Here is a 57,671-nt window from a genome sequence, read left to right as displayed (position 1 = left end):
AGTCCGGTAAGGCGAAAATGTCTGCTCCGCCGGTCACGGTCAACAAGATGCCGAAGAATACATTCAAGGTGGCGATGGTAATGATCATCGCCGACGTCCTCAGCGAGTTCACCAGCAGACCATTGATCAAACCCAGCGCAACGCCCAGACCGATGGCGATGGCAAATACCCCGGTCCAGCCTATCCCGTAATGATTAGCTGCGGTAAGCGCCGCGAACTGCGCAATGGACGCCGATGCGGTAAATGACAAATCAATTCCGCCGGTGATAATGACGACCAGCAGGCCCGCCGCGAGTATACCGATAAATGCCGTGGCTCCCAGGACATCCACCAGATTTTGCAACGTGGCGAATTCAGGGGAATGCACTGACAGGAAGAGCGCCATGAGTACCACGACGATCAGCAGACGGCATTCATGCGTATGCACGAAACGCTGGATAAATTCACGCATTTAGGGCCTCTTTCAATTCTTTTTCCGAGCAGCGTCCGGGAATATATTCACCATACATTCTACCCAAGCGCATCACGAGCACCCGATCGCTGTGGTAGTACACTTCCGGAATTTCGTCTGAAATCATGATGATCGCAATGCCGCGTGCGGCAAGGTTTCGGACCACCTGATAGATACCGTCTTTGGCGGAGATATCCACGCCCACGGTGGGGCTGTCAAGAATCAATAGATTGGGATGGGTAGCCAGCCACTTGGCGAGCACCACGCGTTGTTGATTGCCCCCGGAAAGGGTTTTCACCTTATTCTCCGGATTTCCCGCCTTGATGGACAGTTCATCTATCCCATGCAGCACGGTAGCGCTGTACAAATCATCCCGGATCAGACCCGCCTTATTTACCAGCGATTCCACCACAGACAGAGTGATGTTTGCGCTGATGGACTGCTCCAGAACCAATCCCAGCGACAGTCGGTCTTCCGGTAAATAAGCGATCCCCCGCTCAATGGCGTCACGATTGGAACGCATATTCGCCGACTCGCCGTTTATCACTATCTCTCCGCGATCGGGGCACGTCATGCCGAACAGCGACAGTGCCAACTCTGTGCGCCCGGATCCCAGCAGTCCGGTCAGGCCGAGGATTTCCCCGCGCCGGACATCCAGATTGATGTCCTCATATTCGCCGGCGCGCGAGAGACCCCGCACTTCAATGACCGTCTCCGTATCCGGCCGGTCTTTTGCTTCGCACTGGTAGCTGAATTCCTTGCCCGTCATCAGGGTCGCAAGCTTACGGTCTGACATTTCCCCGGCATCGTAGGTACCGAGTTTCACGCCATCACGCATCACGGTCACACGATCGGCGATTTCCAGGACTTCATCGAGCCGATGGCTGACGAACACAATAGTGATGCCGCGTTTCTTCAACTGTAGCGTCAGCAGCAGTAGCGCATCCACCTCATGTCGCGTAAGCGACGAGGTAGGTTCATCCATTATGACCAGACGAGCGTCCGCGGCCATGGCCCGGCAAATAGCCACCAGCTGGCGCTGGGCAATGGAGATATCGGCCACTTTGTCATTGAGACGCAGCGAGACGCCTATGCTTTGCATGGCGTCGGCTGCAAGCCCCGTGATTTTTTTCCAGTTAACCTGTTTGAACCCGCCCCCGTGCAGGCCAATAGCGATATTTTCGGCCACGGTCAGGTTGGGAAACAGGGAAAGATCCTGATAAATCACCTGAACGCCAAGACGGGTGCTCTCTACCGGCGTCAAATGGTCGATTTGATTTCCATCTATCGTGATTACCCCACCCGGCTCCGGTTGGTAAACGCCAGACATAATCTTGATAAGCGTCGACTTGCCGCATCCGTTTTGCCCGCAAAGGCAATGGACCTCGCCTTTTTCCAGTCGGAGGCTCATATTCGAGAGCGCATGAACGCCGCCAAAGATTTTTGATATTCCATCGAGTTGTAAAAAGACTGACATCGAGATACCCCGGTTGTGATTATTTAGGGCACAGGGAGGGTGGCTTGATCCCATGAAACCAAGCCGCCCTCAATGCTTGCAAGACTTACCGGCTAGAGTCCGAGCTTGATGAGATCGTTGATATTGTCTTTGGTGATAAGCAGGATGCGATCAACCATCACCACATGATTGGCGCTATCGACGGTGGCCTTGCCCAGGCCGGGTACCGTCATACCGGTTTCAAACTTGGTATTGTCCAGCGCCAGGCGCGCGACGGCGGTCATTGCCAGCCCGGCCTCCTTCGGGCTCCAGAGGAAGCCTTCCCGAATCACGCCAGACATGATGTAAGCCTTCGCCTGGGATGGGATCGTCGTGCCCACCAGCGCAATCTTCTTTTCGAGGTGGCGTCTCTTCAGTACGTTGCCCACGCCAATCGGTCCATTGGAACCCATGGACATAATACCGGTTACGTTCGGATAAGCCTTGAGTATATCCTGTGTAACGCGTTCGGATTCATCGATAAAGTCGGCGCCCGGGAACCTGTCGGCGGCCAGCTTCATGTTGGGATAATGGGCTTTCTGGTAAGCGATGGCGGCATCAGCCCATTGATTGTGGCCGGTGGTGGTCAGGGTGCCGACGAGAATGACATAATCACCCTTCTCGCCCATTTCCCGGGCCAGCGCCTTCATTTGGGCTTCGCCGTAGGCTTGTGCGCTCATGAGCTCGACGTCCCAGGTCTTGCCGGGCTGGTTCGGCCCCTCTTGGGTAATCACCATGATCCCGGCATCGCGGGCGCGCTGCACCACCTGAGCGGTGACATTGGTGTCAAGGGGAACCAGACCGATCACGTCGACTTTTTTAGCAATCAAATCTTCGATAAGCTTGACCTGCTGAGCCGGGTCGGCTCTGGCAGGCCCTACCATGGATGTTTTAAGATTGAACTGCTTGCCGCCTTCTTCCAACCCTTGATTGAGAATATTGAACCATGGAACGCCAGCTTCCTTGACCACGGTAACCATTGTCTTAGTCTCAGCGGCAGATGCGAAACCCGGCCAGCCGATACCCCCTGCCGTAGAGATCAGTACAGAAATGCTCATTAACGTAATAAACATGCGGCGATTCATTTTGATACCCCTTATTTATCATTGATATACTGGCGCATCGTACTGTTTAGCATATAAGACCTGCGAGACGGCGCTGCCAACAAACCAAGGCAACCAGCCACGCTTACTATCAGTGCCGTAGAAATAGCTAAACATTAAGTAATTCACGTAATTTTAGAAATTAGTAAACATAAAAGGTGCTATGGCTAATCTAAAGCACCTCTTATCGGCATCTGGAACAAACCGCATGAATTGTCCCTGCTGCAAAATCGACTTTACTAGAAAAAATAGTAAAGTAAATTTTATTGCTCACAAAAGTGCCCATATTTGATTCAGCTCACAACTCGGTTTTGTCATCACGGCAAAACCTCTTATAGAGAAGCCCGGATAATAGACTCTTCCATTGCGGACTCTGCCGCACTTAAATAACCGAGCTTAATGCTGAATCCTGCGCTTTCGCCGCCGGCCAGCGAACGTACATTGCCGAACTGTTTTTCTGCGTAGTATCCCTCCACCCCGCAGGTGGCGGGCATCGCGAAGGCACAGACTTTCTGCTTGTTGTTGGCCAGAATCCACCGGACGAGGTGCGAAAAATCTTCAGCGTCGTATTTCACCGCAAAGGCATCGCCCCCGGGCCGGCGCAGCATGACATGAACGAGCCCGTCCGCGGCTTTCTTCAGGTTTTTCAGATAGAAGACCAGCTCTGGATCGAAGCCCAGGCCAGGATCAATCACTTCGGTCGCACAGGGATCTTCCTTCATCCTGGCAAGCCGCGCCAGGTACTCGTCGTTGGCTTGCACTATGGCCGGCACTGAGGTTCTTACCACCGTGTCGGCACGGTCAAAGCTGGTCGGCTGGATGATCCGGCCGCCTTCCACGAAGGCGAAGTTGGCGTGGCACATGTACATCAAATCCATCGCATCCAAAGCGAGATTCTCCACCTCCATTTTAATCTCGAAGATCGCTTTATCAGGCCGAATCACCACGCGAGGACGGGCCATATAGTGATCACCGAAACCCATAAGGTATTCGCGCTCCCCCACCACCGCCATCCACGGCCCTTCAATGTCCTCTCCCATCTCGATACCCGCCCGATCCATCGGCGCCAGCGGCATTTCACCATGTAAAGGATGGCGGTCGTGCTCCCCCGGATTGCCGTTATGCAACAGCCCCGAATGGTACATGAAGCAGCCGTAGGTGCCGACGATATCGTCGGCCTGACGCGGGGTTTTGAAGCGGCTTGACATGGTGAGATCGACGCCATCGAACATGGCTTGCCAAATCATTTGGCCATAGTATGGCAAGACCACCAGATGCCCCCGGCGGTTTTTCAACCGAACCGCTTCAATGCCGGATTCATAGCGGAACAATTCGGCGCTTAACCCTTCCGTGTTGACGATTTCATGCGGGCAATGGTTGAAAAACGTTTTCTTGAGCCTGATTGCAGCGTGCTTCATCGGAGCCTCCTGTGTAGGTCAGATTTGATGTTTCTTTACTGATTAAACATGAACAGTAAATCTTCCACCTAAATCTCACAACAAACACGGCGCCGTTGATCCTGCGTAAAATTCGAAAATGAGAGTTGCGACACGCTTGAATTCTTTGCAAGCATGGCGTTACTTTTCTGGAAAGGCTGCAAGAGGAAAATTATGGCTGTTGAAATCTATCACTGCCGGTGGGGTTGACAGAGCCGATTCCAGTTCGAAAGGATGACATGCGGGCTTTGATGATTGGAAAGCCTTATTTTCTTTTGTGGGCTACCGCCATCATGGTACGACTGAGCTGAAGCTCCGCCAGCGCGTAGTCACGCTGGGCGACGACAACGAACAAGGCATCCAGAATATTGAGTTGCGCCACACGAGCGGCGGCGTTTTCTCCTGTCAAGGGAGAGCCCCGCGCCGTGGAACACAAAACCGTGTCCGCCAGGCCGGCCAGGGGTGACTCTGAATAGTTGGTGATAGCGATGACGGGTACATCGTTGGCTTGGGCGGCCTTGACCGCTTCAATGAGGTTTTGGGTCTGGCCGGAATGGGAAATGGCTAATACGACATCTTTCTCGCCCAGCAACGATGCCGACATCAGCATCATGTGAGGATCGTCATAAACGGTTGCGCGTACGCCAATGCGAAGAAATTTGTGTACAGCGTCCCGGGCTATTTGCGCCGATCCGCCGAAACCATAAAAATCACGCTGCTGCGCTTTGGCCAACAGGTCGGCAGCACGCACAAAAGCGTCCATGTCAAGAATCGCTAAGGTTTCTTCCAGCGCCTGCGCGGAGGTTCGAAATACCTTGGTGACGATTTCCCTTGCCGTATCCGTGGGAGAGAGTTCCTGGTGCATCTCGGTAATAGGCAATCGGTTGTATTCGGCGGCCTTGCTGCGCAGTTCACGAAACCCGGCAAATCCGAGTTTTTTTGCCGTCTTAACCACCATTGCTTCTGACATCTCGCAGAGACCGGCGATATCTTTCAACGCGACGTGTTCATCGAAACCGCTCGACAGTACCGCGTTGACCAATTTCGCTTCCAAGGGGGTCAGCACCGAAACCATATCACGCAAGCGGGGACCAATGGCGCTTGCATCATCGATGGGATTGACCATGAAGCCCTGTTTCCTTAGCAAACTTTATTGATTCGTAAACATATCATGCCCAAAAGCACGGTGCTATGGGATTTAACGGCAGAACGGCTGCCGGAATTTTGTGAATCACCTCTTATTTATAAACAATAGTTCTGCCCTGTCTTGCCCGGCCGGAAACCCGGTGCTAGTTTGATTATCTAATTCACTAGATAATGTAAAATAGAAAAGTACAACACGTACGTAACCCAAGGGGAACCGTCATGACAGGACTGAAGTTTGCTACACGTTTAAACTCATTTGCCGCCAAAGCTTCCGCCTACTGGCCAGACCTGAAGGGTAAACCCACGGTGATGCAGATGGTGGAAAGAGCCTCTAAAGTCAAAGGATTGACCCATCTTGACCTTAACTATCCACAACATATCGGTTCTGATTTAAAGGCCCAAAGGCAGCAAATCGAAGACTCGGGACTGGTGGTCAACGGCATGGCGATGCGCTATGACAAGCCTGAATATAAAATTGGCGCCTTTACCAATCCCGATGAAAAAGTGAGGCGCGACGCCATTGAGCTTACCAAACGCGGCATCGATGCGGGCCGCGAATTCGGCACCAAACTGATGACTATCTGGCTGGGCCAGGACGGGTTTGATTACAGCTTTCAGGCCGACTACAAAAAAATGTGGGAACAGGCGGTAAGCGCCGTGCGGGAAGTGGCCGACTATGCGCCGGATTGCGACATCAGTATTGAATATAAACCGAATGAACCCCGTTCCTTTAGCATTTTCCCCAACGTGGCCACCTGCCTGCTGGCGATTGCCGAGGCCGGAAACGCCAATCTGGGCATTACCCTCGACTTCGCCCATGTCCTGTACGCTGATGAAATCCCCGCCTTCGCCGCCGGCATGGTGGCGCGCCGTTCCCGCATTCTGGGCTTGCACCTGAATGACGGTTACGGCAAACGCGATGACGGTCTGATGGTGGCTTCGGTCAATCCCCGCGCCACGCTGGAACTATTGTGGCAGCTCCAACGCGACGGATTTAACGGCGCCTATTATTTCGATACCTTCCCGGATGCCAGCGGCCTTGACCCGGTACGGGAATGTGAACTCAATATTTCGACGGTGAAACAGCTGTTGGAAATGTCAGACAAGCTGCTCGGGCACGACGGGTTGCAGGCCGGCATCGAACGCCAGGATGCGGTGACGACGCAACGCATCGTGAACGACATCATGCTCGCAAAATAATTAAAAAGAAGGAGTTCTATAATGAATAAAATCCTCTCTACCCTTATTGCCGCTTCAGTGTTCAGTTCGTCTCTACTCCATGCGGCGGATTTACCTCCGCTTCAGTCCGATACCGAACCCAATCGCATCGACTGGACTCAGTTGGATGCCAAATTCGGCCCGGTGCCCAAAGCCGGCCCGGATTTGAAAATCGGCGGCGTGTCGAAAACCTTGACCAACGAATACTGGCGTACCCTGGGCAAAGGGTACGCCAATGCCGCTAAACAGTACGGCGTTACCGTGGTGTATCAAGCCGCGGCCAATGAAGACGATCAGATGGGTCAATTGGCCATCGCGGAAACTTTGATTACACAGGGTTTTAAAGGGCTGCTGGTTTCACCGCAAACCGACGCCAACCTGGAGCCTGCCGTAGAAGAAGCGAAGTCAAAAGGCATCACGGTGATAAACGTTAACGATGCCGTCATGCCCGGTGCGGTTCACTATGTCGGTAATGTCCAAAAAGACAACGGCGTCCGCGTCGCCCAGTGGTTTATCAAAAATCGCCCGCAGGGCGGCAAAGTGGCGGTGATCGAAGGCCAACCTGGGGTATATGCGGCGCGCCAGCGTACGCAGGGTTTTCGTGAAACCATCGAAGCCGATAAAAAATTCCAGGTGGTGGCCAGCGTGCCGGCGAACTGGAGCCGTGAAACCGCCTACAACAATGCCGCGACCATTCTGCAACAGCATCCCGATCTGATTGGTTTCTATTCCAATAATGACGATATGGCCCTGGGCGTGGTGGAAGCGGTGCATGCCGCCGGCCTGACGAATAAGGTCGCGGTCTTCGGCACCGACGGTATTTCCGATGCCTATGCGTCCATTCTGCGCGGAGAACTCACCGGTACGGTAGACAGTTTTCCTGAACTGACGGGCGAAGTGGCGATGAACGTTGCCCTGCGCGTTATCGGCGGACAGCCGCTTCCCCGCGTGGTTTCAACGCCGCAGGCGATTATTACCAAAGACAACGCCCAGCAATTCAAAACGGCGAACCGGGATCAACTGATAAAACTGCTGCAACAAAACTAAGCAACCGCACGGGCACGGAGAGGGTTATGGGGAGGGGTTATGGAAATTAATCGTCTGGAAATGCGTAACGTGACCAAAGTCTACGGTAGCGTTACGGTACTGGAAGGCGTCAATCTTGCGGTGAAGGCCGGCGAGGTTCATGCCCTGATAGGAGAGAACGGCGCGGGGAAATCCACCCTCCTTAATGTTTTGTTCGGCATAACGGAAGCCAATGCCGGCGAAGTGGCGCTGGATGGCGAGGCGGTGACCATAAAAAACCCGCTGTCCGCCCGTAAGGCCGGTATCGCTATGATTCATCAGGAATTGCAGCACGTTCCGGAACTCTCCGTGGCGCAAAACATGTTTCTCGGCCGCCCCTTGACCAAACAAAAGGGGCTCTTTGTGGATAAAAAGGCGCAGTACGAAAAGGCCATACTCATCCTCAAGCGTTTGGATACCACCATTGATCCCAATGTGCCGATCAAGACCTTGAAAGTGGCGCAACAGCAAATCGTCGAAATCGGCCGGGCGCTGTTGGATGATGCCAAAATCATCGCAATGGACGAACCCACATCAAGTCTGACGCCCACCGAATTCGAACGCTTGGCGGAGCTGATCCTGGATCTCAAGAAGATGGGTGTATCCATCATTTATGTATCGCATAAAATGGATGAAATCTTCCGGGTCTGCGATCGGGCCACTATCCTGCGCGACGGCAAGCAGGTGGGCGTGGTGAATATCGCGCACGAGACCGAAGAGACGATAGTCACCAGGATGGTGGGCCGGAAGATCGACAAAATAAAGCACAATACGTTTTCCACCGGCAACGAAATATTGCGGGTGGAAAACCTGGGCAGAATTCCCGTGGTCAAGCCCACCAGTTTTTCCGTTTCCGCCGGTGAGGTCCTGGGTATTACCGGTTTGGTGGGCGCGGGCAGGACCGAACTGTTACGCCTCATCGCGGGTTTGGACAATAAAACCAGCGGCAAGGTGTATATCAAGGGCCATGAGATTAAGCCTCATAATATCAAGTCCACTATCCGGGCGGGTATCGGTCTGGTTCCGGAGGACAGAAAGAAAGAAGGGATCATCAAAGAAAGATCGGTGGCGGTAAACATGGCGCTGCCCTCCATGAGGCAATTCACTCAGCAAGGTTTGATTAACGGCAAAAAATTAAAGGATGTGGCATTCGGCGTCATGTCCAACTTAAACCTCAGGCCGCTGGATATTGAAAGATTTATCGGCACATTAAGCGGCGGTAACCAGCAAAAGGTGATTATCGGCAGATGGGTGGCGGCGAATACCGAGGTATTTTTATTCGATGAACCCACCCGGGGGATCGATATCGGCGCTAAATCGGAAATATATAATCTGATTGAAAAACTGGCGCGTGAAGGTAAAGCCATTATTGTGGTGTCCTCTGAAATGCCTGAAGTCATGCGAATTTCAGATCGCGTCCTGGTCATCAAAGGCGGAAAGATCACCGCCCAACTCACCGGCAATGAAATCACTGAAGATAACATTGCCCAATATGCTATCAGCAGCACGGTGAATTAAATATTTATCAAAACATAATAAATTGATATCTTGAGGCTAAGCCATGAACGTTCAAGAGAATACCTTGCATAAAAGTTTTTATTCCAGATTTCGTAAATTTAATTTACGCGATGCGGGAACCCTGATTGGATTGATTATTATTGTCTGTGTATTTTCAGTGCTGTCGCCGGTATTTTTGACGATACCGAACCTGCTCAATATTCTTCAGCAATCTTCCATTAATGCCGCCATTGCCCTCGGTATGACCCTGGTCATCATTTCGGGCTGCATCGATTTATCGGTGGGTTCAACGGCCGCCTTCTCGGCGGTGGTGGGCGCTTCATTAATGGTGGCGGGCGTGCCCGTTTCAATTTCCATTATCGGCGCGCTGGCGGTTGGCATGCTGTGCGGCGCCTTCAGCGGCGTACTGGTGGCCTATGCCGGTCTTCAGCCGTTCATTGTGACCCTCGGCGGATTGTCCCTGTTCCGGGCCATAGCCCTTATCTGCACCGGCGGCAACCCTATCTTCGGTATCCCGCCGGATTTCAGGAATTTCATCAACGGTCAATTTCTTGGTGTTCCCTGTCCGATTATCATCGTCGCCATCATTGCCATCATCCTGTGGGTCATCATGAACAAGACGCCATTGGGTGAATATATCCTCGCGGTGGGTGGTAATCAGGAAGCGGCCAGGGTCGCCGGCGTACCGGTGGAAAAGACAAAAGTCATCGTATTTGTTATTTCCGGTCTTCTGGCATCCCTATCTTCCCTGATCCTCATTGCCCGGCTGGGAGCGGCGGAACCCACCCTGGGCAACCTCTGGGAACTGGATGCCATCGCGGCGGCGGCCATCGGCGGCGCATCGCTGATGGGCGGAAAGGGTAGTATACTGGGTACGATTGTCGGCGCGATAATTTTAGGTGCGCTGCGTAACGGATTGACTTTAATGAATATTCAGGCATTCTATCAACTGCTTGCAACCGGCCTGATTATTATTGTTGCCATGCTGATAGACAGAACCACCAGAGGTAAATAGCAATGAAATACGATCCACGTGCGATAGGCGCTCAAATCCGTATGCGGTTGCCCCAATTAACGCCGTTGGAAATAAAGGTTGTAGAGTCAATAACGTCAAAAGAAAATCTGTCGGAAAGCACACCGCTGAAGGATATTGCCACCGAAAACAATGTCTCAGAAGCCATGATTGTTAAATTAGCCAAGAAACTCAATTTCACCGGTTTCAGAGATTTTAGAACCAGCCTGGTGCATTATAATCACTCAGAGGTGGCGAATCTTCATAAAGAAATCTCTCCGGACGATTCTTCTGAAGAATTGCTGGGAAAAGTATTCAAGACGTCAATTCAAGCAATAGAAGAAACCAAAGCCATTATTGATATCAAGGCATTTGAGCGGGCGGCGGAGATTATTTTTCGCGCCCGGAATATCGATTTATACGGTGTCGGCGGATCGGCGCAGATTGCCAGAGATATGTCGCACAAGCTGTTGAAAATAGGCATTCGCGGGATGGTGCATGATGACTCCCACATGATGATGATGTCCGCATCCGTATTAAAAGATGATGATGTGGTGATCGCAATCAGCCACTCCGGCCGGACCAGGGCAGTCATTGAAGCGGTAAGGCTCGCATCGGGAAATGGCGCAAAAGTCATTACGATTTCCAATTATGTTGATTCGCCTATTGTGAAATATGCCGATGTGGAGCTCCATTCAACCTCCCAAGGTTCGCCTTTACTGGGTGAGAATGCAGCATCTCGTATAGCACAGCTCAATATATTGGATGCCTTGTTTGTCGCCATTGCCAAGAAAAACCTCAAGCTGGCGCAAGAAAACCTGAACAAGACGCAAATGGCGGTACGCAGCATGAGGGAAGAGTAATGGGCTTAAAAAAGATCCTGGTGGTAGGCAGTCTGCATTATGACATCATGGTGGATGCCCATCATCGGCCTGAAAAAGGCGAGACCGTTATCGGTCGCGGCTGTTCATATAAGTTTGGCGGCAAGGGCGGTAATCAGGCGATTGCAGCAGCCAAGACGGGAGCCGACGTCACGTTTTTGGGCGCCGTGGGGGCGGATGACAATGGGAAATTCCTGCTCACCACGTTGCAAACGGCCGGCGTAGATACAAAGCACGTCGAGATTATCCACGCCATTGCTTCCGGGATGAGCGTGGCCATTACCGATGCTGATGGCGATTATGGCGCGGTGGTGGTATCAGGGGCCAATACAAAAATCAATACTGATAGATTATCCGACGATACTGTCTGGTCAGATGTCGGCATGCTGATCTTGCAAAACGAGGTTCCCGAAGCGGTGAATTTGTCTGCCGCGCAAGAAGCCCGGCGTCGTCATGTTACCGTCTGTTTAAACGCTGCGCCGGCCAAAACCCTGTCGGCTGATTTCCAGCGCTGCATTGATGTACTGGTGGTCAACTCGGTTGAGGCGCGGGATATGTCCGGCGTGGCGGTAAACAGCCTCCATTCCGCCGGTGAAGCGGTCTTAGCGTTGAAAGCGCGTTTCCCCGTTGTGATAGTCACCGCCGGTGAATATGGTGTGGCTTTCTCCGATCGCTCAAATTCGTACGATTCACTGTCGGCGGAAAGAGTGAAATTAGTCAGCACCCATGGCGCCGGCGATTGCTTTATGGGCACATTCTGTAAGGCTTTCAATGAGGGCCGCCTGCTTAACGAGGCGATTGAGGCTGCAAACCATGCGGCGGCCATACACGTTTCCCAGCCCAAAACCGATAGGGATTAATAACTACGGGCGACGGCGGGAGAACCAATCATAGCTGCCGTCGGGGTATGCTCCCAAGCTGAACGCCCAGCCAGGTGGAAATGGAGTCTTGCAGGAGTATTGATTGCTCCGCCAGGGATAGTGTAATTATCCCGTATGCATGGGCTTTCTACGGTTTGTGGAAATCAGCTAAGAGCGGAATATAGTCATTCACACCCCGAGCATTTTCACCGTGGCATCCACGTCTATCTCATCCTCTGAGAAGATTAATGTCGTTCCCTGAAAGGTGGTAATCGCCAGTTTTTTCAGCGAGCGCATTTCACCAGGCTTCGCGGCTGATTTCGGCCTGATACTGCTCATCAGCACACCCACAGACAGTACCGCGTTCTCTTTATCAATGCGGGTATCGGCAGACACCTCTTCGCTGTAAACCAGGTAAGACTTGATCGACGTAAGCTTAAGGCGCTCGCCTGCGATATAGATGTATTTGCTTTTCGATACAACTTTCACGGCATAAGCTGACAAGCCCTTGTTATTAGTGGTGGCTTCGAAAGTCACCACCGCATCTTTCTTAATCAACTCCGGGTTGGCGACTTTAATCACATGAAAATAACGGTTATCACCGTTTTCATCTTTGATAAAGCCAAAACCTTTATCTTTAAACCACGTTGTGACCGTTCCGTTCATCGCCATTAACCCCCTGCTTACTCGTTTATCTACTCAGTTTTTGCAGCGCGCAGTGTAAAGCACAATGCCTGCGCAAACTACGTCTTTGGGTTAAGTCTGGATGATAAATTTCTGGTATGCGAGGGGAACGGCCATGTAAAGGCGTAAGCGACGCAGAGTGAAACGCTGCGGCCAGACGTGGCGAAAGAGTTAACCGTGGCTGTTGCAGTATAGGGGCTGACTGCTGGCGGGGGTTGTGGAAACGCTTAGCGGGTTCTGAAGTAATGCGCTCATGGCTACTCCTTGCATCCCGCTCCCTGTTGTTCTATTGACTGCCCCATCTTTAAGGTCAAATCAGCGTCATCCCGATTGGATTGAGCATTGACCCTGATACCTGCATGCGGCAAAGCTCTCCACTATGACAAACCCCGCTAAGCCGCTTACCCGAGCCGGTCCCTAATTCACAATCTCTATATTGACCCACCGGCTATCGGCGCGTCCGCGATCGTCGACCGCCCGGATGCGATAACGTCCCTTATTGATGGGCCGCCAATCGATTGCCGATTTATTGGCGGAGCTGCCAAGGTAGATCTCATCGACAAACCAGTACACCGTTTGGCTGTCGGCATCCGTTACCGCATTAAATGAAATCTGGTCTTGCCCCTGCTGTGATTGCCTCAGCGTATAAGTGGTATTCAGCAAAGGTGACGTAATGCGCGGCGGATTTCCGCTGACGTCCACAACGTCATCTTTACAGCGATTCACCGGTGGCTTGCGCTTGGGCAAACCGGCCTGCGCAAATACGTTTGCCAGATCCGACGGCCAGAACTCGAATACTTCGATACGGGTTTCCTCTTCATTGTAAGGCCGACAGGCTACCTCGCCGGTCAGTTTATCCAACCGCACCGGGCGGTAAACCGTGTCGACCTTGATCGGCGACTTACCGGGAATAAACCAGGCTTTTCCCTTCTGCTGACACCAGGGTGTCGATAAATCCCCGCTGGCGAGGCAGATTTCGACCCGCTTGAGCTGCTTGGGAAACGGATGTTTCGGTTCTTGCAAAGCGGGATAACTGGCGTTGATGCTATCGATGATATTGAAGAACAGCGGTGCGGCGGCATCCGTACCAACAAACACATTATTGCCTTTACTATCGAAATTCCCTTCCCACACCACCAAGACATAGGGACCAAAAATCCCGGCGCTCCAAGCATCGCGAAACCCCCACGAGGTACCGGTTTTCCAGTACACCGGCAACGCAGAGGGCTGCTGTACCAGCGTATCGCCGGGACGACGGTGCTGGCGCAGCATATCGAGTGTCATGAAACTGGCTTCTTCGCTCAATAACCTTGTCGGCGTTGGTGTCGGATCGTTTTTTTGCATCCGCAGCGGTAGGAGTTCGCCACGATTCGCCAGTAAAGCATACAGTTTTGCCACTTCCTGCATAGTCACCTCGCCGCCGCCCAATACCAGCGACAGACCATAGTGGTTCTCGCTGGACATATTGGAGATGCCGGAAACCCGCAGGAACTGATAGAACGTCGGCCGCCGAAGCTGCGAAGCGACATATACGGCGGGAATATTACGGCTGAAGTTCAGGGCATCGGTCCCGGTGACCGGTCCGAGAAAACGCCGGTCAAAATTCTCAGGCGCATAGGCGCCAAATGCCGACGGCACATCTTTCAGGATGGTCATCGGATGCAGCACCCCCTGCTCCATCCCCAGCGCATAAATAAAGGGTTTGAGCGCCGAACCCGGCGAACGTTTGGCAGTAGTGCCGTTTACTTGCCCCTGAATGCCGCGATTGTAATAATCGGCCGACCCCACCAGCGCACGTATGCCCATATCACGGGTATCCACCAGCAGCACGGCGGCATTATGGATGCCACGGCTCTCGTTACGGAGTATAAAGGCATTCATCTGCCGCTCGACAAGCCGTTGTAAACCAGCATCCAGTGTAGTGTCGATGCGGGTATCCGTGCCTATATAGTGCCGATTTTGCCGGCGGAGCTGCTCGATGAAATGCGGCGCGATATAAGGCATCTGCTCGGGCTGACGCAGCGCCAGGGGCAACCTGAACAATGCGTTCTGGCTGCTGTCGGCCGAGTAATACTTCTGCCAGCGTTGAAAGAGCCGGTTGCGCGCCTGCGCCAGCACGGCGCTTAGCACGCCGGTTTTGACATCAATACGATAACTCGGCGATTGCGGCAACACGGCCAGCGTCAGCGCCTCCGGCAAAGTCAGATCTTTCGGCGCCTTATTAAAATAAATCAAGCTGGCCGCGCCTATGCTTTCGATATTGCGGCCATACGGCGCGTAGTTAAGATAGGCTTCAAGAATGTCGTGTTTGGAATAAGCCAGTTCCAGCTGCACCGCACGCAGCACCTGCATTATTTTGCCCGACGGTGTTCGGGTGTTCAGATGCCAGCGCATGCGCGCCAGCTGCATGGTGATGGTCGAGCCACCCTGCCTTAGTCCACCCGCAACATAACTGCGCCAGAAACCCCGTATCAGGCTGAACGGGTTGAAGCCGGGGTTGTAGTAAAACCAGCGATCTTCATGCAGCAACAAGCCTTGAATCATCAATGAAGATACCTGTTCCAGCGGTGTCCACAAACGGTAGCGGTCGTCATTAGCGAGAGTGATACGCATCAGCGTACCCTGCCGGTCATAATAGACAGACGAAAAAGGCTGCTCCCGGGAAAGGGGCGGATGAGGATACAGACGGCACGCCAACGCGATCAGCGCCAGTAGAAAAACCCCCATGGCGATATTTTGCAGCAGGTATTTAATTGCTTTGGGAACAGAGTGAAAAATGTTCATTTTGTTACTCGGCACAGGTCACGCCCCGCAGCCACTGAAAGGGCGCGACCTGAGTTATTATTTTTTAGCCACAGCCGCGCTGTCAGCAGGCACGACCACCAGCTTACGGTCGCTGACCGACAGTGCCTGAATCTCGCGGTCATACATGGCTTCGCCATAAGCCGGCGGGATCACGAAGCTGCCGGTATTGGTGGCTTTAATCTGGTATATAAACTCCTGCACATCGGTGCTGGCGCTGCCATAGATAACAACACGATCCTCGCGAATATCGCTGTAATCCGGCGCCCAGGTGGAGCCGGATGCAGCCAGCGGCGATTGCCATGAGGCCGGGGCGTCACCGTCGCTGTCGTCAGAGTCCGGTTCCGGCGGCGTTTGCTGCACCACTTCAAAACCGCCCGGCAATAAATCGACAATCGCCAGATTGCTTTGGCCTTCTTTCGCGTTGGCGCGGATTTTCAGATGAACGTTTATCTTCTGTCCCAGTGTGACCTGATTAACAGGTTTGCCCTGTTCGTCGGTATAATCACGAGTAATTTCCAGACCGCGCGAAATGGCTTTTTTCGGCGCGCTCAGATCGTAACCGGCCTGCGTCACCACATACCAGGCCGGCGCGTCATTATCATTTTCAAAGCGGATTGCTTGCGCATCGGCAGTAAAGCGACCTTTGGCGAACAGTCCCTGCAGGCTGGAAATCACCTGAGAACCGATATCGCTGTTTTTGCCGATCTGCGTGATTTTCAGCGCGTCCGGCGTATTGGCTTGCGCCGCCACCTGAGCGGAATAACTCTCCAGCGCCAGAATACTCATCGCCGATGAATAGGTGGTATAACGCTCCTCTTTGAGAGCGCTGATCATATTTTCCAGCACCTGCGGCGGAATCGAGGATACTTTTTCCGGGAAGTGGCGGGCGATCAGATACAGCCGCGTGGCATCCTGTACCAGCGGGTCGAAGTAATTCTGCGTCCACCAGGATTTTCCATACGCATTGCTCAGTTGTTTCCAGATCGGCTGCAACAACGTGTTGGCCACATCATCCATTTTCAACAGACGATAGGACGATGCCAGATACAATGCGCTGAGATCGGTCGCCCAGCGGTCAGGATAGCGTTGCCGTAAGGTATCCTGCACCGAAGCCAGCTGGCTGGTGGTGATTTCCCCCTGACGGGTCAGCAGATAAACCGCCCACGCGCGCAGACGCAAAGAGTATAAATTTTCATTCTGATTGGCGGCCAGCCCGCGCAATGAGGCGTTGGCCTCTTCCAGCATACCGGCTGGCAGGGCATATCCCGAGGCTTTAGCTTCCAGCAGGAACTGCACCACATACGTCGTCACGAACGGATCGGTTTTCGGCGATGAGCGCCACAGGCCAATCGCACCGCTGTCATTCTGCCGCGAGCGCAGAACAGCAAGCATGTTTTTCAGCTGCTTATTGTTTTCTGCCTGGCTTGTATTGCCTTGCAGTTCCGGATGCAGACCTTCCAGGATCAATGGAATCGATCGGCTGACAATCTGCTCGGAACAGTAATAAGGATAATCCGCCAGATATTGCGACAACCCGCCGGCCAGCACTAATGGCGAGTTGGAGACCGCCGCCTTGCGCACCGCGTAGGCATCGAACATCTGGCGCAGATTATCGACGCTCTGGCTGCTGCCGCTCATGCGTCCCATGATGGATTGGGTACGGAATGGCATCGCCGGACGCACCGAGGTGCTGAGGGTTCGGCGGCTGGTCACGTCCCTGAATTCGTTATTCAGGATCCGGGCATCAAATACCAGCGGCGCATCGCCCGGAACGGCTTTGGCGCGCAAGCGGAAGCTGATCACGCCTTCACGTTTTTCAGCCAAAGACAGGGTTTGATCCGCGCTCCCGACCACTTCCAACTGAGGTGGAACGGTCAGATGCACCGCAATAGGCACTGTGCCGGCGTTCAGACCTTCGAGGTTGTTACTGACACCGACGCTGACATCGAATTCATCGCCGGGCGCGATCATCGACGGCACATTCGGCGTCATAATGACGCTGTCGCGCACGGTCGCCGAGGTCTGCGCTTTACCGATTTTGTCCGGCGTTACGGAAATCGCCATTACGCGAATTTTGCCATTAAAGTAATCCGGGACCGGATAGTCGAACTGCTTCTCGCCGTTTACTTCGGTAATACCGGACCAATATGCCACCGGCTTGTCGCGCTTGCGTTTGAACGGATTCACATTGACATCCAGCCCTTCGCCGCCGTCACCGCCCGGCGCAGCCGCCAGCTGCATAAACTTGCTGAACTCCGGCAGAATCAGGTCAAGGATTTGTGAGCTTTCAACCCCCAATATGCGTTTGCGGAAGAAGTACTCGAGCGGATCTTTCAGACGATAACGCCCCACCTGCAAAATACCTTCGTCGACAGCAAACAGCGCAACCTGCTGCGGGCCATCGGTATTCACGGTTATCGGAAGATTTTCCCCCGGTTTAATCACAGCAGGCGCAGCAATTTTTAAAGAGTTTTGACGAGACTGTGTGCTGACGCTGAACGGCATGACGCCATAGCTCAGCGGGCTCATGAAAATTTCATTGGAATTCACGTCACGCACGAACTGTACGTTGATATAGCCGTTGCCTTCCATGCCGGCCGGAATGCGGATCTTCTGCACCGAACTGGTGGTATCGGTGTGGAACCACTGCCAGCTGTAGACTTTTTCCCTTTCGATGGTAATCAATCCACTGCCGGTATACGGCGCGTTGATAGACACGTCGATTTCATCGCCCGGCAGGTATTTCGCCAAATTCAGCTTCAGCTTAAGTTCAGCATTACGATCCAGGGAGCGGCTGAGATTGGCGTCGCCGGCGACCGTATAGGCTATGCGGTTCAGCACTTTGCCCTGGGCGTTTTGAATCACCAGCACAAAATCGCCCGGCCTATCGGTTGCAAGGGTTATGTCATTGCTTTGCGCATTCAGTGCCAACGGCTGTTCCGACAACTGCACTTCTTTCAGTTTCGACTGATATTTGTAGACGCCGGAATCCTGCTTGGTCAGCACCGAAATGTATTTCTGCTCGACAAGCGCCATTTTCAAATCCGGCAACGCAATGCGCTTAAGCGCGGGATCGACGGCAATCATATCCAGATGCCGAACGGCAGCGCGGTTGATGTAGCCTAAATCGCCATCCGCTTTCACGCCCACCAGATAGTCATAAGGCGACACCAATACGCGGGCTGTGGCCGCCACGGAACGTCCGCCGCCCGCCGCAAAGGCTTCTGACAGCAATTGCAGCTGATACGTCGCGTCAGCATAAGATTTGAGATCCAGCGGTATATTCGCCGCGCCGCTGACATCGGTTGAGCGGTCCTCAAGCTCGGTCTCAAATCCGTCGCTGTTGCGGCGGTTTTCGTAAAACGCATATCCGGGGAACTGCTCAAAGCTGGGATACATCGGGCGCAACGTCAGTTTCGACGTCACCCGCCGGCCCTGCGCCGGCGTTCCGAACAGATTCTGGACATCGATATTGGCCTGCAGTTCCGACGGTTTGACCCAACCCTGCTTACGGTCCGGCGCCAATTGCAATTTCACTTTCAGTTGATCCGGCTCGAATTCTTTCACGTTCACCGCGGTATGACCCAGCAGCGTGGACGATTCATTGTTTTTGCCAACCAGATACAGATAGACGTTCCATTCACCCGTCGGAGAATTGTCGTCGGTGGTGTAGCTCAGCTCATTGAAGCCACTGTCGCCCAGCGTCAGCGGAATAGTGTTCATCAGTTTGTCGCGCGGGTCGTGAATTTCAGCGCGCACCGGCACGCCGGCTAATCCCGTACGCCAGTCGGCAGCGCGGGTAATCAGGCCGATATTAAAAGTGTCCCCCGGGCGGTACACGCCACGATCGGAGAACAGATAGCTGCTCAGCGCGCGCGGATCGTCCGGCGTTTCATCACCGTCGACGTCGAAACGTGAGAAGTCCAGGCCGCGGTCATTGTTACGACCGGCTGGCAGAAATGAAACATCGCCCTCTTTTTCCACCAGGAATATGACCGGCTGGCGCTCGTTGGTGTAGACATCCAGCGGCGGGAAACGCACATGGCCGTCGGCGCCGGTGGTTTGATTCAGCAGCGTGGCGCCGTTTTTGGCGATAACCGACACTTTGGCGCCGTTGACCGGCGTACCGTTGTGAATCGATTGCACAAATACGTCGCGGGTCTTATCCTGCGAACGCTTGGCGATAATCCCCAAATCAGTCACGACCACAAAGCGCGAATCGCCGACCGGCGCTTCATCTCCGCCCCGGTATTCCTCCTGATATTGATAGCCATGATCGGTGGCCGGGGTATCTTTCTTTTCCTTTGGATCCCAAGGTGAGAGCGTCAGCAGGAAGACGCCGCGATGCGAGCTTGGATCGGTGGATAAATAACGCGAGAGATCGACGCCCTGATAATTCACCTCGCCCGGTTTGTCGTTATTTACCGCTGCCCGGTATTTGAAGTGTTCGGTAAAATACTCGTCATTCAGGCGGTTGAATTCCGCCGATGAATATTCACGGCTCTTGAATGAAACGATATGTTGCAGCTGGCTCGGGATCACCCGTTTGATATCGAGACGCAGCCCCGGCACATTACGCGCCGCGATACTGATTTGCTTGTCGCCGTTAACCGACAACAGCGATCCTTGCGACATGAATTGCAGGGATTTTGGATAATCCGGGACCTGCACGATACGGTAGACCTTTTCCGGCATTTTATAGCCGCCGGAAGAGGTCAATATATTATCGATTTCAACCAGCATAGCGCGGTGCGCAGGCGCATCGAAGCGAAAGCTGAACTGAGGCTGGGCGTCATTTTCCGCCTCATCAAGCTTGATATCCAGCGGCGTGGATAACGCGAATACATTGTTTTCAACGCTCGACACGTCCCAGTGGGCATAATCATCCGGGCCTTGACCGGTTTCATGATCATTGGGGTTGTGCTGCGGCAACAACCAGACTTTCACCGCGCGGCGAATGTCTTTATCTTTAACCGCATCGCTGAAAGCAATAATCAATGCGCGCTCGCCTTTCGCACCCTCGGCGTCGACGACCTGCGCGCTGGCTTCATTTACCTTCAGGCTGTAGAGCGTCGGTACGGAAACCCGGCTCTCACGGGCCAGCGTGGTGGCATTCGACGGCACTGAAGCTTTAACGCCCTTACCGATGGCGATATGCACCGAACCGCCGTGGTCAAAGGATTTAAGCGGTTCGGAATGCACCCAGGCGTTGAGCTTTTTCTGGTCATAGACCACGGAATAATTGAGCTTTGATTCGGTTTTGGCTCCGCCTTGGGTCAGGCCGAGGGCGATTTGCTTTTCGAAACTGGCGACATCCACCGGCGCATTGAATTTGACGTTGAAAATTGCGCTTCGTTTCTGCGGCTCCTGCGGGTCTTGGTAATATTCGGCTTCGCCAAATTTATAATCGAACTCCGGTACGCTGAAGCCATAACCGGTTACCTTCAGCCTGTTTTGCGGCGCGAGCAGGAGGCCGGGAGTGAAATCCACTTCATAGCCGGCGCCCATCGGCAACGGATTTTTCGGCGTGAAGACTAGCGTATCGCCGCTTACCCATTGCCACTCGCCCTCGATAGCCGGTTTCAGCGAAATGCCCCTACCCACCACTTTGCCTACGTCTGTCAGTGGTGCGGCGGAGTAGTTGAAAGTAAAAACGACCCGCTGCGGCGCAGCCTTTTGCGCCGTGTAATTCACCGTTTCAGGGTTGCTGACGCGTATGCTGGTATTTTGGTACACCATCGGCGCCGGCACTATCGGCTGCGGCCGGTTTTGCCACCAATGCCAGCCGTAAACGGCCGAGCCAGCGGCGCAAACCAAGACCAATACCGTTATGCCGATGGCTTTCGGATGCCGGTCCATCCCTTGGTCGGCATGCTGACAGCCGCGCCTGAGCCAGCCGGACATCGCCACCCACCAGGCCGGCGCGCGCCAGTCGATATTACCGACAATCGGCTTGAGAACGCGGCACAGCAGCGCCAGGATAACGGAAAGCGCCCAAATGCCGCATTTTATCAGGGTAAAGGGCAAGCGTAGCAAGAATCTGAGTAAATCCATTAGTAGAGGTATCCCTAATCCCTTTAAGGGATATTTGTTCAACTTAATAAAAAAGCAAAATGAAGTAATACGCTAAGAAGTAATGTTATTTAGAAAAATTATTATAGCAGTGAGCAATTGTGACATCGTCATTTTACCTATACTGAAACTGAATCGCCATAGGCTCCGACGATTTTTAATCGCGCCACCGTTATACATAAACACCCAGTTGTTATATTTAACATTTGATAATCGCGACAGGCATATAAAAACAATTATAACATCCCGCGAGAACGTTCCTTGGCTAAGACCCTGATTTCCTGGCTAAAGCCCTGTATCGACGACGCAACATCATCAATGGCAGAGGTTGAAGAATATCATTATTAAGACGCGGGCACACCGCGGCTGACAATTATTTAAATATGATGCCAGTCACACAATAGCTAAAACATCATGATTCCACTATCCGTTTTTATTACCGGAAATAACACGCGCCCACCCTGTGGCGGGCCGAGGTCATAGCGCTCGCTTACCACCTGAAAATATTTGGCATGGGAATATGATAGGCATCGTTATCAGCGAGTATAAAGCGGGGATCTTGCCGGCTGAGCCGGACTGGCTATGCGTGTGTTCTTGCAAGAATGTGCTGCTTTTCATGCATCAACGCCGCCAGGGGTTATCACTAACGGCGCTGTTCAGTACTTGTGTAACTATCGAAGGGAATCAGGCTGCTTTCACCGCTCTGATTTTTTTTGTGCCGGCATCAGCATCAGCATCAGCATCGGCATCGGCATCCATGCTTTCCGGTTCATCTGAAGGAGCCTGAGCGCCGGCGGCTTCCGGCAATTTGCTGGTACGCAGGATATGCTGAACATTATCTTTATGCTCGGCCAGATAGAGACCCAGATTTTCAGCCTGCGTTTCATCCAGCTGCATCCCGCTGTTCAACAGCCAATCGCTGAACGCTTCAGCCATATCAAGCATCTTGTCGTAGGCCTCAGCTTCTTTCTTACTGGCAAATGTCATTTTCTCTTCACCCTTTCTGACGACCACATATTTTATTTCAATAGCCATAACCGCCTCCAATACTGTAATTATAAACAGTATATCAGCAAATGCCGCTCATCGTCCACTACACATTTAACGGCCGGCTCAGACTACTGACAATTATACCCGCCGCCAAGAAGGCGGGACATATTGCCAACAAGCTCAGCCCGCCTCAGTTCCCTGACGCGGGCTGTTTGCGTGGTGATTTCAGTCTTTGCAACCGGTCAATACCGCTTAGATGTCGAATCGATCCAGATTCATCACTTTCGTCCAGGCCGCGACAAAGTCCTTAACTAACTTTTCTTTGGCGTCGCTGCTGGCGTAAACCTCCGCGCAAGCGCGCAATACGGCATTCGAACCAAATACCAGGTCGGCACGGGTTGCGGTAAATTTGACCTCTCCGCTGAGGCGATCGCGTCCTTCGAAGCGTTCTCCGGAGGAGTCCGTTGCTTTCCATTCAGTGCGCATATCGAGCAGGTTTACGAAGAAGTCAGTGTTAAGCTCGCCCACGTTGTGCGTGAAAACACCTTGCCGGCTGCCATCGTAGTTTGCTCCAAGCACCCGCAGTCCACCGATAAGCACCGTTAATTCCGGCACGGTCAGAGTAAGCTGCTGAGCCTTGTCGATGAGGAGATCTTCAGTGGATGTACCGTCGGCAACACCGCGATAGTTACGGAAACCATCCGCTTTTGGTTTGAGGAATTCAAACGATTCAATATCGGTCTGATCCTGGCTAGCATCCACGCGACCGGCGGTGAAAGGCACTTCAATCTCAACGTTGACCGCTTTCGCTGCCTGTTCAACACCCACCACGCCGGCCAGAACGATCACATCCGCCAGAGACGCTTTCTGGAATGATTGTTGTATCGATTCCAAAGTGGGGAGTACGCGGGCGGCGATGGCGTTTACACTCCATTCTCTTTGCGGCAGCAGCGCCAGCCGTGCGCCGTTTGCGCCGCCCCGCTTGTCTCCGCCGCGAAAGGTAGAAGCCGAAGCCCACGCCACCGAGGTCAGTTCACCGACGGTAAGGCCGGAAGCAGCGATTTTTTCTTTCAGCAGTTCGATATCGGCGGCCGTCGGCTGATACACCGGGGCCGGCAGAGGGTCTTGCCAGATTAAGTCTTCTTTTGGCACTTCCGGACCGATATATCGCGCTTTTGGCCCCATGTCCCTGTGGGTCAATTTGTACCACGCCCGCGCGAAAGCTTCATTGAAGGACTGCGGATCGCCATGGAAACGACGGGATATCTTTTCAAACTCCGGATCGAAACGAAGCGTCAGATCGGTGACCAGCATGGTAGGTTTACGCTTCTTCGCCGCATCGAACGGGTCGGGAATACTCTCCGGCGCATCTTTGGCCTCAAACTGGATAGCGCCGGCGGGACTGCGTGTCTGTACCCATTCAAATTTGAAGAGATTTTCGAAGAAGTTATGGCTCCACTGCGTTGGCGTCTGGGACCAGGCCACTTCCAGGCCGGAAGTGATGGCATCAGCCCCGGCGCCGGTTCCATAACTGCTTGCCCAGCCCAGGCCTTGCGCTTCAATAGGCGCGGTTTCAGGGTCGACACCGACATGAGTGGCGGGACCTGCGCCATGGGTTTTGCCCAGCGTATGGCCACCGGCGATTAACGCAACAATCTCTTCATCGTTCATCCCCATATTGCCGAAGGTGGCACGGATAGCCGGGGCCGCCGAGGCAGGATCGCCACTGTGATTCGGGCCTTCGGGATTGACGTAAATCAGCCCCATTTCCGTTGCGCCCAACGGCGATTGGGCCAGCAATTCAGGATGGCGGTGTTCAAGCCAGGTTGTCTCGTCGCCCCAGTTCACGTCCAGATCGGGTTCCCATACGTCTTCACGCCCGGCGCCAAAGCCAAAGGTACGGAAACCGGAATTTTCCAAAGCGACGTTGCCTGCAAGGATATAGAGGTCGGCCCAGGAAATTTTTTGACCATATTTTTGCTTCACCGGCCACAGCAAGCGGCGCGCCTTGTCGAGGCTCACATTGTCCGGCCAGGAGTTCAACGGGGCGAAGCGCTGCTGGCCGCGGCCCGAACCACCGCGCCCGTCGACGGAGCGATACGTCCCTGCGCTGTGCCACGCCAAGCGGATGAAAAGGCCGATATAGCTGCCCCAGTCGGCGGGCCACCAGGGTTGCGAATCAGTGAGCAGCGCTTTGAGATCGGCCTTGAGCGCCGAATAGTCTAGCTTGGCGAACTCCTTACGGTAATCAAACGATTCGCCCAACGGGTTAGAGCGGTTTGAGTGCTGTGTCAGGAGGTCGACTCTAAGCTGGTTAGGCCACCAGTCCCGATTGCTTGTCCCGCCGCCGGACGTTTTATTGGAATTTCCCTCATGAAAAGGACATTTACTGACAGATGCTTCTCTATCTGCTTCAACGATAGGCTTTGCATCTTTTGCATCTTCATCGATAGAATTGCTCATGACATGCTCCTTTTAAGTATTCTCAATGCTACTCTATACGCGGATTTCACTCAGTCACAGCTGAATTACCCTATGTATTTGATAGACCTTCCCATGGGATTTCAGCGTCCATCCCCCGGGTTTTAATCATGAAAGCAGTCTCCTTTACCCTATATTGCCAGTTAATGACAAAATTATTCCCTGTCGGAGACGCAAAATCAGAAAAGCCCGCGTACGCATTAACCCCGCAGCTAGGGTAGGATCATATCTCGGCTTTATGGCCGCCGAAGTGGTCGATAAGCCTGGGTCGCATATCTTTCCTCGTTTTGGCGCGCACGCTCCTTGAGGTTGCAAGCGGCCACGGGCTGCGGCGGCGGATGGCCTTTAAACGTCATTCTCCAATGGGGAGATATCGAGGAAAAGGAGCCCGTCATGAGCAAGATTCTCGTTCTTGGTGCTGCCGGAAAGATAGCGCGGCACGCGATCCATCAGTTTCTCGGGCAGGAAGGTGTCATTCTTACCCTCTATCTGCGAAAGTCGGGACGTCTGCAGAAGCTTGCGGGCGATAGTGTTGAAGTCATCGAAGGCGATGTCACGGATACGCGCCATTTGCAGGAGGCGGCACGAGGACAAGAAGTCGTTTACGCCAATCTGGCGGGCGACAATATCGAGGAGCAGGCCAAATCGGTGGTCGAGGCGCTTGAAGCTGCGGGCGTAGGGCGTCTGATCTGGATCTCAACCCTGGGTATCTATGACGAGGTCCCAGGCGCATTCGGCAAGTGGAACCATGAAATGCTCGATGACGGCTATCTCGAACCCTACAGCGCAGCCGCCAAGGTTATCGAGTCCTCGACGCTCGACTACACGATTGTGCGGCCGGCCTGGCTGACCGACAGCGACGAGGTGGATTATGAGCTCACCCAGAAGGGGGAGCCATTCAAGGGTACCGAAGTCTCCCGCCAGAGCGTTGCCGATCTTGTCGTGAAACTGGCGCAAGATCCGACGCGCGACGTGCGGGCCTCCGTGGGCATTAACAAGCCGGACACCGATGGCGACAAGCCGTCTTGGTACTAATCGCCGCGCAATCATGCCTAATGGAAACGTCGGTTCCTGCGGGAGTGGATAATGGCTATGAGTTGACGACGGGCTTACCTTCGTCAACATAGCTATATCCACGCGATGCCATAAACTTCGATACGGCCTCTTCAGCGGCGCAAAACACTTCATCAAGGGACTTATTGGCGTCGATATCGACAATTTGGGCGCCTTCGAAAGTCAGCAGCGGAGTAACGGCAATTTTTTTGGCAAGGGATTCTTGTCGATGATCGGGCTTGCGGGCGCAGGCAACATCAAGATCAACATTCAGTTTTAGCACCAAATCCGGCTTATGGCCGGCCATCCATCGAAAAGCGGCACGTTCGCGGCCCGCCAGCCAGGTAACAAAGCGGCTGCCCGGCGCGTTGGCCGGAAGTACCGTGCCATCATAACCACCCGGTATTTGCACCTGTGGAAAACGATCGGTCAAGATCAGTAGCCCGCGCCGACGAAAAGCCAGCATGCGGCGAAAGCGCAATAATCGCCGCAGCACGAAAGACATGATGACCAAGGCAGGCAGCGGGCCGGGAAGAGACTTGCTTATATTGGCCTTATTAACTTCAATAGACTTGCCTAGGGAATTACCTAAAACGGGGAGCTTCACCATCGCACGGGCGACATTTCCTGCTTGTTTACCCAAGTGAACCCTTGCCGCGGGTCCATATTTTTTTACATAGTCAATAAGATGTTCGCAGACAGTGGATTTTCCGGAACCATCGCTGCCAATAACCGCTATGATCGGTGGGAGTTTTGAATGCATAAAACACTCTCTTATCTAAAAATCCCCAAGAATATATCGTTTGAAAAGGGGAAAATCGCTATTAATTGTTGTGACGGCCAAGTGGAACAAATATCTTGAACCCAGGAAGGATTAGCATACAATAGTTTTTTTTTAGATATTGGATTTTTTGATGTGAGTCAACAGATTAGCCCCCTTGCCGATAATGCTCCGCTGCGAGTGATAGCAATAACGGGTTGTGATGGTTCCGGTAAATCGACTTTAGCCGCCAGTCTGGTAAGACAACTCTCTTCCCAAGGCTCGACGGAACTGTTTTATCTTGGGCAGTCGTCGGGACGCATTGGCGAATGGATCAGCAGCCTACCCGTTATTGGCGCTTCCTTTGGCCGCTATTTGCTGGCGAAGTCTGAGCGGGTACATGATAATCCATCGACACCCCCAGGCAATGTAACGGCGCTGGTGATCTATCTACTGTCTTATTGGCGAACCTACAAATTCCGGCGAATGCTGGCGAAGAGCCAACAGGGGCATTTGCTGATTACAGATCGTTACCCGCAGGCTGAAGTGGCCGGGTTTCGTTTTGATGGTCCGCAGTTGGCAAAAACGGTTGGTGGTAACGGTTGGGTGCGCGCGCTGAGAAAACATGAGCAAAAACTCTACCGGTGGATGGCCTCTTATCAGCCACTCTTATTGATTCGGCTGGATATTGATGAACAAACGGCGCATTCGCGCAAGCCTGATCACAAGATCTCCGTTTTACGTGAGAAGATTACCGTCATACCGCACCTTACTTTTAATGGCGCGAAGATTCTTGACTTAGATGGTCGAGAGCCGGCGAGTGAAATCCTTGACGAGTCGTTACGTGCGATTCGGGCCTCTCTTACGTAGTCATGCGTTTCGGCTTATGATTACCTTTTAATATATTGAAATAAATGCAAAAAGATAGCTTGAATACAACAAACGAACCTTCCCCGGCCTATATTGCCGGGCTTGTCGCGGTAGTGGGCTGTGACGGCACGGGTAAATCGACGCTGACCGCGGACCTGGAAAAACATCTGCGGACACATTGGGTGACCGAGCGTCGTTACTTAGGGCTCCTCTCCGGTGAGACCGGCGATAAAATCAAACATCTGCCTTTGATTGGCGTATGGCTCGAGCGGCGCCTGGCCGCCAAGTCCGGGAAGACTCAGAACATGAGCAGCAAGTCTCCGGCGCTCTGGGCTGCGTTGATCATGTACGGGTTCTCACTGTTTCGTGCCGCTAATCTACGCAAGGTACAGCGTCTGGCCCAGAGCGGCGTGTTGGTTATCAGCGATCGCTATCCGCAGGCAGAGGTTTCAGGGTTTTATTATGATGGGCCCGGCATTGGCGTGGAGCGCGTGGCGGGCTGGCTGATGACGCGTTTAGCGGCTCGCGAGCGGCGATTGTATCAGCAGATGGCCTTATGCCGCCCCGAATTAATCATTCGCCTTGATATTGATGTCGGCACCGCCTTTTCGCGTAAACCGGACCATAGTTACGAGGAATTGCGGGATAAAATCGGCGTCATGGTCAAGCTTCGGTACAATGGCTCAAAAATACTCGATCTGGATGCCAGAGCGCCCTACAGCGAGGTGCTGGAAAAAGCACTGGATGCCATATCTTCAGTTGCCGTAGCCTCTCGGCGCAGGGATAAAGCCATCGCGTAACCATATTGCTTTTGCCGTACAATGCAGTGTGGACTCCATAAGCATCAAAAAATAATAATTAACCAAATTATTATCGTCATCACTACTGTTACTAACTGCGCCGCGCCACCCAAATCTTTTGCCCGCTTTGATAGGGGATGTAAATCCAAGGAAACACGATCTACCACGGTTTCGATAGCTGTGTTAAGTAACTCAACCACCAGTAAAAGAAAACAGCTGGAAATTAAGAATAAGCGCTCTATCTTTGTAACGTCCAAAAAAAATGCGATGATCACTAATACTGAGTTAATAATAAACAACTGGCGAAACGCATCTTCCGTTAGCAAAGCATCAGCAAGCCCAGCCAGCGAGTTATTTATACTGCTTATTAATCGTTTGATGCCTTTCTTCTTCTCAAATGCCATGAATATGTGCTCTTATAAAAATGAAAGCGATCGGACGTTATCTCATGACAACCGATTAGATATGCTAATGTTTAGCGACAAAAACATTACACATAACCTATTAAATCGCCGTTCACTTGCCAGCGTTGACTTACAACCGGCCAAAGGCACCCCAGGCTAGACGTTCCCAGGGGCCAGGGCGGGCACCTTTTGTGCCCGGCCGTTATCATCTACGTGAAGGCCTCAAGGACAAGACGACGCCTATACGCCGGGTTAAAGCTGCTTTTCGTACAAACGATAACGCTTATAGGGAATCGCACCAATCCGCTCCAAGATCGTCCGCATGCCGGCATTAGACTCCAGGATCCAAGACATCTCTACAGCAGCGATATTCCGCTTCGCAAAGGAGTCACGTAGCGCCTCAATCAACAGCAGCGCCATAACCGGCCCCAGACGACTGAATTGATACTCTTGCCGAACCCCCATCAAGGGCACTCTGGCGGTACGTACACCACGAACTTTCAAACGCCATAATAGCTTCGCCCAGCCAAAGGGGAGTAAACGCCCCTCTAAATCTGCGATAGCCTCATTAATATTTGGCAAACCAACAATAAAGGCACAAGGAACGGAGTCTATCTCGGCAATATAAATCATGTCGTCCGGCACCAATAACTTCAGTTGCTCCCCCATGGTGGCAAACTCAAACTCGGTAAAGGGTACAAATCCCCAGTTGTTCTGCCAGCCAGAGTTGAAGATCTGACGCAAAATCTGCATTTCCTCACTAAAATGCTTACGATTGAGCCGGCGGATGGTCACCTTTTTACGCGCTTGCTCCATAAGCTTGTTTAATACCGGAGGAAAATGCAGGCTTGCAACTTGCATCCAGTAGGCCAACAAATCAATGCCTTGCGTATATCCTTGCTGCTCCACACCCGCGGCATAATAAGGCTTGCCGTGCGTCATTAATGCAGATGGCGGAGTATCGAACCCATCAACCAGCAAGCCGCTTTCCTGGTTAATATTAAGACTGAACGGCCCGGTGATTTTTCGTGCTCCTTTAGACTGCAACCACTCTTCTGCAGCAGCAAATAGCGCGCTGAATACTTCTTGATCATCGATGGCATCAATCATCCCAAAATGCCCGGTATCCTCACCATAAAGTTCGCGGTGCAAGGTATCGATTTGAGCGGTTATCCGCCCGACAATCTTATCCCCTTTTTTAGCTACCCACGCTTGCCATTCGATATGTTTAGTACCTGGATTTTTGTGAGAAAGATGCTCTGCACGCTCGAGATACAAGGGTTCAATCCAATTTGGATCATCGCGATATAGTGAAGAAGGAAAAGCGATGAATGCCTTAAGCCCACGCTTGTCCATGATTTTTTCAATGCGGACCATAAACACCCTTAAATCTCTAGAATTTACTGAAAAAAAAGCACAATAAACCGGCATATATTATCCAGTCTGTGCTCTCTTGATGGCTAATTCTTCCCTAAGGAGCTCGTAAGGACAAAAAAAAGCAATTATTACCTTAGCGAAGCCCAGTCAAAAGAATCCCTGTTATATTTTGATCCCCCCACCTACCGAACCTGCTGAAAATGTGATGGCAAGTACGTTTATCCTTGCGCTAGGCATATTATGCTTGGCATTATTGAGTTTCAGAGCCGCGCAAGCCAGATCCTCTCAACGCATTCTATATGCCTTTTGACATTATCTGGATATACATTGCCATCCTTTACCACTTAATGCTTTTTTCACTGAAATAACACAATTTAAAGCAGATTGGAAGATACTGCTACAATAGGAGCTTGTATTAGGTAGTATAAAATGATAAATAAAAAAACAATGTCTTATACAAAAGCTTACAAAGACTCCCGCTCTCACATCATTAGTTGTCTGTATTATTGGCTGATTTTAAATCTAAGGCTGTATTGTATATGTTTGAAACAAGCTCCGCCCACTCTCTTCCCATGCGCTTTGCAGACTTCCCATCTCTGGTGGAGGCCTTAGACTACGCCGCTCAGGGAAGCACAGGTATGAATTTTTACGATCGACGTAATCAGCTAGTGGCCGTATTGGAATATCGTATGCTACAACGCCGTGCGATCATGGGCGCAAAGCGCCTATTATCGCTGAATCTCAACAAGGGTGACCGTGTTGCGCTTATCGCTGAAACCAGTGTGGGTTTCGTTGAAGCTTTTTTTGCCTGCCAATATGCTGGATTAGTCGCGGTGCCGCTTGCCATCCCTATGGGGGTGGGGCAGCGTGCCTCCTATATCGATAAGCTCCAGGGTCTGATAAAAAGCTGTAAGCCCGCGGCTATCATCAGTGGTGATGAATGGCTGCCGCTGATTAGGTCCGCCAGCGGCGATGCGCCGCCTGCACATATCCTTAGCAATGACGATTTAGATGCGTTGCCAGAGAAGGATGTTGAACTGCAGCCTCCATCACCAGACGACATTGCCTATCTCCAATATACGTCGGGTAGCACGCGCTTCCCCCGCGGCGTGATAGTCACCCAGCGTTCTGTTATGGCTAACCTGCAGGTTATCAGCCATGACGGTATCAAGTTACGTCCGGGGGATCGTTGCGTCTCTTGGTTACCCTTTTATCACGACATGGGGCTGGTAGGTTGCCTACTGACTCCTGTGGCCACCCAGGTATCCGTTGACTACCTGCGCACACAAGATTTTGCAATGCGTCCGCTGCAATGGCTAAAACTGATCAGTAAAAACCGGGCCACCATCTCCGTTGCTCCGCCATTTGGCTACGAATTATGCTTACGCCGCAGTAACGAGAAAGAACTGGCCGAACTCAATCTCTCCAGTTGGCGAGTGGCTGGTGTGGGGGCTGAACCCATTCCGGGAGAGCTGCTCCGTCAGTTCAGCGAACATTTCAGCGATGTCCATTTTGATAGCAAGGCTTTTATGCCCTGCTATGGTTTAGCCGAAAATACGCTTGCGGTAAGCTTTTTCGAACAGGCATCCGGCCCGCAGGTCAACGAGGTCGACCGCGAAATTTTGGAGTACGAAGGTAAAGCTGTAGCGCCTACCAAAAACACCCGGGCCTTTGCAACTTTTGTCAATTGCGGCAAGGCGCTTCCCAGCCATCGTATTGAAATCCGTAGCGAAACCGGTACACCGCTTCGAGAACGGGAGGTGGGCCATATCTGTATTTCAGGCCCCAGCTTAATGAGCGGATATTTCCGGGATGCTGCTTCAATGCAGCAAATCCAGGCGACAGGATGGATGGATACCGGTGATTTAGGTTACCTGTTTGACGGAAATCTCTACATAACCGGCCGTAAAAAAGATCTGATTATCATTCGTGGCCGTAACATTTGGCCTCAAGATATTGAATATGTTGCGGAATCGGAGCCGGAAATCCGCTCGGGGGATGCAATCGCCTTCGTCGCCACCCAAGAGCACGACGAGGGCGCCAAGATTATTTTGCAGATCCAGTGCAGGGTTAGTTCTGAAGAGCGTCGCAAGCAAATCATCCATACCTTGACAGCGCGCATTCAAAGCGAGTTCGGCGTTGCTGTGGATATTGAATTACTGCCGCCGCATAGCATTCCTCGGACCTCCTCAGGGAAGCCTGCGCGCGCTGAGGCTAAGAAGCGATACCTTACCGAATTGCTCAACCTGCAGATAGGGACTACCGGCTATGCGCAATAATGAGAGCGGCTGCAGTGACAGGTGTAACAGGTGTTATCGGTAAGCATATCGCCGAAAATCTGCTCACACGGTTTTTTACAGTGCGGGACTTAGCCAGAACCGCACGTAAAGACTCAACCAACAAGGTAAGAAACGTTACTTTAGGAGAGTAATGAGCTCACAGATAGGGTCAGCAGGTTTTGCGCAATGACAAGAACGGTTGCAGTTACAGGCGTGACAGGTTTTATTGGTAAGCACATTGCCGAAACTCTGCTCTCCCACGGCTTTACCGTGCGGGCTTTAACCAGAACCGCACGTAAGGCGTCGACTAACGACCATTTCACTTGGGTTCAAGGCGCACTGGAAGATCAACATTCTCTCGCAGAACTGGTTAGCGGCGCTGACCATGTCGTGCATTGCGCAGGTCAAGTTCGCGGGCACACGGAAGAAACCTTTACCAGCTGTAATGTGACAGGCAGCTTAAGCCTCATGCAGGCGGCCAAGGAAAGCGGCAGTTGCAAGCGTTTCTTGTTCATGTCTTCGCTTGCCGCCCGCCATCCCGAACTGTCTTGGTATGCGAATTCAAAATATGTTGCCGAACAGCAATTAATAACCATGGCCTCGACTATTTCTTTGGGTATTTTTCGCCCGACGGCGGTTTATGGGCCGGGCGATAAAGAATTAAAACCTTTATTTAGCTGGCTATTACGCGGAGTACTGCTTCGACTTGGTGCGCCGGAAGCACAGCTATCGTTCCTGCATGTGAGCGATTTAGCGCAAGCCGTTAGCCAATGGTTAATGGTGGAGCAACCGCAAGCACATCCCTTTGAACTCTGCGACGGCATTACCGGTGGTTATAGCTGGCAGCGCCTACAGGAAATAGGCGCTGCGGTGCGTAATGGTCCAGTGCGGTTAATCGGGATTCCTTTACCTTTGCTCAAACTGATTGCCGAGGTAAGCATGCTATCGAACCGTTTAGCTAGAAAAGAACCGATGCTAACCCACAATAAAATCCGCGAATTAACACATCAAGACTGGTCTGCAAGCAATAAAAGCTTGTCAGAATATATTAACTGGATTCCAAAAATTGGTTTGGAACGCGCCCTGCGTGAAGGACTATTTTGATTATCTTGATATAGGTAGGTCAAAATTCTATGCTAAATCGTGAAGTTATGATGGATTATATCGTTGAGTGCTTACAGGGTATGGTCGAAGGCGATCAAGAGATAAAGCCAGACAGCGATCTCGTCAATGACCTTGGTCTGGAGTCCATAAAAGTGATGACCCTCTTGATGATGTTAGAAGACAAATTGGATATTTCAATCCCGATAAATATCTTGTTGAACGTTAGAACACCTGAGCAGTTGTTGGACGCCCTACTCCCACATATGGAGAACATCGATGGGCCTTTATGATAAATTTGCACGTCTTGCCGGCGAACGAGAGCAATTCCAAACATCCGGCCTGAATCCCTTTGGTATTTGTATTGATGAGATCTACTCAGCAACTGAGGGACGCATTGGCAAACAGAAAATAGTTCTGGCGGGCACAAATAACTACCTGGGCCTGACCTTCAATGCCCAAGCCATTGCGGACGGCCAAGCTGCATTGGCAGCCCAGGGCACCGGGACCACCGGGTCACGCATGGCTAACGGTAGTTATGGCTCGCACCTGACCTTAGAGCATGAGTTAGCTGCTTTTTTTGACCGGCCTACCGCCATCGTATTCTCTACCGGCTATACCGCTAACCTAGGCGTCATCAGCACGCTTGCCGACCCTAGCGCCGTCGTATTGATAGACGCGGACTGCCACGCAAGTATCTATGACGCTTGTGCCCTGGGAGGCGCGCAAATTATTCGTTTCCGCCACAATGATGCCCAGGATCTGGAGCGCCGCATGGTGCGTCTTGGCGAGCGTGCGCGAGATGCGATAATTATCGTTGAAGGTATTTATAGCATGCTGGGGGATGTTGCTCCGCTGGTGGAAATTGTCGACATCAAACGGCGCCTTGGCGGCTATTTATTGGTAGATGAAGCTCATTCCTTCGGCGTCATGGGCGCCGGCGGCCGAGGCCTTGCTCAAGAGCTGGGCGTTGAGCAGGATGTTGATATCGTATTAGGCACTTTTAGCAAGAGCCTGGCCTCAATCGGCGGTTTTGCCGTCGGCTCTAAAGCGATGGACGTTCTGCGCTATTGCAGCCGCCCTTACATTTTCACCGCTTCACCATCGCCGTCAAGCATCGCCTCTGTGCGCTCCTCGTTAAAAACCATTGCGCAACACCCGGAGCTACGCGAAAAACTTTGGAGCAATGCGCATAGGCTTTATCATGGTCTTGCCAAGCTCGGCTACGAGCTGGGCCCACGCATCAGCCCGGTAGTTCCTGTCATGATTGGCTCCAAAGAAGTGGGGCTGCGTCTGTGGCGCGACCTGATAGCAAATGGTGTTTATGTAAACCTCGTGCTGCCGCCGGCGGCGCCGGCAGGCATCACTCTGCTGCGCTGCAGCGTCAATGCGGCGCACAGCGAAGAGCAAATCGACACAATTATTCAGGCCTTTGCTGAACTCAAACAATGATACCGCGCAAAGCGGTATCTATACTGCTCATGGGCCAACCATGAGCAGCAAAGCCCGCAAATGAACTTAACCACCTTGACCTGGCCTCCCGTGACAGGATAGTTATCACCCCACATCATAAAATCGCCTGCAAAAAACAGGAAAAATCATGACGTTACGTAAATTATTGACCTTTTCCCTTCTCCTGTTCCCCTTGATGGCCTTTGCGCATAACTTTGTCAACGGACAACCTGTCGCGCCGGTAGATATTACGGACCGAGGAGAATTGGTTCTGGATAATGATACGTTCCGCTATAAAAACTGGAACAGCTCTCAGCTGAAGGGAAAAGTTCGCGTAATGCAGCACATCGCCGGGCGCACCGCCGCAAAAAAGAAGAATTCGATGCTAATTCAAGCCATTGAGGACGCGAAGTTTCCCAATGACCGCTTTCAGCCCACCACCATCGTCAACGCCGACGATGCTATTCCAGGCACCGGCCTGTTCGTGAGCGGCAAAATCGAGAAAAATAAAAAGCGCTATCCATGGGCGCAATTTATCATCGACAGCAATGGCCTGGCCCGCAAAGCCTGGCAGTTGGATGAAGAGAGTTCGGCAATTGTGGTGTTGGATAAAGAAGGACGCGTTCAGTGGGCAAAAGACGGTGCCCTGACGCCTGAGGAGGTGCATCAGGTGATCGCCCTAGTGCACACATTGCTTGATAAATAGAAATCCCGGCGTCCATTGACCGGCTGACAAACTCACATTGAATAACGTGCGATCCATTGACCGGCTGACAAACTTACATTGGATAACGTGCGAGGAATAACTCCAAACGCTGGCGGATATTGATATCCAACAGAGCGGGTTCGTCATATGCCTTTCGTCCCGCCAGCTTATCCGCCACCATCTCATCATGCCGGTCGCCCATTAATCCATTAATATTCGCTAAAAATCTGGAAATTTTGTAGGCATCCTGGTTGCTCGGGTCAATAGATCTCAACGTGTCATAATATGACACTTGCTGACTGATGAATTTGCGCACGCTGTGGAATTCCCTTCCTGTCAGCTGCGGCTTAGCTATTAGCGCCCGCAGCGCTCGCATTTGCTCCTGGCGATACACAATAAACCCATTCTCACTGTCCAAACGGGTATGACGTAAAGCATAATGCACCCGTATCCAAACCGGTAGGCTTAGATAAATACGTAAAATATTGCCGTAAAATCTAATGGCATCTTTATTCCCGTTACGAAAAGCATCCTGAAAGTGCCCAAGTACTACGGTGGTTTGGCGAAAAAAAAGGCTGGATTCATGCTTTTTACTATAAAGCCGCTGCGCAAAGCGTAAATGCTTATAGCGCGAGCGAATATATTTGTATTGCATTCGCTCAGTCGCTGATAATTCACCGCCTTTTAATACCTTATGCACTAAGCCCTGTAGCTCCAAGCGGGTAAAGCCTTCCTGCCAAAACTGCAGACACAATGCGTAATAATTCCGGATATTTTCTTGGGAGCATTGCAAATCAATAGATTGCGGTAGGCTGGTCTGTTCATTAACGATGTCATCTTCTTCCACCGCAGTGAATATTAACTGCACCGTTTCAGGAGCGAATTTTTTCCATTTGTCGCTAGGCATTACTTGGTACTCTCTATGGGTATGCTAAACCCCAGTAAATTGCGGTGACGGTAAACCCATAAAGTCGGTATTAGAGAAAACAGTACATCCAGACACTGGCCCGCAAAATAGGCAAACGCCGAACCTCGCACGCCAAAAGCATGAGACAGCAGCACTAAAAGCAGGATATATAAAGCTGAAGCAAGGGCCTGCGCTATTAAGGACGCCCGCTGTTTACCCGCCATAAACAATAAGGACTCTTGAGGAAAGCCCACCATGGACACGACAATGGCGCTCAGCATAATTTGAATCAAATCGTAGGCTTGCAGATATTTATAGCCAAACACAACCGAAATTAACGGTTTTCCCACCACCACTACCACCAGAGCAACAAGTATACCGATGCCACCGGCCAGGACTGCTGATTTAAGCCCCAGTAACCACGGTCTTTTGGTACGTGGGTCTAAGCGCATAATCTCGGGATAAAAACTCTTCTCCAGCAATTTGGCCGGCGTTCCTGTCGCATCAAAAAATGTCATTGCAATCTTGAACAGCCCTGCCGCCGCCGGCCCCAAGATAATACCCACTAACACTGTACTGCACGAATTGCGGGCTGCCCAAATAGAATGTGCAATGTTTGTTGTCCATACAAAGTTCCAGGCGCCCTTTATGCCACGCGCCGCCTCAAATAAGCTCGGCCGTAAAGCGCCATGGATATTCAAGCGGCGCAATTCACGGGCGGCAAACCACCAAAACATCGTTCCGCCAATTAAGTTGGAGACATACCAGGTGACGATAAAACCCGCAAAACCTAAATGACAGAAAAAAGCGATGACGCTTCCCACCGCAATTAATAAGGGCTTGGCTGCCTGCTGGACAGCAATCAAATCAAAACGGTCGACCGCCCTTAGAATGCCGGTGGGGGTAGACGATGTCATGGAAGGAATTAAGGTGCAATAAAGCACTGCGAGCCAGAAGCTTTCCGCATTGAGTCCTAAAGATTTAGAAAGCAGCGGCAGCAGCAGCATCCCGCCAATCACTGCAACGGCTCCGCTTGCAATATCCAAGCCGAACGAAAATGAAATCACATCGCGGAATCGCCGGGGATTTTTATTCGCCAATGCCGGCGTGCCAAATTGCACCACAAATTGCCACGTTTGGAACTTGACAAAGTCACTGATCGCTTTGGTATACGATTGAATGACGATGAGAACCCCGAACATCTCGGGTGACATGCCTTTACCCGCGCAAGAAAGCGCAAGTAAGCCAAGTAAGGCACTGGCCACATTACCGGAGCCCAAATAGGCGGAGTTGCGTATAATAGTGCGAAATGCACCGTCGGAAAACCAATACTTCATGGTAAAAAACCAGCCATATTAGCGAAGCCGTACTCAGTTATCGATAACTCTGCAGTGTGACAGAATAAACCAAATCCAGGCCAACCTAAAGGCTTTTGATCCTGGATAGCATTGAAAAGCCTAAGAACATGAACCCGTTAAGCCGTCCCTGCGGGTTAGAATGTCACCACGTGTTACAAGATCTGATAGAGCCGGACTCAAAGCGGCTTTGTGTTTGATGATGGGATTGTTAGTATGAAGCGTGAGAGCTGACTTTTGTGTTTAGCTTAAGGATTCGACACCTTATCAAAACCGGTTACGAGCTATTTTCAAGGGATTATGTCAGAGCGCGTCGCGACTAATACAATTTAACAGATATTCTTTATGCTTAATGGGTAATGTGGGGTGTTGGTAATATATGTACTTGATTGAGCGCTACATCATGGACGAGACCCGCCGGTTAGTGATGATCATCGTGGGTTTTCTCATCTTCATTTTTGCCAGTTATTCAGCCCAACGCTACCTAACTGATGCGGCTAACGGTATAATAGCCTTGCAGGCCGTAGTCGATATTGTCTTCTATAAGGTATTGATTGCATTGGAAATGCTGCTACCGGTTGGTCTTTATGTTTCAGTCGCCATTGCTCTTGGCCAGCTTTATAACGATTCTGAAATAACCGCAATTTTCGCCACCGGCTCAAGTCCTTTGCGACTGCATAAATCCGTTCTGATCCTGGCTATTCCCCTGGGCATGCTGGTAACGGTGCTTTCTATGTACGGCAGGCCTTGGGCCTATGCACAAATTTATCAATTAAAACAGCAATCACAGTCCGAACTGGATGTCGGTCATTTGCGACCGAAAAAGTTTAATATCAATGATAACGGCAGAATGATCTTGGCCGAGCATATCGACCCGGCGTCCAACCGCCTGTCCGATGCGCTGATTTATACTCCCTCCGCCAACAAAACCTCCGTATACAGAGTCCGCTCGCTGGAGGTTATAGATTCATCCCCCACCACTCCCTCGGTGATGCTGCACTCAGGTACGGCTTACCAGCTGGATCATAAAGGCACGGAAGACACCGAGCAGATTTATAATAATCTGGCACTGCATCTCAAACCCCTTAAGCAGAGTATTGATGCCAAGAGTAAGTCGGCATCAACAGCGGAGTTATCACGCTCCACCGATCCTGCCGATATCGCAGAACTGCAGTGGCGGGAAAGCCGCGGAATAAATGCTGTTTTAATGGCGCTGCTGGCGACCTCCTTAAGCCGCACCAAACCACGGCAAGGCCGCTTTGCGACGCTACTTCCCCTGGCTGTATTATTTACCGTCATTTTTTATGGCGGCAACATCTGCCGCACGCTGGTTGCCAACAGTACCCTTCCGGTCATCCCCGGGATATGGCTGGTCTCCTTGCTCATGTCGATTGGGGTATTGATTTTGATAGCCCGTGAATACTCATTAATGCAGAAATTATTTCGATGAATATTTTCAGTCGTTATATCATCTTTAACGTCTTTATCGGTTTTCTAGCCGCTGCCGCATTATTGATTCCGCTATTTACAACTTTTGATTTTATCAATGAGCTTGATGACGTAAGCGCCAACGGATACCGTTGGACCCAGGCCCTTGTGGTTGTATTAATGAAAATTCCCAGATACCTTATCGATTTGGGTCCTTTTATTGCGTTACTGGGCGGTATCGTGGGGCTTGGACAACTCTCGAAAACTCAAGAATTGACGGCGATGCGCATCAGTGGCCTTTCCATCTTGAGAATTTCCGTGGTCATTTTATATTCAGGTTTGATTTTAACCGTGTCATTAGGCGTGCTCGACGAGTGGGTTGCTTCTCCCCTGCAGCAACGCGCAGTACAACTTAAGGAAATCGCCGTTGCTCAGGCCGGTAACATTGCTGATAATATTAACACCGGGAATATTCTGTGGGCCAGGCACAACAATGAATTTGTTACGGTAAAGACCTTGGATGAACATAATCAACCCATAGGCGTCGAGATATTTCACTACAAGCCGGACCTTTCTCTGGAGTCTTATATTTATGCGGAAAAAGCCTCTATTCTTGATAATGGAATGTGGGCGCTGCATGGCGTTAATCAAAAGAGCTGGGCAAATGGAAAAGAAACCGCAGGAAAGCAGGATAATTTGCTTTGGCAATCCATATTCACCAATATGAGCCTGAAAGAGCTCACTATGCCCAGTGACAGTTTTTCCATTAAGCAGCTCAATCATTATATTCGCTACCTGAAAAGTACCGATCAGCCCAATATCGAGTTTAAGCTCGCATTATGGCAAAAACTGGGACGGCCGATTTTAATTCTGGCAATGATTTTACTTTCAATCCCATTTACCTTTAGCGTCCCCCGCGCGCCAGGTTTAGGCAGCCGTTTAGCCGTTGGCGTCATTGTTGGGCTGCTCACGTACGTCAGCTATCAAATCATCGTTAACCTGGGATTGTTATTTTCCCTCAACGTCCGATTAACGACGCTTACGCCACCGATTTTGCTCCTTCTCACAGCGATGGGATTAGTGTATCGATTTAATAAGCGGCACTGACTGTATTTGCCCCATCGCAATGAACCAAAGCAGCATCGAAGAGCGGCACTCCCATATGGCTTTGGTTTGCGCTCCGCCCAAATACCGATCCAAATTATCAGGCGGTAAGAATGATATTATTGATTGATGGCTGCACAATTTGCTGAAAAATCTCAACGTCATCAAAGGCGCGTGCCGCCAGCATTGCGCCATGCACCGTCGCCATTAACAGATTAGCCTCGGCGGATGGCGTGCCGCGAAGTTTAAATACGTTTTTGTTTTCTCCCCTGCTGAGCAACGCGGTCAACCAGCGGGAAAGATCGGTGAAATGTCCGGAAACTTCAGCGGCCACTTCAGGCGGCAGCGTGGGTAGCTCAGCGGCCAGCATGGCACAAATACAAAACGGTGAAGAGCCATCCCTGATACAGGTAGACCAGTAATCCGCATATGCCTGCAGTTCAGCCACCGGATCATTGATATTACGGTTAAGCATCTGCATTCCCGCTTGCGCCTCTTCCCGATACTGGGCAACGACAGTACTGACCAGCTCGGCCTTACTGGTAAAATGATGATAAATACTTGCTTTACGGATATTTACCTTTTCTGAGATATCAGCAAAGCTGAAACTGCGGTAACCACCGGATGTCAGTAATTGTCTGGTATAAGAAATGATTTCGTTTGCTTTGTGTGCGCGCTCGGTAGTCATGGCATAAGACCAATATCAAGAGAAAGTGATTGGCTGAAGTCGGCCAGTGGGCAAGAAAACCTACTAGAAGGTAGTTTTAATGTCAAGAGCAATCATAAAAATTGATGCTGACCCGTATGCCTATTCCCACATGTCTATGCAAGTAGCGTCGCGCCCGCAGATCCTCTGATGGGTTAGCTTCCAATATCGGCCAAATCAGCTTCAACCGGAGCGTAACGGAATCACCGGTGCCGTAATTTACAAAGTCGCGGGTTGACAAGCTACCTGTCGTTAGGTAGTTTTTAGCGACTGACAAAACCTTTTGGAGAACCGTCATGAAAAGTGCCAACTCTACCCCTGATAGCTCACAGAACCAGTGGCTCCAGATCTACTATTTTTTGCGGGCAGGCGTTTCAGTTGCCTGGATTATACTCGCGGTCCTCATCGGCAAGCACAACCCGGCCATCGGGGCGGCCTTGCTGGTCCTGTATCCGGCCTGGGACGCATTCGCCAATTACCTTGATGCCGGTAAGAACGGCGGCCTCGGATCCAACCCGCCGCAAAAATTCAACTTCATCGTCAGCATCGTCGTCGCCATTGCTATCGGCTGGGCGCTGACAGTGAGTATGGAGGCCACGATCAAGGTGTTCGGCATATGGGCTATCTTCTCCGGCTTGCTGCAACTGGCCACCGCCGTTCGCCGCTGGAAGACGTCAGGGGGCCAGTGGGCAATGATCTTAAGCGGCGCGCAGTCCGCGCTAGCCGGTGCCTTCATGTTTAAGCAGGCTGCCAGCGGCATCCCGCTGGATGTGTCCATCGTTGCGCCCTACGCGGGCTTCGGTGCGCTGTACTTCCTCATTTCGGCTACCTGGCTGACCGTCAAGAACATCCGCCAACGGTCAAACGCGCTCGTCCGCTGAACAGAGCCGCCCACCGGACCGACGCCATGTCCTGGGGGGCTATTTTACCGTGCTTTCATACCTTCCTGGATTGATACCGCCTGGTTTTTCGAAACCTTCCTGCTTGCGCCGCACCCGTCGGGATATAAGGCATTCGACCCATCTTTCAGCTATCTGCCAAATTTGTATTACGAAACCGGCGGCACGGTCAGCCGGGTGTCTTCGGCCTACATCTCTATTTCCCGCATTTTCCGCCAGAGGGTGGTACGGCTCATGCCCAGGGTGGCGGCGGCCTTGCCTTTTTTTCCCCCGGCCTTGGCGAGCGCCTGCCGGATACTTTCTTCCCTCCCTTGGGAAAAATCAGGATCCGTCCCCAGACACAGGGTCCCTTCCAGCAAATCCCGTATGGTCTCCTTCTCCACCAGGTGCTCTCTCACCGTGGTGGCGACACGGATCATAACGTTCTGCATTTCTCGAATATTGCCACGCCACGGCCATTCGCAGAGTTGACGCAGGGCTCCCGGCGTGAAGCTTGGCGCGAGGGCCGTTTTAGGGGTATGTAATTTGAGAAAATAGCGGCACAAAAGAGGGATATCTTCCTGTCTTTCCCGCAGCGGCGGTAAGTTCAGCATCAGGACGCTGAGCCGGTAATAGAGATCCGAGCGAAACTTGCCGGCATCAAGCAAATGGGGTATATCCTCATTGCTCGCCGCTATGATGCGCACGTCAAAAGGGGTGATGGCATCACTACCAAGGCGCATAACCTGCTTTTCCTGAAGCACGCGCAACAATTTTGTCTGGATATGCGGTTCTATTTCCGTGATCTCATCCAGGAAAATCGTGCCGCCATCCGCCTGCTCGAACAGTCCCGCCTTACCCTTGCTGCTGGCGCCGGTGAAGGCGCCGGAGACATAGCCGAAAAGCTCGCTTTCCAGCAGTGAACCGGGGAGCGCAGAGCAATTCACCGCGACGAAGGATTTCTTGGCCCGCGGGCTAAAGTTATGGATACTTTGGGCGAACAATTCCTTTCCGGTGCCGGTTTCACCGACGATAAATACGGTGCTATCTGTCTGCGCGTAGCGTTTTGCCAGGGCGACGGTCCTTTGCATGGCCGGACTCGAACCCTGGATATCCTCGAACTGCGCACGGGCGATGTGCCCGGTTCCAGTCGTTTTTTTGCCGGGTGAAGCCAGATTATGCTGGTGGCCCTTTTCCTGAAAACTCACCACGACGCCTACCGTTTCTTCATGGCTCTTCACAGGCCTTGCGGTGCCTGCAACCTCGGACGTCCCGTTGGGCGAAAGGTACAGTGGAGTCGAGTCATTCCTTATCGCCATTTTAAAATCGAATTTCGGCCACAGCTTTGAGTAAGGTTTACTGAGGGCGTCGCTGATGCCGACCCCCATGATTCGTTCAGCCATCAGGTTGTACGCGACGATTCTTCCCATTCTGTCTATGGCAACGATACCGTTATCAGCGGCATCCACCGCAGCATGGAGGAGGGAACTTTCCGCCCGGTTTATGCGCATCGTCTCATAAATACGCTGCGCCTCGTTCATGGCGGCGATAATACTTTCTTCGCCGCTTTGCACAACAACGTAGGGCACTTTCAATCGCGCCGCGGCGATGCCGGTTGATGAACTGCCGACAACAACAGAGGCCCCTTCGTTAATGGCTCGCAATATAATGGGCTCCACCTCCTCTTCTTTGAAGATGGGGTACAAACGCAGATGCAGATTCAGAATTCGCGCGGTGGCCGTCAATCCATCAACGAGATGCGGGAGGGCGATGGCGGCGATGGGGCTGCCAACGCTTTGAGCGAGGTTAAGCGCGGAAATATAGTCGAAGGCTGTGCGCTGGATGGTCACATGAATCAGAGCGGGAAATGCAGCCCTGATTGCCTGGGAAGTGGCCCCTCTGCTAATGAGGATCTCCGTTCCCTGCCGTATCTGATTCGCTGCCGCCGCCACGCCTTCTCCCAATACGCCCCGGACCACGAGAATCTCGGGAAATAATTGCATACTTAATTTGTGTCCAAGAGAAAATGAATTCCTGTCGGCTGCTATTAAAGTAATACCGCTCATTAAGGAGACTCCTTATCATTATCATTATCATGCGCACTGCTGCTAACCCTATAAATTCGCGCCATGAAACAGTCTTATGCGTTTGAAACAGTTATACCCCTTAGTGGTTATTTATTATGTTGCATGGAACAAACTTTGATTTATTTTCCCCGGCGTTTTTAGCATGAGACAAATGAATTATTTTCTTGCAGCTCGTTGATTTATAAAGCCGAGGATTATTAGCTTATTCGCCGAAATAATTTCTTTCACATTGTTTGGCACAGGATATGCCTAATGTTTATTTGAACATGGGTCAACCTACCCTCACATGTTAAAGGATATGGTAAATATCATGAGCTTTATTGATCAATCTCTCTGTACGGGTTGTAAAACCTGTCTGCTCTTTTGTCCTGATGATGCCATCGACTATCTCGACGGTAAATGTAAAGTAGATCCCAAACAGTGCACACTTTGCGGCTGCTGTGAAAATAGCTGCCCTTTCGGAGCTATTCATCCCACAACCGATTTGACCGACCTGCAGATTTTTCAGCAGACTTTTGGCGACCCCAGAGGATCCAGCGTCACCGGCGGCAACGCAGGCCGGGGGGGAAGAGAAATAAAAACCCTGGATGTGAAACCCACTCTCAAGCCCGACTATTTCAGCATCTGCCTGGATATGGGCAGGCCTGGCGTCGGCTTGTATCTTCGTGACGCAGAAAAAATCATTACGGCGTTAATGGCCGCGGGCATGGAGTTTGCCGAGGGCGATTTTCCTCTTGCAACCATCATTCCCGACCGCACGACCGGGAAATTTCGCCCGGACTGTCTTGATGTGCACATGCACAGTCTTCTCACCGAAGGTGATTTCCATAAGAGCAAGCTCCCCGACATCCTCAAGGCGCTAAAGGAGGTATCAACAGACATTGATACTGTGCTCTGTCCGGGCCTTATTCTCCCTGTGGACGGGAATATCGAAAATGAAGAGGTGCTGAGTTGCTTTGATGACCTGGGAATTCCCCGCCCGGTGCGTTCCAAAATCAACGTCGGGTTAGGTAAACCGTACTCGCCCGATTTATCAAGGCTTCCCCCATTGTGATGCAGTGACTGTATCCAATGGCAATATAATATATTTTAGGAATGATGATATGACTCACACATTATACAGAGCCGGAACGCCCGAGTCGCAAGGTGAAGAAATCTGCTGGCTGGCTTACTCCACCAAGGGCCTGAACGACGACAATTTTCCCGAAACCGCCAGGCACCTCCTTCGGGCGGTGGAAGAAAGCGGTGACGTTGCCAACTGGGGCGACACCAAGATCGGCACCATTCTCACCATGCCCGCCGCGGAGATAAAAGCCAGGCTGCAAAAGAATTCGCGCCTGCGCGGCGTGTTTTCCAACCCAAGGGCGGCGGTAAAATTTCTTCGGATTTTAAAGAAGAAAGAGCTGAACCAGTCCATCCTTCTTTCCGGAGTGATCACCGAGCTTGTCCGCATTTGTAAAGAGGCCGGGGTGACGCCCTGCTATGCCAACATGTCTCTGGGCGTGTTTGGCAATACCTCCAGGCTGACCGACCCCAAAACCCTGTCCATCACCACCATGTGCGGTCATCAACGCATACCGGCCAAGTATGTGCGGGCGCTTGAACATGATGTGGACCAGGGAAGGATGACGGCGGAAGAAGCAGCGAACAAGATGGGCGGCATTTGCATGTGCGGCGTGTTCAATCCTGACAGGGCGGCAGGTATTCTCGCCGGCAATAATCAGGGTTGTTGATGCAAGGATAAAAACGACAGGTTCTCAATAACTATTATTTACGCCATTCGTCGAAAGTCGCGAAGACTTCCGACGGCGTTTATTAGGAGATATCATGCAAGCGATTATTCCTATCGTCGGAAAGACGGAAAAAAACTTTCTCGGCGCCAATTGGCAACGCATCCTTTGGGTAGTCATTTTCCTCGCCATATATTACTCCCCAGCGCCGGAAGGTCTGGACCACAAAGCCTGGCAGCTATTTGCAATCTTTCTCTCAACCATCCTCGGATTCATCATCAAGCCGTACCCCATGGTCGTCGTTGCGTTTACAGGCATTGTCATGTGCGGTCTGACAGGCACCCTCAAAGCGGAACAGGCCTTGATCTCCTTTGGCGATCCCACCATCTGGCTTATCGTTACGGCATTCTTTATTTCACGGGCCTTCAGTAAAACCGGCCTGGGGCAGCGTATTGCCTACCTGTTCATGAGCAAGGTGGGAAAAACCACCCTTGGACTCGCCTATGCAACATCATTGACCAACCTCGTCATCGCCCCGGTGGTGCCCTCCAACACCGCCCGCCTTGGGGGTATCCTGTTTCCATTGCAGCAATCCATCTCCCTGGCGTATGACAGCGATCCGGCCAAGGGTACGGAAAGGCGCCTCGGGTCGTTCATCATGGCGAACGCTTTCCAGGGAAACCTGGTGGTATCCGCCATGTTCCTGACGGCGGCCGCATTCAATCCCATCGTCGCCAATGTTGCCGTTAACCACGGCATCCATCTTGACTGGGGCACCTGGTTCATGGCGGCAATCGTGCCCGGCCTCGTCTGTCTGGGGGTTTTGCCCCTGGTGCTCATGCTTGTCTGGCCGCCTGAAATTAAAAAAAGTCCTGAAGCCGTTACCATAGCAAAGCAAAAACTCGCCGAGCTGGGGGCGGTCAAACGGGACGAATACATCATGCTTGGCGTATTCATCGGTCTGATATTTCTGTGGACCCTTGGCGCCAAGCTGTTCCATATCGATGCCACGATAGCCGCCATGACCGGTCTCGTCGTCATGCTTCTTACCCGGGTGTTAACCTGGGGAGACCTTGCCGCCGAGAAAGGCGCATGGAACACACTGGTGTGGTTTTCCGCCCTGGTAATGATGGCCAAGTATCTGAACTCCATGGGATTCATTCCCTGGATGACGCAGCACCTGTCCGCGTCTCTGGGCGGCATGGGATGGCAGGCAGCGTTCGTTTTGGTGATATTGAGCTATATGTATGCGCACTATTTCTTTGCCAGTTCCACCGCGCACACGGCGGCTATGGTTCCGGCATTTCTGCCCCTTCTGCTCGCACTGGGTACGCCGCCTATGCTGGCGGCCATCAGCCTGGGGTTTGCCGGCAACTTCATGAGCGGTCTCACCCATTATGGCAACGGCTCAGCCCCCATTTTCTTTGATTCCGGCTATATTCCGCTCAAACCATTCTGGCTGCTCGGGCTATTGTTCAGTGTGATATTCACCGGCATTTTCGCCCTGGTCGGCCCGGTATGGTGGGATGTTATCGGCCTGGTGCAGTTCTAGGGAATGCTCAATGGAATGAGCCGTTCCAAGGAGACAGGGATGTCTCCTTCGCGCTCGTTGACAATGTACCCGGTCGGGACAGGCATGTCTCCTCCCGTGGTTTAACGAAGGGGTCCGGCGGACAATCAGTCTGATTTCCGGCGAAACGAATCCAGGATACTATCGGCGACGGCGCTGGTTTGCGCCGCGGCTTGCGTATCGCCCGGGCAAACGCTTATGCCATTCAGATCGTCGACAATACTCTGGATAAACGGTTGCTGCACATGGGTGGGATTGGCGACAAGGGTTTCCTTCACCCCTGCCAAGGTGACCAGGCGTAGCGGTGAATCGGCAAAAAATTCGAATTCGATGCGGCCTTGCGTGCCGGTAATCTCCACGCGATCGGCATTATCGTGGCCCACATAACACCAGCTACCCACGCCAGTGACGCCATTGGCATGGCGCCAGGTCGCGGTGACGGTGTCTTCAACAGCGTAAACACCGCCACGGTTGCCGGCCTGGCCATGTACTTCGCTGACCGGGCCGAACCAGAACGCGAGCATATCGAGCACATGCACGCCCATATCCAAAAATTTTCCGCCCCCGGCCACATCGGCCCGCAAACGCCAGGGCAACGTCTCCGGCGACAGTTCTTCGGGCGCCGGTTTCTGACGCTGCAGAATGCTCACTGTACACACAGTGCCGATGGCGCCCTGGTCGATCCAGTCTTTCACCTGCAGGAAACGCGGCATGGCGCGGCGGTAGAACGCCACATAGAGCCGAACACCGGCAGCTTGGCAGGCCGCCATCATTTCCTTGCATTCGTCGTAGTTCATCGCCATCGGCTTTTCCACGTACACGTGTTTGCCGGCGGCGGCGGCGCGCAGGGTCAGCGCCTTGTGTTCGGCCGGCGGCGTGGCGATATACACCGCATCAATCTCGGGATCCGCCAGCAGAGCAGCCACATCCGGATAGACTCTGGACACACCATGGCGCAATGCATATGACTCGGCCTTGGCTAGCGTTCTGTTCGTCACGCCCAGCAGGACGGAATGCGCAGCCTTGTAAAGCCCGGGCCCGCTTTTCACCTCGGTAACATCACCGCAGCCGATCATGCCCCAGCGAATCGTTTGCATGCATTGCCTCTAATACTGTTGTCTTAAACAAGCCAAGGTCGGCAGGAAGTTCATGAGGATGATTGCCGCGACAACACCATAAACACCCCGTCGCGATGAAAGACGGATTGTAGCAAAGACGACCGGCGAGTCCAACTTTCTGCCGAGTGAGGATTAATGGCATTCAATCCATGGATGGAGTCAGGGAACCCGCCACCGGGGCGAATCTGATCGCCGACGCCGGTAGGCAAACCCTAAAAAACCTATCGGACCGGCACCCGGCTTACCCGCGGGTAAGCCTGAGTCCGTTCGCCACCACCAGCAGGCTGGCCCCCATATCGGCAAAGACAGCCATCCACATGGTGGCCATGCCAAGCATGGCCAATGCCAGAAAGACAGCCTTGATGCCCAAGGCCAGCACGATATTTTGCACCAGCACCGTCCGGGTCGCACGGGACAGCCGAACGAAGCGCACGATTTTATTCAGGTCGTCATCCATCAGCGCCACGTCGGCGGTTTCAATGGCGGTATCGGTCCCCGCCGCGCCCATGGCAAAACCGATGTCGGCCCTCGCCAGGGCCGGCGCATCGTTAATGCCGTCGCCCACCATGCCCACCTTGCCGCGCCGCCCATACTCCGCCACCGCCCGCAGCTTGTCTTCCGGCAGCTGATCGCCCAGGACGTCATCTATGCCGACCTGACCGGCGATAGCTCGTGCGGTGTGGATATTGTCGCCGGTGAGCATCAGGGTTTTGATGCCCAGCTCATGCAACGCCCGGATGGCGGCACGGCTGCTGTCCTTAACGGTGTCCGCCACCGCGAACAACGCCAGCACCCGTTTGCCGTCGCTGAGCAACACCACGGTTTTGCCCTGCGCCTCCAGTTCACCGAGCCGCGCCTCCAGATCGGCGTAACAGACCCCGAGTTCATGAATGAGCCGATGATTACCGAACTGGTAACTCACCCCGTCCACCGTGCCGCGCACTCCACGGCCAGGCAGGGCGCCGAACGCCGTGACTTCCGGCAGCGCGCCGTCTATTGGCCGCCCCGCCGCTACCGCGCGGGAGACCGGGTGATCCGATCGGGCGGCGATGGCGATGGCGATACGCACCGGGTCTAATCCTGCATCCCGCGTCAATACCACCGTATCGGTTAACGCCGGTTTGCCGTGGGTAATGGTGCCGGTTTTGTCCAGCGCCAGCCAGGCAAGCTTGTGGCCTTGCTCCAGATAGGCGCCGCCCTTGATGAGAATGCCGTTTCGAGCAGCGGCGCCCAGGCCGCCGACAATCGTCACCGGCGTCGAAATCACCAGGGCGCACGGGCAGGCGATAACCAGCATGACCAGCGCCCGGTATGCCCATTCGTACCAGCCGCCGCCGGACAACAGCGGCGCCAGTACGGCGACGGCCAGGGCGATGACAAACACCGCCGGCGTATAGATCCTGGCGAAACGGTCTATAAACCGCGCGGTGGGAGCGCGCGCGCCCTGCGCTTCCTCTACCGCGTGGATGATGCGCGCCAGCGTTGAATGCGCGGCGGCGGCCGTGACCCGGAATTCAAAGGCGCCCGCCCCGTTAATGGTGCCGGCGAATACCGTATCGCCGGCGGTTTTGTCCACCGGCAGGCTCTCGCCGGTAATGGGCGCCTGGTCCACGCTGGATTGGCCGTCCGTTATAATGCCGTCGAGGGCAATGCGTTCGTCGGGTTTTACCCGCACGATCCGCCCCGGTTCGATATCGCCGGCAAAGACGTCGGCCCAGCCGCCGTCCGGCTGCCGCACCGTCGCCAGTTTGGGGGTAAGCTGTACCAGTCCGCGTATGGCGTTGCGCGCGCGGTCGAGGGATTTCGCCTCGATAAGTTCCGCCAGGGCGAACAGCACCATCACCATGGCCGCTTCGGGCCATTGGCCGATAAGCAGCGCCCCGGTGACGGCAATGCTCATCAAGGCATTGATATTGAGATTACCGTGGCGCAGCGCGATCCAGCCTTTTTTATAGGTGCCCAGGCCCCCGATGGCAATGGCCGCCAGCGCCAGCGCAGCGCCGATCCACACCGGCCATCCCGCCCAATGGACTCCTTCCGCGCACAGCGCCGCGACGCCCGCCAGCGCCAGCGGCCACCACGGCTTGGCCGCTGGCTCAGGGGCATTGCCGGCCGCGCCGGCCGCTGCGTCCGCCACCGGCCGGCTATCCATGCCCAGTTCCCGAATGGCGGCTTCAACGGCGGGTAGCGCATCGTCTTCGTGCATGACGGTCAGCACCCGCTGCATCAGATTAAACTCCATGTTCCGCACAGCGGACATCCCGCCCAGCTTCTTGCGGATCATCCCTTCTTCGGTGGGGCAATCCATCTGGTCAATATACAGCCTGCTTAACCGGACGCCGGTGGGAAGACCGGTTGCGCCCAAAGCGGCGCGGCCCGGCGCCATGGGATGCGTTGCCTCCGCCCCACAGCATGGCCGCGGGTGAAGTTTATTTCCCTCGGCCGGACTTTCAATAGCGTTCCCCCGCCCCGGGACGCGGGCATGGCAGCAGTCGGGCGGCGTGGTGATAGGGGTTATGCGCTGAAAGGCCATGTTTTGCTCCGGTTAATATTCTCTATGGCGTATTGCACACCCTGAAGCTACTATAGAGTCAAGACCTAAAGGAGGCCGGCATGAAAATCGGTGAAGTGGCGCAACTGGCGCACTGCACGGTGGAAACCGTGCGTTTTTATGAAAAAGAGGGGCTGCTGCCCGTCCCTGTGCGCACTGCCGCCAACTACCGCAGCTATACGCCGGCCCATGTGGAGCGCCTGCGGTTTATCCGCAACTGCCGCGTGCTGAATATGACCCACGGGGAAATTCGCATGCTGTTGAGCCTGCTGGATCGGCCCGACAGCGGATGCGGCGCGGTCAACCATCTGCTTGAGGAGCATATTGACCATGTGGAGGAGCGCATCAGGGAGCTGACCCAGCTTAAAGAGCAGCTTACCGGCCTGCGCAGGCGCTGCCGGAGTGAACAGCGGGTGGACGCCTGCGGCATTGTGCAGGGCATCGTATCGATGGACAGCGGGTCTGTGCAGGAAAGGCACACGCATCTGGGTTAGCGGCGCTGTTATTGGTTACAGTCTGCGATCCCAGGGCCAATCCGCTAAGCTAAGCGGGAATAGGTGTCTGGATCTCTAGGGGGCTGAGACACGCCGTAAGCCAGGAGCCGTCGATGCTATTCATCCAGGCCGGTGTTATTTCAAACACCGCATAGCGGTCATTAGCCATCGAATGGCGGCCCCGATGGCCATAATGACATAAAAATCATCAACTCATCAAAATGACGGGCAAACAGCCATCCACTGATGCCAGGTCGATGCGGTCGGTCAAGACTATCTCTTCTCCGCTGAGAATGTTGCGGTAGCGGCGGTGGGCCAGCCGATGGGGCAGGATGATTTCCGTTTGCGGCCAACACTTCATCTGCGGCCGGGCAAGGCTGTCCCGCAACGCGCCGAAAACCAGACAAGGGGTGATGACAATCAGCGCATCGTCATTTTCCGCCCGTGCGAAAGCCAGGACGTTTCCCCCACGCCTGCCCGCGGCGGCGAGCGGCAGATAGTCGCCCTGGCGAAACAGCGTCGGCATCTGCCGGCGTAAACGCAGAAGCCTGGCGATGACATGCTGTTTGAGCCGGCCGCTCAGCCAGCCCTCTTCGGTGGTGGAAACCGGCTTGTCATCCTCGGGCAACAGCCGTTCGAGCGCGGCGAAATCCGGCTCACGCCGGTTGTCGGGATCGGCGAGGCTGAAATCCAGCGCCTCGCTGCCCTGGTAGATATCCGGCACGCCCGGCGCCGTCAGCTTGACGACGGTCTGGGTGAGGCTATTGACCAGGCCGGCGCGGATAAAGGGTTGCAGCGCGCCGAAAAAATCCAGGAGAAAGTCATGGTTTGTCGGCGAAAGCAGGCGGCGGGCATAGTCGAGTACGGCCTTTTCATAGGTGTCGTTGCTGTCGGCCCAGTTAGTGCGCAGCTTTGCTTCCCGCAGCGCTTTTTCCACATAGGCGGAAAATCTTTCTTCCAGCGCCTGCAAGCCCGCCTCGTCATGGGGGTGGAGCGTAGTCGGCCAGACGCCGGCCAGCGCCTGATAGAGCATCCATTCGACGGCCGGCTCCGGCGCCGGGCCATCGTTGAGCGCCGTGACGTTGGAGCGGTTCATGCGGCGCCAGCGGGCGACGCATGCCGCCCAGAGCTCAGGCGCCTCGGTGAGCGTGTAGAGCCGTGCGCGGGCATCCTCGCCGCGTTTGGTATCATGGGTTGAGGTGCCGGAAAGCGCATCGGGATGCCGTTCGAGCCGCATCTTCATCTGGGCGTGGAAGCGGTCCAGGGGAAAGACGCGCGGCACCGGTTCGGCGCCCACTTCGTTGAGGGCCAGCGCCATGTGCTGGCGGAAGAACAGCGTGTCCTCCACCGATTTGGCCATCAGCGGACCCGTCAGCTGCTGGAATCGGGTACGGAAAACGGCGGCCTCGCCAGAGGCGTCTTCCGAAATTTCGCCGGCGAGAATGCGGATAAGGAAATCAAGCGCCGCGGGATCGGGAGCATTCACGCCGGTCCTCACCTTGGCGGCCACCTTTTGCAGCAGGCCATAGTCCGCCGGCGGCAACCCTTGCGCCGTGCCGTAGGTGCGGTAGACCGGGAAAGCAACCAGCAGCTCGCGCAGGGCCGACCTGGCGGCTTTCTCGTCAAGCCGCACGGCTTCCCCCCCGGCGATCGCCATGGCAAGCATCAACAGGGTGGTGAATTCACCCTCGAAATTTTTATCCACCATCAAAAGCTTGGCCGCCCGCAGTTCAGATTCCATATTTACCGGCTTGCCCACCACATCGTGATAGGCCTTGCGCAGGGCGCCGATTTTATCGCCGTCTACCAGTACATCCGCCAGCGATGCCATGAATTCGTAACCGGTTGTACCGGAAATCGGCCAGTCCGCCGGAATATCCTCCCCCTCGGCAAGGATCTTTTCCACCGTGATATAGCAGTCCGGTCCGGCCTCCCGGCGAAGGCGATGGAGATAGGCTTTCGGGTCGGCGAGCCCGTCCACATGATCCACCCGCAGCCCGTCCACCGCCCCGGAATGAACCAGTTCGAGGATAAGCCGGTGGGTATCGTCGAAAACGGCCTGGTCCTCGACCCGGACCCCCACCAGACCGGTTATCTCGAAAAAGCGACGGTAGGAGAGATCCCGCGGCGCCTCCAGCCAAGACATCAGTCGATAGGGCTGTCTGTCGTGCAGTTCGGCGATTTTCGCCTTATCGGTGAGATTCAGGACTTCCGCCTCGCGGTCCGCCCAGGTTTCCGGGGCAAGGGGGTAGAAGCTGTCGTAATAGGCGAAAGCCGGCTTGCCGGTCTTCGGGTCGGGCCGCACGGCAATCTCGCCGTTTTTCAGCACGGCGTCGAAGGTATCCCCGAGGAAGGGTAAGGTCAGGCGGCGCGACCAGTGAATGTCGAAATGCCGGGCGTAGCGGCTGTTTTCGCCATGCTCGATAACGTCGCGCCACCACGGATTTTCCAGTGAAGCGGCCATGTGATTCGGCACAATGTCAATGATCAGACCCAGACCCGCGCCTTTTAATGCCGTCACCATGCGGTGGAAACCTGCCCGGCCGCCGATGGCAGGCTCTATCTCATTGGCGTCGGTCACGTCGTAGCCGTGGGTCGATTCGGCGGTGGCGGTGAACACCGGCGAAGCATAAAGATGGCTGATGCCGAGCCGCTTCAAGTAAGGCACAAGGGCCGCGGCGCGGTCGAAGGTCATGCCGTTGCGAAACTGAATACGGTAAGTGGCGGTGGGGATTTTCACGATGCGGCTCCCGGGGCGAGACGGACAATGATGGCATGCTGCGGCAGCTCCTTCGCCGCGTTCGGCCAGACGAAAATCGTCTCGCCAGGCAGGAGGGGAAGCGGCTGGGGCGTTTCGCTGATATTGAGCGCCATCGATAAAATGCCTTTCGGGAAAGTCCAGGTGACGGCAAGAAAGCCTTGTGCGGTCTTCACCACCCTGCCGGCATTGCCGCCGGCCGTGGCGAGCAACGGCACGACATACTGCCGGCGCAGCGCCAACAGTTCTCGGGTGAGCGCCAGCCAGTCCTTCCCATCCCTGCCGTCCGTTTTTTTCCAGTCAAGCTTCGACATCTCAAAGGTCTTCCTGGCGTTGGGATCGGGCACGCTTTCGCCCTCATGGCCGGCATGGCCCTCGAATTCCTTTGCCCGGCCCTCGCGCACGGCCTTGGCGAGGGAGCCATGGAAATCGGTGAAGAACAAAAAAGGATTACTCTCGCCATATTCCTCGCCCATGAAGAGCAGCGGAATATGCGGCGATAAGAGCAGCGCGGCCAGCAGGACCTTGGTACGGTCGACGCCGGCCAGTTCCATCAGCCGCTCGCCCCGGGCGCGGTTGCCGACCTGGTCGTGGTTCTGGATAAAATCCACAAAGGCCGCCGGCGGCTGGCCGGCGCTTTTCACGCCGCGTTTTTTGCCGGTCTGCGGCGAGATCTCGCCCTGATAGGCGAAGCCTTCCGCCAAGACGCGGGCCACGAGCTTCTCGGGTGCATTGGCGAAATCCCGGTAATAAGCATGCGCTTCGCCGGTGGCGAAAACATGGACGGCATTGTGGAAGTCATCGTTCCATTCGCCGGTGAAGAGCGGCACGGAACCGTCTTCGCTGCGCGGATGGAGGAAAATGACGTTGCGGCTGTCCTCGGTGGTCAGATGGATCGGCCGGTGGGTGATCTCGGCCCGGATACGCTCGGCTATCTCTATCAGCACGTGCTTGGGGGAAGTATCCTCAATCTGATCAATCGCGTCGAAGCGCAGGCCGTCAAGATTGAACTCCACCAGCCAGTAGAGCGGCGCTTCCACGATATAACGGCGGGCCGCATCGACGTCATAGGCGATGCCGGCGCCCCAGGGCGTCATCCGCTCTTTGTGGAAGAAATCGGGCGCCAGAAGCGGCAGGTAATTGCCCTCCGGGCCGAAATGGTTGAGCACGATATCCAGCACTACGGAGAGGCCGTGGCCATGGGCGGCATCGATAAAGGCCTTGAAATCCTCCGGCGCGCCATAGGCGGAATGCGGCGCGTAAAGCAGCACGCCGTCATAGCCCCAGCCACGGTTGCCGCCGAACTGCGAAACGGGCAGCACCTCGATCATGGTGATACCGAGTTCGGCGAGATAAGGCAGTTTTTCCATCGCGGCCCGGAACGTGCCTTCCGGGGTGAAGGTGCCGATGTGCATTTCGTAGACAACCGTTTCTTCCCAGGGGCGGCCGCGCCATTCGCCGTTCCGCCAGCCGTAGCGCCCGGGGTCGATGATAAGGGACGGGCCATTGACATCCGCCTTCTGCGCGCGGGAGGCGGGGTCCGGCACCGCCGTGCCGTCGGCGAGAACAAAATGATATTCCGCGCCGGGTGACACGCCGGTTGCCAGCCGTTCGAACCAGCCGTCGCCGAGGGGACTCATCTGTGCGTCTTCGCCGGCAAGCCTGAGCGTCACCCTGTCCTGGCCGGGCGCCCAGAGGCGAAAGCGGACGGCGCCGTCGGCGACATATTCGGCGCCCCAACTTTTGAAAAATGATTTGGACTCCATTCATTGGCCTTATTAAATTCAGAACGGGGATGTTTGAACGGTATCCGATTGTCCCGACACCAAGCGGCATAAGAAGAATAATAGACCAAGATGCGGGAATTTTATTTCTTACCCTTGGGCAGTGGGACGTACGACTATCTCGCCGACGTCCACGTTGGCAGGCTGTGCCACCGCGAATGCAATAGCTTCGGCTATGGCGGCCGCCGGAATCGCCATTGCCTTCATGCTCGCCTCGCCCCGCGCCCGCAGAGCCTCGTCCGTCATCGATGATGGAAGCTCCGTATCCACATAACCGGGGGAGATGGTCGTCACCCGAAGCAACGGGCCGGCCTCCTGGCGAAGACCTTCGGAGATCGCCCGGACGGCGTTTTTCGAACCGGCGTAGACCGCCATGGTGGGGACGATCTGTATGCCGGCGGTGGACAGCGTGTTAACGAAATGCCCGAAGCCCTGGCGACGGAAGACGGGCAAGGCCGCGGCGATTCCGTAGAGTACGCCCTTTACGTTCACGTCGATCATGTCTTCCCAATCGTCCACCCTCAGGTCGTCCAGCAGGGAAATCGGGGCGATCCCGGCATTATTGACCAGCACGTCCAGCTTGCCGAATCGTTCGACGGCGTGCTCCACGAGCCGATTGAGGTCATTGCGCCGTTTGACGTCGGTGACAAGATAGGATGCTTTTCCCCCCTTGGCCACGATGGCCTCGCACAGGGCCGCAAGCCGGTCGGACCGCCTTGCGCCCAGTATGAGACTGGCTCCCCGCTCTGCCAGCAGCAGCGCGGTGGCCCGGCCGATTCCGCTACTTGCGCCGGTGATGACGATGACCTTACCTTCAATACTCATTATCGCGTCTCTTTTCAGGTGGCTGGAAAATGATTCTTGCACGGGTAAAGTGGACGATCTATGCTTGAAACTCTTAGAAATCGTCGCGATCGGCTCAATGTGTGGATCCTCTCTCTGAAGTTTTTTCTCTCTTAAACGTTCGCGCCGCCCGTTGCACAAGGTTTGAGGCCAGCGGCGGCTGGTCCTATCGCTTTCCGGCGAAACCCGCATTGAAGTTCGGCGCGGTGATCCGCGGCGCCTGCTGGATCGATTTTAGCGACATACCGCGCCATCAGCTCGCGGCGGGAGACTGTTTTCTGCTCGCCAACGCGCCGGCCTATGTGCTGGCGAATGACGAACGCCTGACGCCGGAAGACG

The 57,671-nt window shown here is 53.6% G+C and carries 44 protein-coding genes (2 of these 44 cut by a window edge); 22 read left to right on the top strand and 22 right to left on the bottom strand.

Annotated elements, in window-relative coordinates; all coding sequences use genetic code 11:
* The 5 genes from ACL2XJ_RS18940 to ACL2XJ_RS18920 form a co-directional block, all read right to left on the bottom strand.
* A protein-coding gene (locus tag ACL2XJ_RS18940; protein WP_132922106.1) for an ABC transporter permease crosses the window boundary here: on the bottom strand, window positions 1-451 show its beginning. It extends 554 nt beyond the left edge of the window; only the first 451 of its 1,005 coding nucleotides appear in the window; the start codon lies at window positions 449-451; its stop codon lies beyond the left edge, outside the window.
* Window positions 444-1,928 carry a sugar ABC transporter ATP-binding protein gene (locus ACL2XJ_RS18935; RefSeq protein WP_413724129.1) on the bottom strand — a complete coding sequence of 495 codons (1,485 nt, stop codon included), beginning with the start codon at window positions 1,926-1,928 and terminating at the stop codon, window positions 444-446. The genes ACL2XJ_RS18940 and ACL2XJ_RS18935 overlap by 8 nt, the downstream gene beginning before the upstream one ends.
* A gap of 92 nt (window positions 1,929-2,020) precedes the next feature.
* Window positions 2,021-2,926, bottom strand: a complete 906-nt coding sequence (locus tag ACL2XJ_RS18930) for an autoinducer 2 ABC transporter substrate-binding protein (protein WP_243701426.1) — start codon at window positions 2,924-2,926, stop codon at window positions 2,021-2,023.
* Window positions 2,927-3,381: 455 nt separating this feature from the next.
* Complete coding sequence (locus ACL2XJ_RS18925; RefSeq protein WP_413724128.1) at window positions 3,382-4,467, bottom strand: DUF4432 family protein; 1,086 nt, start codon at window positions 4,465-4,467, stop codon at window positions 3,382-3,384.
* 283 nt (window positions 4,468-4,750) lie between these two features.
* Window positions 4,751-5,611, bottom strand: a complete 861-nt coding sequence (locus ACL2XJ_RS18920) for a MurR/RpiR family transcriptional regulator (RefSeq protein ID WP_132922110.1) — start codon at window positions 5,609-5,611, stop codon at window positions 4,751-4,753.
* 239 nt (window positions 5,612-5,850) lie between these two features.
* Here ACL2XJ_RS18920 and ACL2XJ_RS18915 point away from each other — a divergent pair, with 239 nt between their 5' ends.
* Genes ACL2XJ_RS18915 through ACL2XJ_RS18890 form a run of 6 tightly spaced genes read left to right on the top strand, consistent with a single transcriptional unit; the run spans window position 5,851 to window position 12,185 of the window.
* Window positions 5,851-6,831, top strand: coding sequence for a sugar phosphate isomerase/epimerase family protein (locus tag ACL2XJ_RS18915; protein WP_413724127.1), 981 nt, complete (start codon window positions 5,851-5,853; stop codon window positions 6,829-6,831).
* Between the two features lie 21 nt (window positions 6,832-6,852).
* Window positions 6,853-7,896, top strand: coding sequence for a substrate-binding domain-containing protein (locus ACL2XJ_RS18910; RefSeq protein ID WP_413724126.1), 1,044 nt, complete (start codon window positions 6,853-6,855; stop codon window positions 7,894-7,896).
* Between the two features lie 39 nt (window positions 7,897-7,935).
* On the top strand, window positions 7,936-9,432 hold the full coding sequence (locus tag ACL2XJ_RS18905; RefSeq protein ID WP_413724125.1) for a sugar ABC transporter ATP-binding protein: 1,497 nt from the start codon (window positions 7,936-7,938) through the stop codon (window positions 9,430-9,432).
* A gap of 43 nt (window positions 9,433-9,475) precedes the next feature.
* Complete coding sequence (locus ACL2XJ_RS18900) at window positions 9,476-10,447, top strand: ABC transporter permease (protein ID WP_413724124.1); 972 nt, start codon at window positions 9,476-9,478, stop codon at window positions 10,445-10,447.
* A gap of 2 nt (window positions 10,448-10,449) precedes the next feature.
* Complete coding sequence (locus ACL2XJ_RS18895; protein ID WP_132922115.1) at window positions 10,450-11,307, top strand: MurR/RpiR family transcriptional regulator; 858 nt, start codon at window positions 10,450-10,452, stop codon at window positions 11,305-11,307.
* Window positions 11,307-12,185, top strand: coding sequence for a PfkB family carbohydrate kinase (locus tag ACL2XJ_RS18890; protein WP_413724123.1), 879 nt, complete (start codon window positions 11,307-11,309; stop codon window positions 12,183-12,185). The genes ACL2XJ_RS18895 and ACL2XJ_RS18890 overlap by 1 nt, the downstream gene beginning before the upstream one ends.
* Window positions 12,186-12,374: 189 nt before the next feature.
* Here ACL2XJ_RS18890 and ACL2XJ_RS18885 read toward each other — a convergent pair whose 3' ends face one another.
* The 5 genes from ACL2XJ_RS18885 to katG form a co-directional block, all read right to left on the bottom strand.
* The gene (locus ACL2XJ_RS18885) at window positions 12,375-12,857 is read right to left on the bottom strand and encodes a cold-shock protein (RefSeq protein ID WP_413724122.1); all 483 of its coding nucleotides are present in this window, start codon (window positions 12,855-12,857) and stop codon (window positions 12,375-12,377) included.
* A 429-nt stretch (window positions 12,858-13,286) separates the two neighbouring features.
* Window positions 13,287-15,653 carry a penicillin-binding protein 1C gene (pbpC, locus tag ACL2XJ_RS18880; RefSeq protein WP_413724121.1) on the bottom strand — a complete coding sequence of 789 codons (2,367 nt, stop codon included), beginning with the start codon at window positions 15,651-15,653 and terminating at the stop codon, window positions 13,287-13,289.
* 57 nt (window positions 15,654-15,710) lie between these two features.
* Entirely contained in the window at window positions 15,711-21,728 is a 6,018-nt protein-coding gene (locus tag ACL2XJ_RS18875) for an alpha-2-macroglobulin family protein (RefSeq protein WP_413724120.1), read from the bottom strand.
* A gap of 702 nt (window positions 21,729-22,430) precedes the next feature.
* Window positions 22,431-22,781, bottom strand: a complete 351-nt coding sequence (locus ACL2XJ_RS18870) for a YebG family protein (protein ID WP_413724119.1) — start codon at window positions 22,779-22,781, stop codon at window positions 22,431-22,433.
* Between the two features lie 207 nt (window positions 22,782-22,988).
* Entirely contained in the window at window positions 22,989-25,199 is a 2,211-nt protein-coding gene (katG, locus tag ACL2XJ_RS18865; RefSeq protein WP_413724118.1) for a catalase/peroxidase HPI, read from the bottom strand.
* Window positions 25,200-25,610: 411 nt separating this feature from the next.
* Here katG and ACL2XJ_RS18860 point away from each other — a divergent pair, with 411 nt between their 5' ends.
* Window positions 25,611-26,252: an SDR family oxidoreductase gene (locus ACL2XJ_RS18860; RefSeq protein ID WP_413724117.1), complete on the top strand. Its 642-nt coding sequence runs from the start codon at window positions 25,611-25,613 to the stop codon at window positions 26,250-26,252.
* 55 nt (window positions 26,253-26,307) lie between these two features.
* Here the strand turns inward: ACL2XJ_RS18860 and ACL2XJ_RS18855 are convergent, their stop codons facing one another.
* Window positions 26,308-27,033, bottom strand: a complete 726-nt coding sequence (locus ACL2XJ_RS18855; protein WP_413724116.1) for a thymidylate kinase — start codon at window positions 27,031-27,033, stop codon at window positions 26,308-26,310.
* 153 nt (window positions 27,034-27,186) lie between these two features.
* On the opposite strand from ACL2XJ_RS18855, the gene ACL2XJ_RS18850 reads away from it, so the two are divergent.
* Both ACL2XJ_RS18850 and ACL2XJ_RS18845 read left to right on the top strand, forming a co-directional pair.
* Window positions 27,187-27,900, top strand: coding sequence for a hypothetical protein (locus tag ACL2XJ_RS18850; RefSeq protein WP_413724115.1), 714 nt, complete (start codon window positions 27,187-27,189; stop codon window positions 27,898-27,900).
* 44 nt (window positions 27,901-27,944) lie between these two features.
* A complete protein-coding gene (locus ACL2XJ_RS18845) occupies window positions 27,945-28,700 on the top strand; it encodes a hypothetical protein (protein WP_413724114.1) in 756 nt (251 codons plus the stop codon).
* A gap of 44 nt (window positions 28,701-28,744) precedes the next feature.
* Here ACL2XJ_RS18845 and ACL2XJ_RS18840 read toward each other — a convergent pair whose 3' ends face one another.
* Window positions 28,745-29,104, bottom strand: a complete 360-nt coding sequence (locus ACL2XJ_RS18840; RefSeq protein WP_413724113.1) for a diacylglycerol kinase — start codon at window positions 29,102-29,104, stop codon at window positions 28,745-28,747.
* Between the two features lie 252 nt (window positions 29,105-29,356).
* Window positions 29,357-30,481 (bottom strand): N-acetyltransferase, encoded by a 1,125-nt coding sequence (locus ACL2XJ_RS18835; protein ID WP_413724112.1) that lies wholly within the window; start codon window positions 30,479-30,481, stop codon window positions 29,357-29,359.
* A 539-nt stretch (window positions 30,482-31,020) separates the two neighbouring features.
* On the opposite strand from ACL2XJ_RS18835, the gene ACL2XJ_RS18830 reads away from it, so the two are divergent.
* From ACL2XJ_RS18830 to ACL2XJ_RS18810, 5 genes are all read left to right on the top strand, one after another.
* Window positions 31,021-32,760, top strand: coding sequence for a fatty acyl-AMP ligase (locus ACL2XJ_RS18830; protein WP_413724111.1), 1,740 nt, complete (start codon window positions 31,021-31,023; stop codon window positions 32,758-32,760).
* Window positions 32,761-32,946: 186 nt separating this feature from the next.
* A complete protein-coding gene (locus ACL2XJ_RS18825) occupies window positions 32,947-33,864 on the top strand; it encodes an NAD-dependent epimerase/dehydratase family protein (RefSeq protein WP_132922135.1) in 918 nt (305 codons plus the stop codon).
* A gap of 29 nt (window positions 33,865-33,893) precedes the next feature.
* On the top strand, window positions 33,894-34,154 hold the full coding sequence (locus ACL2XJ_RS18820; protein ID WP_132922136.1) for an acyl carrier protein: 261 nt from the start codon (window positions 33,894-33,896) through the stop codon (window positions 34,152-34,154).
* Complete coding sequence (gene spt, locus ACL2XJ_RS18815) at window positions 34,141-35,313, top strand: serine palmitoyltransferase (RefSeq protein WP_132922137.1); 1,173 nt, start codon at window positions 34,141-34,143, stop codon at window positions 35,311-35,313. Before ACL2XJ_RS18820 ends, spt begins: the two co-directional genes overlap by 14 nt.
* Before the next feature lie 148 nt (window positions 35,314-35,461).
* A complete protein-coding gene (locus ACL2XJ_RS18810; protein WP_413724110.1) occupies window positions 35,462-36,019 on the top strand; it encodes a YtfJ family protein in 558 nt (185 codons plus the stop codon).
* 73 nt (window positions 36,020-36,092) lie between these two features.
* On the opposite strand, the gene ACL2XJ_RS18805 is transcribed toward ACL2XJ_RS18810, so the two are convergent.
* Both ACL2XJ_RS18805 and ACL2XJ_RS18800 read right to left on the bottom strand, forming a co-directional pair.
* Entirely contained in the window at window positions 36,093-36,926 is an 834-nt protein-coding gene (locus ACL2XJ_RS18805; RefSeq protein ID WP_413724109.1) for a hypothetical protein, read from the bottom strand.
* Complete coding sequence (locus ACL2XJ_RS18800) at window positions 36,926-38,263, bottom strand: lipopolysaccharide biosynthesis protein (RefSeq protein ID WP_413724108.1); 1,338 nt, start codon at window positions 38,261-38,263, stop codon at window positions 36,926-36,928. The genes ACL2XJ_RS18805 and ACL2XJ_RS18800 overlap by 1 nt, the downstream gene beginning before the upstream one ends.
* Before the next feature lie 397 nt (window positions 38,264-38,660).
* On the opposite strand from ACL2XJ_RS18800, the gene lptF reads away from it, so the two are divergent.
* Entirely contained in the window at window positions 38,661-39,731 is a 1,071-nt protein-coding gene (lptF, locus tag ACL2XJ_RS18795; protein ID WP_132922141.1) for an LPS export ABC transporter permease LptF, read from the top strand.
* Window positions 39,728-40,816, top strand: coding sequence for an LPS export ABC transporter permease LptG (gene lptG / locus ACL2XJ_RS18790; RefSeq protein ID WP_413724107.1), 1,089 nt, complete (start codon window positions 39,728-39,730; stop codon window positions 40,814-40,816). Before lptF ends, lptG begins: the two co-directional genes overlap by 4 nt.
* A gap of 97 nt (window positions 40,817-40,913) precedes the next feature.
* On the opposite strand, the gene ACL2XJ_RS18785 is transcribed toward lptG, so the two are convergent.
* Window positions 40,914-41,501: a TetR/AcrR family transcriptional regulator gene (locus tag ACL2XJ_RS18785; protein ID WP_413724106.1), complete on the bottom strand. Its 588-nt coding sequence runs from the start codon at window positions 41,499-41,501 to the stop codon at window positions 40,914-40,916.
* 314 nt (window positions 41,502-41,815) lie between these two features.
* On the opposite strand from ACL2XJ_RS18785, the gene ACL2XJ_RS18780 reads away from it, so the two are divergent.
* Window positions 41,816-42,400: a DUF308 domain-containing protein gene (locus tag ACL2XJ_RS18780; protein WP_132922144.1), complete on the top strand. Its 585-nt coding sequence runs from the start codon at window positions 41,816-41,818 to the stop codon at window positions 42,398-42,400.
* Window positions 42,401-42,606: 206 nt separating this feature from the next.
* Here the strand turns inward: ACL2XJ_RS18780 and ACL2XJ_RS18775 are convergent, their stop codons facing one another.
* Window positions 42,607-44,400 (bottom strand): sigma 54-interacting transcriptional regulator, encoded by a 1,794-nt coding sequence (locus tag ACL2XJ_RS18775; protein WP_413724105.1) that lies wholly within the window; start codon window positions 44,398-44,400, stop codon window positions 42,607-42,609.
* Window positions 44,401-44,794: 394 nt separating this feature from the next.
* Between ACL2XJ_RS18775 and ACL2XJ_RS18770 the strand changes: the two genes are divergently transcribed.
* From ACL2XJ_RS18770 to ACL2XJ_RS18760, 3 genes are all read left to right on the top strand, one after another.
* Window positions 44,795-45,538: an indolepyruvate ferredoxin oxidoreductase subunit alpha gene (locus ACL2XJ_RS18770; protein WP_413724104.1), complete on the top strand. Its 744-nt coding sequence runs from the start codon at window positions 44,795-44,797 to the stop codon at window positions 45,536-45,538.
* 49 nt (window positions 45,539-45,587) lie between these two features.
* On the top strand, window positions 45,588-46,217 hold the full coding sequence (locus ACL2XJ_RS18765) for a hypothetical protein (protein ID WP_132922147.1): 630 nt from the start codon (window positions 45,588-45,590) through the stop codon (window positions 46,215-46,217).
* A 94-nt stretch (window positions 46,218-46,311) separates the two neighbouring features.
* Window positions 46,312-47,766, top strand: coding sequence for an anion permease (locus ACL2XJ_RS18760; RefSeq protein ID WP_413724103.1), 1,455 nt, complete (start codon window positions 46,312-46,314; stop codon window positions 47,764-47,766).
* Window positions 47,767-47,891: 125 nt separating this feature from the next.
* Here ACL2XJ_RS18760 and ACL2XJ_RS18755 read toward each other — a convergent pair whose 3' ends face one another.
* Together ACL2XJ_RS18755 and ACL2XJ_RS18750 are read right to left on the bottom strand one after the other, a co-directional pair.
* Complete coding sequence (locus tag ACL2XJ_RS18755) at window positions 47,892-48,860, bottom strand: Gfo/Idh/MocA family protein (RefSeq protein ID WP_413726921.1); 969 nt, start codon at window positions 48,858-48,860, stop codon at window positions 47,892-47,894.
* Between the two features lie 283 nt (window positions 48,861-49,143).
* Window positions 49,144-51,288, bottom strand: coding sequence for a heavy metal translocating P-type ATPase (locus ACL2XJ_RS18750; RefSeq protein WP_413726920.1), 2,145 nt, complete (start codon window positions 51,286-51,288; stop codon window positions 49,144-49,146).
* A 227-nt stretch (window positions 51,289-51,515) separates the two neighbouring features.
* Between ACL2XJ_RS18750 and cadR the strand changes: the two genes are divergently transcribed.
* Window positions 51,516-51,947: a Cd(II)/Pb(II)-responsive transcriptional regulator gene (cadR, locus tag ACL2XJ_RS18745; protein WP_413724102.1), complete on the top strand. Its 432-nt coding sequence runs from the start codon at window positions 51,516-51,518 to the stop codon at window positions 51,945-51,947.
* 208 nt (window positions 51,948-52,155) lie between these two features.
* Here cadR and treY read toward each other — a convergent pair whose 3' ends face one another.
* The 3 genes from treY to ACL2XJ_RS18730 all read right to left on the bottom strand — a co-directional run bounded on the left by treY (window position 52,156) and on the right by ACL2XJ_RS18730 (window position 57,314).
* Window positions 52,156-54,687 (bottom strand): malto-oligosyltrehalose synthase, encoded by a 2,532-nt coding sequence (treY, locus tag ACL2XJ_RS18740; RefSeq protein WP_413724101.1) that lies wholly within the window; start codon window positions 54,685-54,687, stop codon window positions 52,156-52,158.
* Window positions 54,684-56,471: a malto-oligosyltrehalose trehalohydrolase gene (gene treZ / locus ACL2XJ_RS18735; protein WP_413724100.1), complete on the bottom strand. Its 1,788-nt coding sequence runs from the start codon at window positions 56,469-56,471 to the stop codon at window positions 54,684-54,686. Before treZ ends, treY begins: the two co-directional genes overlap by 4 nt.
* A 108-nt stretch (window positions 56,472-56,579) precedes the next feature.
* Window positions 56,580-57,314 carry an SDR family oxidoreductase gene (locus tag ACL2XJ_RS18730; protein WP_207917781.1) on the bottom strand — a complete coding sequence of 245 codons (735 nt, stop codon included), beginning with the start codon at window positions 57,312-57,314 and terminating at the stop codon, window positions 56,580-56,582.
* Between the two features lie 101 nt (window positions 57,315-57,415).
* On the opposite strand from ACL2XJ_RS18730, the gene ACL2XJ_RS18725 reads away from it, so the two are divergent.
* Window positions 57,416-57,671, top strand: partial view of an AraC family transcriptional regulator gene (locus tag ACL2XJ_RS18725; RefSeq protein WP_413724099.1) — the start only. It continues 668 nt past the right edge of the window; 256 of the gene's 924 nt are visible here — the first part of the coding sequence; it begins with the start codon at window positions 57,416-57,418; its stop codon lies off the right edge, out of view.

It is taken from the genome of Sodalis sp. RH16, assembly GCF_047324245.1.
GTDB classification, from domain to species: domain Bacteria; phylum Pseudomonadota; class Gammaproteobacteria; order Enterobacterales; family Enterobacteriaceae; genus Acerihabitans; species Acerihabitans ligni.
Note: the sequence above shows the minus strand (reverse complement) of the source record. Positions and strands in the feature narration are given on the sequence as shown.

Excerpts from the sequence above, each read along its gene's own strand:
- ACL2XJ_RS18935 (WP_413724129.1), bottom strand. The coding sequence starts at position 1,928 with ATGTCAGTCTTTTTACAACTCGATGGAATATCAAAAATCTTTGGCGGC.
- ACL2XJ_RS18930 (WP_243701426.1), bottom strand. The coding sequence starts at position 2,926 with ATGGTTACCGTGGTCAAGGAAGCTGGCGTTCCATGGTTCAATATTCTC.
- ACL2XJ_RS18925 (WP_413724128.1), bottom strand. The coding sequence starts at position 4,467 with ATGAAGCACGCTGCAATCAGGCTCAAGAAAACGTTTTTCAACCATTGC.
- ACL2XJ_RS18920 (WP_132922110.1), bottom strand. The coding sequence starts at position 5,611 with ATGGTCAATCCCATCGATGATGCAAGCGCCATTGGTCCCCGCTTGCGT.
- ACL2XJ_RS18915 (WP_413724127.1), top strand. The coding sequence starts at position 5,851 with ATGACAGGACTGAAGTTTGCTACACGTTTAAACTCATTTGCCGCCAAA.
- ACL2XJ_RS18910 (WP_413724126.1), top strand. The coding sequence starts at position 6,853 with ATGAATAAAATCCTCTCTACCCTTATTGCCGCTTCAGTGTTCAGTTCG.
- ACL2XJ_RS18905 (WP_413724125.1), top strand. The coding sequence starts at position 7,936 with ATGGAAATTAATCGTCTGGAAATGCGTAACGTGACCAAAGTCTACGGT.
- ACL2XJ_RS18900 (WP_413724124.1), top strand. The coding sequence starts at position 9,476 with ATGAACGTTCAAGAGAATACCTTGCATAAAAGTTTTTATTCCAGATTT.
- ACL2XJ_RS18895 (WP_132922115.1), top strand. The coding sequence starts at position 10,450 with ATGAAATACGATCCACGTGCGATAGGCGCTCAAATCCGTATGCGGTTG.
- ACL2XJ_RS18890 (WP_413724123.1), top strand. The coding sequence starts at position 11,307 with ATGGGCTTAAAAAAGATCCTGGTGGTAGGCAGTCTGCATTATGACATC.
- ACL2XJ_RS18885 (WP_413724122.1), bottom strand. The coding sequence starts at position 12,857 with ATGGCGATGAACGGAACGGTCACAACGTGGTTTAAAGATAAAGGTTTT.
- pbpC (WP_413724121.1), bottom strand. The coding sequence starts at position 15,653 with ATGAACATTTTTCACTCTGTTCCCAAAGCAATTAAATACCTGCTGCAA.
- ACL2XJ_RS18875 (WP_413724120.1), bottom strand. The coding sequence starts at position 21,728 with ATGGATTTACTCAGATTCTTGCTACGCTTGCCCTTTACCCTGATAAAA.
- ACL2XJ_RS18870 (WP_413724119.1), bottom strand. The coding sequence starts at position 22,781 with ATGGCTATTGAAATAAAATATGTGGTCGTCAGAAAGGGTGAAGAGAAA.
- katG (WP_413724118.1), bottom strand. The coding sequence starts at position 25,199 with ATGAGCAATTCTATCGATGAAGATGCAAAAGATGCAAAGCCTATCGTT.
- ACL2XJ_RS18860 (WP_413724117.1), top strand. The coding sequence starts at position 25,611 with ATGAGCAAGATTCTCGTTCTTGGTGCTGCCGGAAAGATAGCGCGGCAC.
- ACL2XJ_RS18855 (WP_413724116.1), bottom strand. The coding sequence starts at position 27,033 with ATGCATTCAAAACTCCCACCGATCATAGCGGTTATTGGCAGCGATGGT.
- ACL2XJ_RS18845 (WP_413724114.1), top strand. The coding sequence starts at position 27,945 with ATGCAAAAAGATAGCTTGAATACAACAAACGAACCTTCCCCGGCCTAT.
- ACL2XJ_RS18840 (WP_413724113.1), bottom strand. The coding sequence starts at position 29,104 with ATGGCATTTGAGAAGAAGAAAGGCATCAAACGATTAATAAGCAGTATA.
- ACL2XJ_RS18835 (WP_413724112.1), bottom strand. The coding sequence starts at position 30,481 with ATGGTCCGCATTGAAAAAATCATGGACAAGCGTGGGCTTAAGGCATTC.
- ACL2XJ_RS18830 (WP_413724111.1), top strand. The coding sequence starts at position 31,021 with ATGTTTGAAACAAGCTCCGCCCACTCTCTTCCCATGCGCTTTGCAGAC.
- ACL2XJ_RS18825 (WP_132922135.1), top strand. The coding sequence starts at position 32,947 with ATGACAAGAACGGTTGCAGTTACAGGCGTGACAGGTTTTATTGGTAAG.
- ACL2XJ_RS18820 (WP_132922136.1), top strand. The coding sequence starts at position 33,894 with ATGCTAAATCGTGAAGTTATGATGGATTATATCGTTGAGTGCTTACAG.
- spt (WP_132922137.1), top strand. The coding sequence starts at position 34,141 with ATGGGCCTTTATGATAAATTTGCACGTCTTGCCGGCGAACGAGAGCAA.
- ACL2XJ_RS18810 (WP_413724110.1), top strand. The coding sequence starts at position 35,462 with ATGACGTTACGTAAATTATTGACCTTTTCCCTTCTCCTGTTCCCCTTG.
- ACL2XJ_RS18805 (WP_413724109.1), bottom strand. The coding sequence starts at position 36,926 with ATGCCTAGCGACAAATGGAAAAAATTCGCTCCTGAAACGGTGCAGTTA.
- ACL2XJ_RS18800 (WP_413724108.1), bottom strand. The coding sequence starts at position 38,263 with ATGAAGTATTGGTTTTCCGACGGTGCATTTCGCACTATTATACGCAAC.
- lptF (WP_132922141.1), top strand. The coding sequence starts at position 38,661 with ATGTACTTGATTGAGCGCTACATCATGGACGAGACCCGCCGGTTAGTG.
- lptG (WP_413724107.1), top strand. The coding sequence starts at position 39,728 with ATGAATATTTTCAGTCGTTATATCATCTTTAACGTCTTTATCGGTTTT.
- ACL2XJ_RS18785 (WP_413724106.1), bottom strand. The coding sequence starts at position 41,501 with ATGACTACCGAGCGCGCACACAAAGCAAACGAAATCATTTCTTATACC.
- ACL2XJ_RS18780 (WP_132922144.1), top strand. The coding sequence starts at position 41,816 with ATGAAAAGTGCCAACTCTACCCCTGATAGCTCACAGAACCAGTGGCTC.
- ACL2XJ_RS18775 (WP_413724105.1), bottom strand. The coding sequence starts at position 44,400 with ATGCAATTATTTCCCGAGATTCTCGTGGTCCGGGGCGTATTGGGAGAA.
- ACL2XJ_RS18770 (WP_413724104.1), top strand. The coding sequence starts at position 44,795 with ATGAGCTTTATTGATCAATCTCTCTGTACGGGTTGTAAAACCTGTCTG.
- ACL2XJ_RS18765 (WP_132922147.1), top strand. The coding sequence starts at position 45,588 with ATGACTCACACATTATACAGAGCCGGAACGCCCGAGTCGCAAGGTGAA.
- ACL2XJ_RS18760 (WP_413724103.1), top strand. The coding sequence starts at position 46,312 with ATGCAAGCGATTATTCCTATCGTCGGAAAGACGGAAAAAAACTTTCTC.
- ACL2XJ_RS18755 (WP_413726921.1), bottom strand. The coding sequence starts at position 48,860 with ATGATCGGCTGCGGTGATGTTACCGAGGTGAAAAGCGGGCCCGGGCTT.
- ACL2XJ_RS18750 (WP_413726920.1), bottom strand. The coding sequence starts at position 51,288 with ATGGCGCCGGGCCGCGCCGCTTTGGGCGCAACCGGTCTTCCCACCGGC.
- cadR (WP_413724102.1), top strand. The coding sequence starts at position 51,516 with ATGAAAATCGGTGAAGTGGCGCAACTGGCGCACTGCACGGTGGAAACC.
- treZ (WP_413724100.1), bottom strand. The coding sequence starts at position 56,471 with ATGGAGTCCAAATCATTTTTCAAAAGTTGGGGCGCCGAATATGTCGCC.
- ACL2XJ_RS18730 (WP_207917781.1), bottom strand. The coding sequence starts at position 57,314 with ATGAGTATTGAAGGTAAGGTCATCGTCATCACCGGCGCAAGTAGCGGA.